This window comes from Arthrobacter sp. UC242_113, from assembly GCF_044054585.1.
Taxonomy (GTDB): domain Bacteria; phylum Actinomycetota; class Actinomycetes; order Actinomycetales; family Micrococcaceae; genus Arthrobacter.
This window is the reverse complement of record NZ_CP171972.1, coordinates 113955-171625: the sequence shown is the minus strand read 5'-3', so window position 1 is coordinate 171625 and position 57671 is coordinate 113955. Positions and strand designations below refer to the sequence as shown.

54 protein-coding genes and 1 pseudogene are annotated in these 57671 nt (G+C 62.5%); 17 read left to right on the top strand and 38 right to left on the bottom strand.

Annotation, left to right across the window (positions count from 1 at the left end; genetic code table 11):
* Positions 1-241 precede the first annotated feature (241 nt).
* From ACHMXB_RS22625 to ACHMXB_RS22610, 4 genes are all read left to right on the top strand, one after another.
* Positions 242-1249 carry an ornithine cyclodeaminase family protein gene (locus ACHMXB_RS22625; protein WP_395405775.1) on the top strand — a complete coding sequence of 336 codons (1008 nt, stop codon included), beginning with the start codon at positions 242-244 and terminating at the stop codon, positions 1247-1249.
* A 612-nt stretch (positions 1250-1861) separates the two neighbouring features.
* Complete coding sequence (locus ACHMXB_RS22620) at positions 1862-2446, top strand: hypothetical protein (protein ID WP_395405773.1); 585 nt, start codon at positions 1862-1864, stop codon at positions 2444-2446.
* Positions 2447-2671: 225 nt separating this feature from the next.
* Positions 2672-3499 carry a hypothetical protein gene (locus ACHMXB_RS22615; protein WP_395405771.1) on the top strand — a complete coding sequence of 276 codons (828 nt, stop codon included), beginning with the start codon at positions 2672-2674 and terminating at the stop codon, positions 3497-3499.
* A 401-nt stretch (positions 3500-3900) separates the two neighbouring features.
* Positions 3901-5346: a PIN domain-containing protein gene (locus tag ACHMXB_RS22610; protein ID WP_395405769.1), complete on the top strand. Its 1446-nt coding sequence runs from the start codon at positions 3901-3903 to the stop codon at positions 5344-5346.
* A gap of 85 nt (positions 5347-5431) precedes the next feature.
* Here ACHMXB_RS22610 and ACHMXB_RS22605 read toward each other — a convergent pair whose 3' ends face one another.
* The 4 genes from ACHMXB_RS22605 to ACHMXB_RS22590 all read right to left on the bottom strand — a co-directional run bounded on the left by ACHMXB_RS22605 (position 5432) and on the right by ACHMXB_RS22590 (position 9868).
* Complete coding sequence (locus tag ACHMXB_RS22605) at positions 5432-6601, bottom strand: hypothetical protein (protein ID WP_395405767.1); 1170 nt, start codon at positions 6599-6601, stop codon at positions 5432-5434.
* Positions 6602-6973: 372 nt separating this feature from the next.
* A complete protein-coding gene (locus tag ACHMXB_RS22600; protein ID WP_395405765.1) occupies positions 6974-8005 on the bottom strand; it encodes a YhcG family protein in 1032 nt (343 codons plus the stop codon).
* Positions 8006-8111: 106 nt separating this feature from the next.
* The gene (locus tag ACHMXB_RS22595) at positions 8112-8324 is read right to left on the bottom strand and encodes an excisionase family DNA-binding protein (protein ID WP_395405969.1); all 213 of its coding nucleotides are present in this window, start codon (positions 8322-8324) and stop codon (positions 8112-8114) included.
* 515 nt (positions 8325-8839) lie between these two features.
* On the bottom strand, positions 8840-9868 hold the full coding sequence (locus ACHMXB_RS22590) for a hypothetical protein (RefSeq protein ID WP_395405763.1): 1029 nt from the start codon (positions 9866-9868) through the stop codon (positions 8840-8842).
* A 608-nt stretch (positions 9869-10476) separates the two neighbouring features.
* On the opposite strand from ACHMXB_RS22590, the gene ACHMXB_RS22585 reads away from it, so the two are divergent.
* Positions 10477-11304, top strand: a complete 828-nt coding sequence (locus tag ACHMXB_RS22585; RefSeq protein ID WP_395405761.1) for a PH domain-containing protein — start codon at positions 10477-10479, stop codon at positions 11302-11304.
* A gap of 41 nt (positions 11305-11345) precedes the next feature.
* On the opposite strand, the gene ACHMXB_RS22580 is transcribed toward ACHMXB_RS22585, so the two are convergent.
* From ACHMXB_RS22580 to ACHMXB_RS22560, 5 genes are all read right to left on the bottom strand, one after another.
* Positions 11346-12413: a GIY-YIG nuclease family protein gene (locus ACHMXB_RS22580; RefSeq protein WP_395405759.1), complete on the bottom strand. Its 1068-nt coding sequence runs from the start codon at positions 12411-12413 to the stop codon at positions 11346-11348.
* 280 nt (positions 12414-12693) lie between these two features.
* Positions 12694-13407, bottom strand: coding sequence for a DUF2511 domain-containing protein (locus ACHMXB_RS22575; RefSeq protein ID WP_395405757.1), 714 nt, complete (start codon positions 13405-13407; stop codon positions 12694-12696).
* On the bottom strand, positions 13404-13685 hold the full coding sequence (locus tag ACHMXB_RS22570) for a hypothetical protein (RefSeq protein ID WP_395405755.1): 282 nt from the start codon (positions 13683-13685) through the stop codon (positions 13404-13406). Before ACHMXB_RS22570 ends, ACHMXB_RS22575 begins: the two co-directional genes overlap by 4 nt.
* Before the next feature lie 115 nt (positions 13686-13800).
* The gene (locus tag ACHMXB_RS22565; protein ID WP_395405753.1) at positions 13801-14205 is read right to left on the bottom strand and encodes a hypothetical protein; all 405 of its coding nucleotides are present in this window, start codon (positions 14203-14205) and stop codon (positions 13801-13803) included.
* Positions 14206-14207: 2 nt separating this feature from the next.
* Positions 14208-14492: a PadR family transcriptional regulator gene (locus ACHMXB_RS22560; RefSeq protein WP_395405751.1), complete on the bottom strand. Its 285-nt coding sequence runs from the start codon at positions 14490-14492 to the stop codon at positions 14208-14210.
* A gap of 120 nt (positions 14493-14612) precedes the next feature.
* On the opposite strand from ACHMXB_RS22560, the gene ACHMXB_RS22555 reads away from it, so the two are divergent.
* Both ACHMXB_RS22555 and ACHMXB_RS22550 read left to right on the top strand, forming a co-directional pair.
* Positions 14613-15218, top strand: a complete 606-nt coding sequence (locus ACHMXB_RS22555; protein WP_395405749.1) for a class I SAM-dependent methyltransferase — start codon at positions 14613-14615, stop codon at positions 15216-15218.
* A 76-nt stretch (positions 15219-15294) separates the two neighbouring features.
* Positions 15295-15660 carry a hypothetical protein gene (locus tag ACHMXB_RS22550; RefSeq protein ID WP_395405747.1) on the top strand — a complete coding sequence of 122 codons (366 nt, stop codon included), beginning with the start codon at positions 15295-15297 and terminating at the stop codon, positions 15658-15660.
* Between the two features lie 11 nt (positions 15661-15671).
* On the opposite strand, the gene ACHMXB_RS22545 is transcribed toward ACHMXB_RS22550, so the two are convergent.
* From ACHMXB_RS22545 to ACHMXB_RS22510, 8 genes and pseudogenes are all read right to left on the bottom strand, one after another.
* On the bottom strand, positions 15672-16664 hold the full coding sequence (locus ACHMXB_RS22545) for a DUF4238 domain-containing protein (RefSeq protein WP_395405745.1): 993 nt from the start codon (positions 16662-16664) through the stop codon (positions 15672-15674).
* A gap of 115 nt (positions 16665-16779) precedes the next feature.
* Positions 16780-17040 carry a hypothetical protein gene (locus tag ACHMXB_RS22540; protein WP_395405743.1) on the bottom strand — a complete coding sequence of 87 codons (261 nt, stop codon included), beginning with the start codon at positions 17038-17040 and terminating at the stop codon, positions 16780-16782.
* 349 nt (positions 17041-17389) lie between these two features.
* Positions 17390-18458: pseudogene (locus ACHMXB_RS22535) on the bottom strand (IS110 family transposase).
* A gap of 863 nt (positions 18459-19321) precedes the next feature.
* Complete coding sequence (locus ACHMXB_RS22530) at positions 19322-20809, bottom strand: glyceraldehyde-3-phosphate dehydrogenase (RefSeq protein WP_395405741.1); 1488 nt, start codon at positions 20807-20809, stop codon at positions 19322-19324.
* Between the two features lie 111 nt (positions 20810-20920).
* Positions 20921-22411: an NAD-dependent succinate-semialdehyde dehydrogenase gene (locus ACHMXB_RS22525; RefSeq protein WP_395405739.1), complete on the bottom strand. Its 1491-nt coding sequence runs from the start codon at positions 22409-22411 to the stop codon at positions 20921-20923.
* 428 nt (positions 22412-22839) lie between these two features.
* Entirely contained in the window at positions 22840-23598 is a 759-nt protein-coding gene (locus tag ACHMXB_RS22520; RefSeq protein WP_395405737.1) for an SDR family NAD(P)-dependent oxidoreductase, read from the bottom strand.
* Positions 23595-24542 carry a transketolase family protein gene (locus tag ACHMXB_RS22515; RefSeq protein WP_395405735.1) on the bottom strand — a complete coding sequence of 316 codons (948 nt, stop codon included), beginning with the start codon at positions 24540-24542 and terminating at the stop codon, positions 23595-23597. The genes ACHMXB_RS22520 and ACHMXB_RS22515 overlap by 4 nt, the downstream gene beginning before the upstream one ends.
* A complete protein-coding gene (locus ACHMXB_RS22510) occupies positions 24539-25426 on the bottom strand; it encodes a transketolase (RefSeq protein ID WP_395405733.1) in 888 nt (295 codons plus the stop codon). Before ACHMXB_RS22510 ends, ACHMXB_RS22515 begins: the two co-directional genes overlap by 4 nt.
* Before the next feature lie 160 nt (positions 25427-25586).
* Between ACHMXB_RS22510 and ACHMXB_RS22505 the strand changes: the two genes are divergently transcribed.
* On the top strand, positions 25587-26609 hold the full coding sequence (locus ACHMXB_RS22505) for a zinc-binding dehydrogenase (RefSeq protein ID WP_395405731.1): 1023 nt from the start codon (positions 25587-25589) through the stop codon (positions 26607-26609).
* 18 nt (positions 26610-26627) lie between these two features.
* Here ACHMXB_RS22505 and ACHMXB_RS22500 read toward each other — a convergent pair whose 3' ends face one another.
* The 4 genes from ACHMXB_RS22500 to ACHMXB_RS22485 form a co-directional block, all read right to left on the bottom strand.
* The gene (locus tag ACHMXB_RS22500) at positions 26628-27365 is read right to left on the bottom strand and encodes an IclR family transcriptional regulator (RefSeq protein WP_395405729.1); all 738 of its coding nucleotides are present in this window, start codon (positions 27363-27365) and stop codon (positions 26628-26630) included.
* Complete coding sequence (locus ACHMXB_RS22495; RefSeq protein ID WP_395405727.1) at positions 27366-28190, bottom strand: IclR family transcriptional regulator; 825 nt, start codon at positions 28188-28190, stop codon at positions 27366-27368.
* A 129-nt stretch (positions 28191-28319) separates the two neighbouring features.
* Positions 28320-29651, bottom strand: coding sequence for an MFS transporter (locus ACHMXB_RS22490; protein WP_395405725.1), 1332 nt, complete (start codon positions 29649-29651; stop codon positions 28320-28322).
* Positions 29652-29687: 36 nt separating this feature from the next.
* Positions 29688-30491, bottom strand: a complete 804-nt coding sequence (locus tag ACHMXB_RS22485; protein WP_395405723.1) for an SDR family oxidoreductase — start codon at positions 30489-30491, stop codon at positions 29688-29690.
* Positions 30492-30629: 138 nt separating this feature from the next.
* Here ACHMXB_RS22485 and ACHMXB_RS22480 point away from each other — a divergent pair, with 138 nt between their 5' ends.
* The 3 genes from ACHMXB_RS22480 to ACHMXB_RS22470 all read left to right on the top strand — a co-directional run bounded on the left by ACHMXB_RS22480 (position 30630) and on the right by ACHMXB_RS22470 (position 33103).
* On the top strand, positions 30630-31781 hold the full coding sequence (locus ACHMXB_RS22480) for a mandelate racemase/muconate lactonizing enzyme family protein (RefSeq protein ID WP_395405721.1): 1152 nt from the start codon (positions 30630-30632) through the stop codon (positions 31779-31781).
* Positions 31778-32083, top strand: a complete 306-nt coding sequence (locus tag ACHMXB_RS22475; protein WP_395405719.1) for a putative quinol monooxygenase — start codon at positions 31778-31780, stop codon at positions 32081-32083. The genes ACHMXB_RS22480 and ACHMXB_RS22475 overlap by 4 nt, the downstream gene beginning before the upstream one ends.
* A 618-nt stretch (positions 32084-32701) precedes the next feature.
* Positions 32702-33103 (top strand): hypothetical protein, encoded by a 402-nt coding sequence (locus ACHMXB_RS22470; protein ID WP_395405717.1) that lies wholly within the window; start codon positions 32702-32704, stop codon positions 33101-33103.
* An 864-nt stretch (positions 33104-33967) separates the two neighbouring features.
* Here the strand turns inward: ACHMXB_RS22470 and ACHMXB_RS22465 are convergent.
* From ACHMXB_RS22465 to ACHMXB_RS22410, 12 genes are all read right to left on the bottom strand, one after another.
* Positions 33968-34948 carry an aldo/keto reductase gene (locus tag ACHMXB_RS22465; protein WP_395405715.1) on the bottom strand — a complete coding sequence of 327 codons (981 nt, stop codon included), beginning with the start codon at positions 34946-34948 and terminating at the stop codon, positions 33968-33970.
* A gap of 25 nt (positions 34949-34973) precedes the next feature.
* Entirely contained in the window at positions 34974-35741 is a 768-nt protein-coding gene (locus ACHMXB_RS22460) for an SDR family NAD(P)-dependent oxidoreductase (protein WP_395405713.1), read from the bottom strand.
* Positions 35742-35872: 131 nt separating this feature from the next.
* Positions 35873-36844, bottom strand: a complete 972-nt coding sequence (locus ACHMXB_RS22455; RefSeq protein ID WP_395405711.1) for a helix-turn-helix transcriptional regulator — start codon at positions 36842-36844, stop codon at positions 35873-35875.
* 266 nt (positions 36845-37110) lie between these two features.
* The gene (locus ACHMXB_RS22450) at positions 37111-38859 is read right to left on the bottom strand and encodes a hypothetical protein (RefSeq protein WP_395405709.1); all 1749 of its coding nucleotides are present in this window, start codon (positions 38857-38859) and stop codon (positions 37111-37113) included.
* A gap of 423 nt (positions 38860-39282) precedes the next feature.
* Positions 39283-39705, bottom strand: a complete 423-nt coding sequence (locus tag ACHMXB_RS22445) for a DUF4913 domain-containing protein (RefSeq protein WP_395405707.1) — start codon at positions 39703-39705, stop codon at positions 39283-39285.
* Entirely contained in the window at positions 39698-41467 is a 1770-nt protein-coding gene (locus ACHMXB_RS22440; RefSeq protein ID WP_395405705.1) for a type IV secretory system conjugative DNA transfer family protein, read from the bottom strand. The genes ACHMXB_RS22445 and ACHMXB_RS22440 overlap by 8 nt, the downstream gene beginning before the upstream one ends.
* Positions 41467-43071: an ATP/GTP-binding protein gene (locus ACHMXB_RS22435; protein ID WP_395405703.1), complete on the bottom strand. Its 1605-nt coding sequence runs from the start codon at positions 43069-43071 to the stop codon at positions 41467-41469. The genes ACHMXB_RS22440 and ACHMXB_RS22435 overlap by 1 nt, the downstream gene beginning before the upstream one ends.
* Positions 43071-44582, bottom strand: coding sequence for an SCO6880 family protein (locus ACHMXB_RS22430; RefSeq protein WP_395405967.1), 1512 nt, complete (start codon positions 44580-44582; stop codon positions 43071-43073). The genes ACHMXB_RS22435 and ACHMXB_RS22430 overlap by 1 nt, the downstream gene beginning before the upstream one ends.
* 1 nt (position 44583) lies before the next feature.
* Positions 44584-45945 (bottom strand): hypothetical protein, encoded by a 1362-nt coding sequence (locus tag ACHMXB_RS22425; RefSeq protein ID WP_395405701.1) that lies wholly within the window; start codon positions 45943-45945, stop codon positions 44584-44586.
* Positions 45938-46663, bottom strand: a complete 726-nt coding sequence (locus ACHMXB_RS22420) for a hypothetical protein (protein WP_395405699.1) — start codon at positions 46661-46663, stop codon at positions 45938-45940. The genes ACHMXB_RS22425 and ACHMXB_RS22420 overlap by 8 nt, the downstream gene beginning before the upstream one ends.
* Before the next feature lie 10 nt (positions 46664-46673).
* Entirely contained in the window at positions 46674-46961 is a 288-nt protein-coding gene (locus ACHMXB_RS22415; RefSeq protein ID WP_111903848.1) for a hypothetical protein, read from the bottom strand.
* 15 nt (positions 46962-46976) lie between these two features.
* Positions 46977-47573, bottom strand: a complete 597-nt coding sequence (locus ACHMXB_RS22410; RefSeq protein ID WP_395405697.1) for a DUF6668 family protein — start codon at positions 47571-47573, stop codon at positions 46977-46979.
* A 167-nt stretch (positions 47574-47740) separates the two neighbouring features.
* On the opposite strand from ACHMXB_RS22410, the gene ACHMXB_RS22405 reads away from it, so the two are divergent.
* From ACHMXB_RS22405 to ACHMXB_RS22380, 6 genes are all read left to right on the top strand, one after another.
* A complete protein-coding gene (locus ACHMXB_RS22405; protein ID WP_395405695.1) occupies positions 47741-48028 on the top strand; it encodes a helix-turn-helix domain-containing protein in 288 nt (95 codons plus the stop codon).
* A 60-nt stretch (positions 48029-48088) separates the two neighbouring features.
* Positions 48089-49144, top strand: coding sequence for a CHAP domain-containing protein (locus tag ACHMXB_RS22400; RefSeq protein WP_395405965.1), 1056 nt, complete (start codon positions 48089-48091; stop codon positions 49142-49144).
* The gene (locus ACHMXB_RS22395) at positions 49141-49659 is read left to right on the top strand and encodes a hypothetical protein (protein WP_395405693.1); all 519 of its coding nucleotides are present in this window, start codon (positions 49141-49143) and stop codon (positions 49657-49659) included. The genes ACHMXB_RS22400 and ACHMXB_RS22395 overlap by 4 nt, the downstream gene beginning before the upstream one ends.
* Positions 49660-49665: 6 nt before the next feature.
* Entirely contained in the window at positions 49666-51105 is a 1440-nt protein-coding gene (locus ACHMXB_RS22390) for a MinD/ParA family protein (protein ID WP_395405691.1), read from the top strand.
* A 191-nt stretch (positions 51106-51296) separates the two neighbouring features.
* Positions 51297-51533, top strand: a complete 237-nt coding sequence (locus ACHMXB_RS22385) for a hypothetical protein (protein WP_307106296.1) — start codon at positions 51297-51299, stop codon at positions 51531-51533.
* A gap of 221 nt (positions 51534-51754) precedes the next feature.
* Entirely contained in the window at positions 51755-53578 is a 1824-nt protein-coding gene (locus ACHMXB_RS22380; RefSeq protein ID WP_395405963.1) for a MarR family transcriptional regulator, read from the top strand.
* A gap of 186 nt (positions 53579-53764) precedes the next feature.
* On the opposite strand, the gene ACHMXB_RS22375 is transcribed toward ACHMXB_RS22380, so the two are convergent.
* The 5 genes from ACHMXB_RS22375 to ACHMXB_RS22355 form a co-directional block, all read right to left on the bottom strand.
* Complete coding sequence (locus ACHMXB_RS22375) at positions 53765-54382, bottom strand: hypothetical protein (protein WP_395405689.1); 618 nt, start codon at positions 54380-54382, stop codon at positions 53765-53767.
* A 128-nt stretch (positions 54383-54510) separates the two neighbouring features.
* A complete protein-coding gene (locus tag ACHMXB_RS22370) occupies positions 54511-55452 on the bottom strand; it encodes a ParA family protein (protein ID WP_395405687.1) in 942 nt (313 codons plus the stop codon).
* Between the two features lie 1059 nt (positions 55453-56511).
* Positions 56512-56796 (bottom strand): hypothetical protein, encoded by a 285-nt coding sequence (locus ACHMXB_RS22365; protein WP_395405685.1) that lies wholly within the window; start codon positions 56794-56796, stop codon positions 56512-56514.
* A 25-nt stretch (positions 56797-56821) separates the two neighbouring features.
* Positions 56822-57133, bottom strand: coding sequence for a hypothetical protein (locus ACHMXB_RS22360; RefSeq protein ID WP_395405683.1), 312 nt, complete (start codon positions 57131-57133; stop codon positions 56822-56824).
* Positions 57117-57446 (bottom strand): hypothetical protein, encoded by a 330-nt coding sequence (locus ACHMXB_RS22355; protein ID WP_395405681.1) that lies wholly within the window; start codon positions 57444-57446, stop codon positions 57117-57119. Before ACHMXB_RS22355 ends, ACHMXB_RS22360 begins: the two co-directional genes overlap by 17 nt.
* Positions 57447-57671 lie beyond the last annotated feature (225 nt).

Genomic DNA, 57671 nt, shown 5'->3' with positions numbered 1-57671 from the left:
CGCGGGCCATGGGCAACCCAGGCACATTTGTGAGCGCTGTGAAAGCGCCGCGATCCAACAGTCGCCCAGGCTCCCTCGATTGACGAAGAACGCTGGATCACCGGCGGCGATTGGACGACAGGGCGGCAGTCCATCCGCGGGCGAGGTGGCAGCGGTCATTCGGATAACAAACGCATGTCCGGCCAGGTTCTGCCTCTCACGCGCGCCAAAAACGCTGAATAAATCCAACACCAGGAACAACATGACCCTCTACTTGAACGACCATGACGTCGACTCGCTTCTCTCTCAGGATGATGCATTTCAATGCGTCGACAAGGCATTTCGCCTACTGGCTGAGGGCAGCGCGATCAACGTTCCGCGGCAACGGACGGCAATGCAGAAGGCCGTTTTGAACGTCATGTGGGCTCTGGCACCCACCGAAGGAACAATGGGCGTCAAAGCGTATCCGGTCGTTCGCAGCGACGTCACTCAGGGTGCGGTTCTGACGCTGTTAGTGTACGCCTTCGAGTCAGGCGAACTGCTCGGCGTCATTAAGGCCGATCGTCTAGGTCAGCTTAGGACAGGCGCTGCGTCGGCCGTTGCCACACGCTCGCTGGCCAGGGCGGATTCAACAGTTCTCGCTATCTACGGCACGGGGTTTCAGGCCGAGACACAGGCCATGGCGTTGGCGAAGGAACTGCCCGCCTTGCAGACCATTCATGTTGTCGGTCGTAGTCAGCATCGACGCGATGCCTTCGTGGCCCGCCTGCGTCGCGACTTAGGGCTCCAAGTACTTGTCTCGGATCCCGAGTCGGCGGCCCGTTTGGCGCACGTTATTTGTACAGCTACCGGCTCAACCGAGCCGGTGTTACGTGGGGATTGGCTTCAACCCGGCACACACATAAACGCGGTTGGCAGCAACACCATCACAAAGCGGGAAATCGACAGGACGGTGCTCGAGCGCGCTTCACTGATCACGGTAGATGACAAAGCAGTCTCCTTAGCTGAGGGAGGCGATTTCATTGCGAACGGATGGGATCAGAGCCCCGTAGTCCCGCTCGGTGACGTGCTGACCCTCCAACAAGAAGGGCGACAGAGTCCCGACGAGATCACCCTGTTCGAATCCCACGGCTTGGCACTCCAAGATCTCATCTGCGCAACCATGGTCCTCGGCAAGGCCCAACACGATAGGGCCAAAAGTAGCTCCCTTGGCTACAGCCTCTCGCCCACGAAAACGCAGTGCCCGTCGGACCAGGCAAGGAGCAAGTAAGCTCTGCAGCAGCACAGGTAGGACCGTGGACCACGCCCCGGACTCCGTTCCCTGGGTCCAAACTGCTGCAGTCTTCGACCCCCAAATCAAGAACAAGTACGCATCCGCTGTCTGTCCCGGGACCGATAGTCCGGTTCATCCTGGTGCGTTTGCCAACGACGTATTCCGTGGTGGCCGGGAGTTCCCTCCTCCTCAGGCCGCATTGATATGGGGGCCCCTGACGGGAGCGTCCTGTGGATAGTTCAAGACGGAGGTCGCGGTCGTTCTTTGTTTCTCTACGAAGACGAAATTCATGTCAGACGGCAAGGCCTGCAATGAGGCCGGTGCAGTCCTCGGGGGAAGGGAAGGAGATGACAATGGTGGAGCAGAACAGCTCGTCTACCTCCGCGGACGACCTCCGTTGGAATTGGTCCCGACGACGATTTTCGGGCCGGAGGCTGGGCCGTTCTGCCCGGCGTGACGGTTAGGAATGACCCCTCCCAGCGCGCCTTCTGAAACGCCGATAATTGTGATTATGTCAACTAAAGTTGCTGCAGCGTACCAACTTGTCAACAAGGGTTGCTACGCTCATACTGTCACCATAGCAAGTGGCCGCCGATGATAGGAAGCGTAATGGGCTGGTTTACCGAGGGCAGCGAGCACGAAGGCTATGTCGTGTGCGTCTTCGCCGACGGCATGTACGGCTCCGGCGGCAGGTACATGGAGATCAACCTAATGACGCCGGACGGCCAGCCGGTTGGGCATGAGGAGGATTCGACCCGCGCCGCCTGGCGGCCGCCGTCACAGGTGGTCGGATGGAGGGTCGCCTGCAGCTGTGTCCCGTCCCAGAAACACGTCATCTTGGATCCTTTGTGGACGCGGGTCTGGGATCCGGCCGACGAGGAGTTGACCGAGGGGCGCATCTACGCCGGACCGCCGGCCAGCGCCGATGCCGCTGATATAAGCGATCGGGAGGACTTGGAGCCGCTGTTCCTGGACGTGTGGCACCGGCATATCGCCCCGGACCTGTCGCTGCACCGCATCCGCGCCCTGGGCGGGAGTATCAAGGAGCTGGAGGCCCAGCTCGACGAAGCCGTGGCCAACGCAAGGGCGGAGGGCATCTCCTGGGAAAAGATCGGCAGGGCGTTCGGAATCAGCCGTCAAGGAGCCCAGAAGCGCTGGGAGACGCCGACTACGGCTGCGCCTGTGCGCGCTTAAGGCCGCACGGCTGCTGCTCCGACTGCTCGATCAAACAACCCGCCCACCGCGGCTGGTGCCGGCTACACCTGAAAGGTCATCTGGATGACTATATCGACTTTGTCGCGGAAATTGCTTTGGGGCAGGGCGGCGAGCCACTGCGCAATGCCCTCGTGCCGTAGAACGCTTGCCCACCAATCAGACTTCAGCGGCGATGCCGTCCTGGTAGGCGAGGAGGCTCACATTGTGGCCAAGAGCCCCGACGGGCCCCGTGGTGAATCCCCCTTGTCGCCAGAACAGCGTGATGAGTACAGCAACCTCATACTGCTGTGTCCCACTGATCACGCGCTAATAGACAAGGCTCCTGAGGACTTCTCCGTCAGCTTCCTACTAGAAATGAAGGCGCAGCATGAGACGTGGGTTAAGAGCACCCTCGGGGCCGCTTCCGATTCCACCGATGTGAAGTGGGCAGCCCTGGTTGACAAGCTGACCGTTCGGTTGAGCTTGGATACGTGGCACAAGGATTTGAGTGCCCTGCTCAGCGGTGGCGAAGCAAGCATGGCTGTCGCAACGGAACAACGACTGCGTACCTGCTTGCATTGGATTGCCACGCGACCTTGGCCAGAAGGGCATAACGACCTTCAAAAGGTAATCCGAACCATCGGGCACTTTATCAATGAGCTGCTGAGCACATTTTCCCAACATTCCGAAGAGGACGGCGGCGGAGGTCGTCTCCGATTCGAAGCCTTTTACAAGATCCGAGTTTGGAATGAGGAACTGTACAATTCACTCCTCACGGAATACAAGGAATGCCGCAAGTATCTCGCTGATATTGTCCTTGAGATGACTCGGTATGTGAACTTGTTCAGTGATCTTGTCAGAGCAGAGATTGACCCGGATTTTCGGGATGAAGAGGGTTACGCAACACTTATTATCGAAGGTGATATTCTCCGCTTCGACACTCACGTCCCCCGATTCACGCAGGAAGAGATCTCTGAAATTAATAATTCAGTGCATCCGTTTCAAGACTTTGCCGAACAACGCACGACACGAACTCCGCGCTTCTCATGGTAGGAACATACTGTGGAAAATCGACGCAAATGCGCCTCTGTTAGCCTGAATATTCGGGCCGTGAGTCGGAGTTCTGGTCAGGGGCTGCACTGTAGGCTCGCACCCGATCCGCGTGACCCGATTGCCTGGGTGCGTCAGCCTCCTGGCCGGCCGACGAATGTCGCAAACGCGTGCTGAGATACCCGATCAAGTGCGTCTACCGGGTGGGCATTTCATCCACTGGGTGCCAGCTGAGGGAAGCGCAGCTCTCCAAACGAAGATTAGGAACGCACTTGCATCGGGCGCTTAGGGCTAGCTCATCGGAGGCGTAGCAAGGCCAGATCTCCGACAACTTCGGATCACCAGATGACAGGCCTTCGAAGGCAGAAGCCAGCCGACATCGCAGCTACCGGTAAGGTCTGAATATGATCTCGATGACCGACGCTGAAATGACTGCTGAGGAGCCACGGAAGTTCGGATTGTTTGATGGATTCGAGGGTTACCGGACGGCGAACCGCGAGCAGGTTCAAGCAGTCCTCAAGACCGGCCTCGTGGTCATTGACGCCAATGTTCTGCTTGATTTGTACAGGTTCAGCGCTCAGGCGCGTAGAGATCTGTTGTCCGCACTTAAGGCTCTGAACAAGCGCCTTTGGGTTCCCCATCAGGCGATTGACGAGTTTTGGAGAAACCGTGACTCTGTTCTTCGCGACCCCAGCGGTAGAGATCAGCTAAATGCAAATCTGGATCGTAGTGAAGTCCAGCTGGTAGAAAGCTTAAAGCAGTGGACAAACAGACGTTCTCATGACCCGCATGTTCACGCGGAACTAACGTCTATTGCCTCCGAAGCTTTTTCATCAATTCGTAAAAAAATCGTTGAACTTTCCGAAGAAGACACGCTGTCGTGGGCACGGGACACGTCGTCGGACCCAGTTCTGAAGGAGCTGGACTCACTCCTCGCAGGGAGAGTCGGTTCTCCGCTGTCCAAGAAGGACTACGAGGCGGCCATCACCGAGGCACGGCGACGAGCGGATAAAAAGATTCCTCCTGGTTACATGGATGCCAAGAAAGGTGACGAACTCGCGGCGGGCGATTACCTTGTCTGGGAACAGACTCTTCTTGAGGCTTCCGACCGGAAGGTAGACGTCTTGTTCATTTCAAGAGACACAAAAGAGGATTGGGTTCGAAAGGAAGCTGGAGAGAACCGCGGACCGCGTGTTGAATTGGCGCGTGAACTTCAATACCGTGCCGGTGTAAGCCTTTATATGAAAACGCCGGCTGATTTTCTTAATCTTGCCAAGGATGCTTTGGACATCGAAGTTCACGCCGAATCCGTTACTGATGCGAAGCGGTTAAGCGAGGAATTAGGTGAGCTGGAACGACAGCAATTGCTAGCTTCGCGCTGGTGGAAGGACGGGCGGGGCTGGGACGCCGAGGCCGTCGCCCTCTTTATGCATCATCTAAACAAGCAGCATCCTAAAGTCGCACTTATACTAGCTGTAGCGGCCATAGATGACGTTCTCATTGATAAGGAACTCCTGGAGCTGTGGAACCTAACCTCCACACAGAAGGCTCTCAAATTAGTAGAGCAGAGCATTGCTGAGTCTACGGAGGCTACTGCAACTGCAGGCTTCCTCCCAGCACAGGCTCCTGCAGTCCTTGAGCGAGCAGTGAGTCGCGCTCCCGGTGCTTCCCCGCGCGTTACCGGCTACAGAATCAACTCTGCGATCCGCGAACTCATCTGTGCCGTCTCGGACGTCGACGAAGAAGGCCGCCTGATCCTGACCTCGATTCAGCCGGTTGGTGGAACATACGACGTTGCCTTGACCAATGACGAGGTTACCGACCACTGGCTGCAGCCCGCGATCTTGTGATTGTCCTTCGGGCGCATCATCCATCAGGGCTGCTGCAGAACAGAACCCCGTCTGATCCGAAAGACCAGGCGGGGTTCTGCGTTTATTAGGCGGCTTCGGCGATGGGCTTCGGCTCGACGCGCCAACCCCGCACCGGCAGACCCGGCACGACGTGCCACGTCTGGCTGCACTTGCCGCAGGCGATCTGGACGTCGTGCTCGCGGAATCCGGGGATGTTGTCATGCTCTTCGATGATCAGCCCGTGGCCACAGGGGCAGAGAAATTCATGACGCTCGATCGTCCCTGTGCCAGCTCCCCATCCTGGCGCATCCTCTTCGTTGCTGCTGATGCGCTCAGTGCGGATGCTAACGTCCCCACGCAGCTCCGGAGGCGCGGTCCTGGCCCACTCGATGATCGCTTCCACCGCTGAGCTGATCACCTCGGGCGATGCCCAAAGCTCGCCGAGGATGTCCAGCAGCTGTTGCGCACTGCCAGCAATGCGGTGCTCGCTGCTCTCAATTCCGGCGGAGTAGTCGCCCGCCAGGTCACCAATAACGTCATCGCGACCCGTTTCCGCTTGCAGCATCAGCCAGTCATGGAACGGGACAATCGCAGTCGAAGGCTCCGGGCGCTCCCAGCGGCCCAGGACGAGCTCACCGGCAGCACACTGCTCAAGGGCGGTTTGCAAGTGCGTAAATCCCGGGGGCCGGTGATGGTGGGCCCGTGGCTTGTTATTTCCTTCGACGCTGTGCCAGACGTAGTCATGCTCTTGCTGAGATACTCCGATCAGGAGGTTCAGGCCGCCGTCTTCGACCATCGGAAGTCCTAGCGCAGCGGCAGCCCAGATGAGGCGGCCGTTGGTGACATAGGGGCAATGAGGCCGAAGGAATTTCTCGGCCGTGTGCTTCAGCGAGTAGCTGCTCACCACGGGAGTTTCTCCCGGCGCGACGGGAGTGAACATCCGCAGGAAGTCGGTGACCAAGGCCAGTTCGATGAAATCGCTGGTCCGGTTGAGGCTCCACTGCGTATCTGCGTAGAAGCCGGCTTCACCAAGGACGAAGTCGCCGTCGTCCGCACCGACGAGCTGGTGGTCATTCAGGGTGTTGATCAGCTGCCGTGCGCTGACCCGTTCGCCGAGAAATCCTTGCGCCAGCGGTGACTCGATCTGGCGCAGCGCGGTCGTGTAATTCGTGCCGACGTATTCTGCCCAGGCGCGCGTATCCTGTCTGATCTTGCGATCGCGGGCGTTGTTCTTGGAGTCCATCTCAATCTTCAATCCCGGGCATACACCCCACGCCTGTAAGCCCTGTCATTAAGAGAGATATTTATGCAGGTACTTCAATTTCTGGATCTGTGGCAGTTGTCTTCAGTGTCTTCGTCAACGTGGGGACTCGGACTCAGAGAAAGGCAGACCAGCCTGCCTGCTCAAGAGCATATCAGAATAGTCTGGGAGTTTACTGAGAAGCTTCTGGAGGGATGCGTCGCCACCCTAGACATCCTGAAGAGAAGCCCCGCCGACATGAACCGGCAGGGCTTCTCTTACCGTGGCGGATGAGGCTAGTTGCTGCCTGCCCAGACCGCGGAGGGGCCGGCCTGAGCGCGAGATGCTGAATTGTGCAGACAGTGTCTGCACAATTCGTCGACGTCGCTATTTGTTGTCTAAGTCCAGGGCGTTAACGATTGCTTCGGGGGATGGTAGGGCCTGCTGCTCTGCTTCAGGCAGTGTCTCGTAGGTGTACGAAGCAACGGCCAGTGGTTGCGCTGCCCCGTCCAATGCATAACGCACCGTGTGTTGGTTCTTGGATCCGCAGACAAGGATCCCGACCGCCGGCCGCTGCCTGGGGAGCCTGATCTTGTCGTTGACGACGGAGACGTAGAAGTTCAGCTGTCCCAGGTGTTCTGGCTTGAATTTGCCGGCTTTTAGTTCGACCACCACATATCGGTCGGTTGGTATGTGATACAGCAGAAGGTCGACGTAGAAGTCGTCACCTCCGACCTCGAGATGCACCTGGCGGCCGACGAATGCCATACCTGTGCCGAACTCCATGAGCGTTTGAGCCATGCGCAGAGTCATGGCTTGTTCTATGGCGGCCTCGTCGGCTTCGGGGGTCAGACCAAGGAAATCCAGCACCAGGGGGTCTTTCGCGACCTCACGCGCCAGTGCCGTGCCCTCCCCTGGAAGACGGGCCTCGAGGTTGTTGGGCGCTGCGCCTTCGCGTTCGTGAAGTCGGGAGGCTATTTGGTGTTCCAGGACGGACAGGGACCAGCCGTGCTGCACGGCTCGGTGGGCGTACCATTCGCGCAGCTTTTGGTCCTGTAATCGATCGAGGAGGGCGACGTTGTGGCTCCAGCTGATTTGTGCAGACACTGTCTGCACAAATTCAGCTGGGGCGTTCCATGCCTCCGCGAAGGCGCGCATGTAGTACAGATTTCTACGGGAGAAGCCTTTCATGTGCGGGAATTCCCTGCGCAAATCTTCGGCCAGTCGCCCCAGCACGTTACTCCCCCAGGGCTCAGCCTGCTGCCGCTCCAAAATGGTGCGGCCGATCTTCCAGTAGAGCTCGATCATGGCCGCGTTGACCACTCGTTGGGCCCGCAGCTGAGCGGAAGCGACAAGAGCTTTCAGGGACTCGAGGGTTACGGCGTAGCCGCTTGGCAGTTCGGGCTCGATTGCAGGCACGCATCCCACCCTAACTGCTCCCGGAAAGGCCAGGAGGCGGTGTCCGCGGCTGAGCGCACGCTAGCGTGGGGCGCTTGGAGCGGGGTTCCCGTCCGATCCGGTGTCCCTACTCCCCCTCAGGGATGTCGTCCGTCAGTTCGCCGGCGGCGATCCGCTCCGCGGTGCGCCGGTAGGCGTGTGCGATGTAGTCCTCGAGGTCTTGGATGCCGATGCGCCACAGGCCCCGGGCTCCGACCTGGATTGCGCGAAGCTCTCCGGTTTGGATGAGGTTTCGGATGAGGCTGGCTTTACAGTTGAGTTCTTCGGCGGTTTGCTCGATGGTATAACCGGCCTTATGTAAAGTAAGAAAGTTAAAGCTTCAACTATTCTTTCTTTCAACCTTAGCTTGTCGATGCACTACCAGCGCCGGACGGCGGTGTACGCACGTGGGCGGAAATATCGATAAGAGTTACTGATGCTCTTGTTCTGAGGCTCACACTGCAGATTCTGAATCTTCACTCCAGCTAGAACTCAGCGGGGCGCTACCAGAACTTGATCATGCCTGCAGCCCTAAGTCTGGTGGTGTCACCACAGACTGACCGTCAGCGCCAATACGGATATCAAGGACCGCCCGGTGTCTTAGCCGCTCGCCTATACCAGGAATCGTCGTTTTCCCTCCCAGGTCGGGATTTGTCTTGCTCGGTCTGAGCTGGAAGAACGAAGCCGCTCCCCTGCTCGCCTTGTCTAGGTTGATGAAACGACAATTATCGGCGTCCGGTCCTGACGCTCATTGGCTGAGAGAAACGTGCGTCTGTTGGCTGCTAATCCCGTCCGCCTCCATTCGGCGAAGAATCTTTAAACCGCGACGTAACTGCCCTTTTCTTCCGACCATTTCTTGTGAACGAAGCGTTCCGGGTACTGCCTTAGGTCGATGTCCGGCACGATCGAAAATCGCTCGTGTGGATTCAGCCAGTCATCGTAGGGCGGACGTGAAATCCCGCCCTCCGATGGACGTAGTGCATTAATGATGCACGAACCAGCTGAGACGTGAAGTTCTACGGCCACTGACTTGCAACGGCCCAACTCCTGCCGGATAAATGGGACAAAGTCCTTGCTCATCGGGATGCTCAAGCGCGCAAGAGGGCTGCCGTCGATGTTTACAATTGCGCGTTCTCGTTTGCCATCATCGCTGATCGACAGGGTCGCGTAAACGGCGAGGTCAGTGTCAGAAGATAGCTCCATCAAATCCTCCTGACCTTTCGTCGTGGGCTCAACGTCGTAAACACTGATAGTCCTTCCGGGAGGGAGAAGAACGAAATCGACCTCTGGAGCAGCGTTCATCGGGTAGACGGCCTGATGTCCCCTAAGCCTCAGCTGAGCTCCGCATGAGTACTTGGGCATGGTCTCGCCTTCCACCGCGACCCAAACCGTCTCAGGCTCACCGTCGTCTTCCCGCGGGTCCCAATATCTGTTGGGAATCTCAACATACTTATCCACCTCCGTCTTCCTGAACCACAGCTGAATCCCGGACAAAGCCGCAAAGCCGGCTTCCCTAATCGCCCCGATCATTGGCCCGAAATATGTCGCATCGTCTCTGGACATGTATCCGATCATCATGCCCTGCACATAAACGGACACAGCGTTTTGGTCATTGGGATTCCACGGTTCGTGGACCAGTTCCGCCGTGAAGCCTTGTCGAATCCCGTTAGACACATCGGGGGTACCGTCGAAAATTGCGATATAGGAGTCTACATAATGATGGCCGCCCACAAGCCGTATGTCGTGGTACAAGCCGGACCCCCACAACTGGAATCCCTGTCGGCCCCCATCAACAGCAGCTGCCCTAAGGCCCATGGAAGGAACGCGCCCCTGAAACCCGGTCATACCGCCTACTTTCCCTTGCTCTGATCTCAGCTTGAAATTGCCTGCCTGACACCGGCTTCCTGCCGACACTAGGATAGATGGGAGCGCCTGCGGCCTTTCGTTTTCCAACCTCGATCCGCCGTCTCCACGTGGCCCGGAACGGATTCGGCGATATCGGCGCTTCTATTGACTCACCGCCGACGCCGTAGAATGACGGAATCTAGCTTATCCGTAGTTGACTATCACTTAGGGAAGTGGCTGCCAGGCCAGCGGCGCCGGCTGTACGCCTGCCATCCCCACGGGTAACTAACAAACGAAGAAGCCTGAAAACTCGTCAAGAGTTCCGCAGGAACCCGGACCCACCGCGACGGGGCGGCGCCTGCTAGGCCCCGCTGTGATCCAGGAAGCCGGGATGCTTGGGATCTGTAGCATCGTAGGCCAAGTCGGCGTCATCGTTTGTGAAGGCCACTCGTCGCTCGGATCGGTAAGAATCCAGCTGCTCTTTACTGACGCGGTTTCGGCCGATCGGTGAAACCAACGGTCTTACGGTAGGCTACTCGCTCCGCCCGCCCCCACGCGTACGTGCGCCCAAACGCGATTTCCGGCATTCGGCAGGCTACAGTTCTGGCATGGCGACGATTTCCCGGACAGTTGAATGGACCCTGCTCACCGACCATGAGACAGCCCTTAAAATGCTCCCTCCAGCTGTTGAGCAAGCGAAATTCAAAGTTAAGTCTCTAAACCCGGATGAGATTGCTGTAGACGTTCCGCAGGCGCTGTTGAGCAATCAGTGGGCCGCAAAGATCACCGGGTCAATCGTTCCTGATGCTGACAAGACGCACATTGAGTGGCGTGTCGAAGGCCTCGGCAACAAGCATTACAAGCACCTGATCAAAATTTCCGAAGGGCTTCCGGAGGGCATGCTGGACGATCATGGGGTTCAGGCCGCGGCCAGCCAGGTAGCGTTGCGCTTTTTTGGCCGAAAGGAAATTGCCCACCTCGCCAACGTTCTGGACCGTGGCGAAACCGTGCAGGCGATTGGAGTGGGCAGGCTGGAGAACAAACCAGGGATAGTTGCTGCCACGGACCGCCGCCTGCTTTTCCTCGAAAAAAGCATCGGATCAGAGGACCTCACTTCCTTTTCGCTCGGCGCTATCCAGGCCGTCGATCTGAAGAAAGCGATCGGAGGGGAAACCCTGACGATCAACCACTCCGGGACCAAAGCATCGGTCACGGCCCTCGGACATGGGCAGGGCGACTCGCTCGCCAAGGCGATCCGCGATGCCCAGACTGCGTCCGCACATCAACCGACGGCGCCGGATCCTGCTTCGGTTACTGCTCCCGCGGACGATTTTATCGCTCAGCTCGAACGCCTCGCTGAACTCCACGCAAAAGGAATCCTCAACGACGAAGAGTTCCAAACGCAGAAAGCAATCCTCCTATCCAAGCAAGGCTGAAGTGGTGCTAACCCTCGTAAAGCCTGGGCTTCAGTGAAAGCTCATCCTGCCGGCGGGGAGTTAAGTGTGAGCCCGAGCCGGAACTCCTCAGCCTCCGCTTCATCGACCCAGTCAACCAGCTCCACCTCGTGCTTCTGCAGTGCGGCTAAAACCTCTTCAGGTCGGACCCGGAAGAATTCCTTGCGGCGGTTCACTTTGTTCACACGGCGGTCATCGAAGTGGCCGTGCAGCATGGTCTCAATGCCCACGGCATCAGCAGAGAAGAACAGGGCATGGACGTCATATCTGTACGGTACCGAGGCGCTGCTCAGTTCCCGGATGCGGTCCAGTGGCTCCAGTCGCCTGGTCAGACCGATCTTGACGATGTCAGGACCGAAGGCGCCAATGTTGGAGATGACGTAGACGTAGCCAGCCCGGATATTCGCGGCGCGGAAGTCGATTTCTTTCAGCTCCTCTTCAAGAGCGAGGATCTGCTCTTCCACCCGGGCGATTCCGGACGCATCACCCTGCGCCTCCAACGCCACCATGACGTTGTAGTAATGGTCTAGCTCCTTCTGGAGTTTCGCCCGCTCTGCCTCGAGTTCCTGCTGGACTTTGAGTTCTTCCCGCAACTCGGCGCGGCGTTCACGCTCTTCCTCCTTCTCCCTCAGGACGCTGTTCCTGTGGACCTCCAAGAGCGCGAGTTCCTCTTCACGCAGTGAGAAGTATTTATAATCCAGGTAGCCCCCGAACTGCATAGCAACTTCGTTGAGCTTGTTCCAGGTCTTGTTGAGGCGTTGCTTGCCCTCCCAGAAGCTGCCAGTCCTGCGGGTTGCCTCGATCTCGACCTGAAGATTCAGAATGCCTAGGAGGAGCGGTCCGACGTTGGCCATAAATTTTTTGGACATCTCGAACGAGAACCCGTCGGCAGAGGTGATCGTCGCGGGAAAATCCGATATTGCTGATTTGCTGCGAAGAACCGCTTTTGCTTGAGTGCGGAGCGACTTGATTTCGCTCATGACAGAGTCCGAATTATCCGCAATCGTCTTATATTCGCGGAGGCCGAGGGCAGCTGGAAGGTTATCGGTCGGCGTGGTCTCTACCGTTTCCTGCAGATTCTGCAGGGCCACCTTGGCAGTCTCAATTTCGGATTGCAGCCTGCCAAGCTCGGCTCTTCGAGCGTCACGCTCTACGTCATCGACAACGTTTCCGAAGCGGAATTCCCACCGACTTCCGTCCCACCACTGGACGAGGTCGACTAGGTGCGGATAACTCGGGCACGGATACCAGCCCGGTGGTCGAGACGAATCCATGGTGCCCTCCCTTAGTCGGCGCCTGAGTGCGCACGAGATGAGGCTACCAACCACCGGCTCCTCGTCACAGTGCGAACGAGAAGTACCCCCGCGAGGGTCAATCGCACAGTGCAAGAGCGGCATCAAGGACTGGGCTCATGTCGATTTTCAGACCGGAAACATCGGGCTTCGGCGCCCAGATTGGATCAATGTCGAGATAGTTGCCGTGATCCTTGGCTGTGCCATTGGCCGCGTACGTCTTGCCGTCCGGAGCATCGACAGTGGCCACCTGAAGGTTTCGCCCGGCTACCGTAATGCCCTCACAGTGGGCCACGACATAAGGAACCTTCAGCGGCCACTTATCTCCGAAAGTGGTGCTGACAAGAAGACCCGGATCATTGGCTACGGCAGCGGGCACCTCTACCTTGGCGGGTGCTTTAGCAGTTGCAGGTGCATAGCCTGCGCAGGTGCCGTCTTTGGGCTTGCCTAAGGTGACCGCAGGAAAGCTGACTACGACGTAGCCGGCGTTCCCGCCGAGCTTATCCGGACCGCCTCCCGGGGTCCAAGTGCGGTCAACGCAGATCTCGGAAGCGTCGACGACAACGCCTTTGAAAGTCATGCCCTTCCAGATGGGCGCATTGGGAAGTTCGGCCTGAACTGCGGCTTCGGCCTCGGTCACCCGCTCCGCATCAGTCAGCGTGCTGCCAGGAGCTGCTGATGTCGGCGGTGTTGAAGTCTCTTCGGCAGTCGGAGGCGCAGGCGCTGCGCAGCCAGCGAGAAGCAGCCCGGTGAAGGCGATGCAGGCCGGCGCTGTGTACCGGGAAGTCATCATGGGTTCACGTCGCTGTCGGTGTTATCACCGTTGTTGTCGACATCCAGGCGCTCATTCGGCTCGGGAGTCTCCGGCGGTTCCAGCGCCAGCAACTTCTTCTCATGCCTGGCGGCCGCGACGTCTTTGAGCTTGTTGATGCCCAGCTTTCCGAGGTAAACAGTCCCGACGACGGCGAGGGCAGCGACAGCGCCGAGTCCGGTGCCTTTGCTGAGACCGTCCTGGAAACCGTCCTGGCTCCCCTTGTAATACCCGGCCCCATAGACAGGACTTCCCGACATGTTTCCCCCTAATTGATTCGTGAATGAAGTCGAGCATATCCGCCTGGGTGGTCGGGGCGTGGGCCGGCCACTCCGTGGCCCAGACTTTGGGGCCCTGCTTCGACGGGGCCCAAACCTAGCGGACTGCTGAGCGGGCAGGGCTGGAGCGCTGTGCCGGCTGGAAGTAGTCGGTGAGAAAGCCGGCCAATAGACCAACCAGGACAAGTCCTGCGGCCGGCAGGAGCGTGACCGGCCCGACGAAGTCGCGGATGTTCACTCTGAAGACGAGCATCAGGACGACCACGAGCAGAACATAAGCCACAGCCAAGCCTGTGCTGATTGCATTGATGGTCTTCCCCCGCGTCCGCCTCTTCTGCTTGGGGAACTGCCTCGCATACTCCTGCGCGGTGCCGAATTCGGCTTCCGCAGGAGTCCCAGTGGCTGCCTCGTGGGCCCGGATTTCATCGAGGGCTGCGGCTATTTCAGCTTCAGAGAGCCCACGAACCCTGAGGTTGAAAGTCAGTCTTCGCTCGTAACTCATGATTATTCCTGTCGCGTCGTCTTGATCTCAGTGAGTGCCTGGCTCATTCGGCTCCATGCTGTCGCCGAGCGCTCCAGTTCCTGGCGGCCCTGCTCAGTGAGCCTGAACTGCTTGCGGCCCGGACCTGCCTGGTCGTGGTGCCATGTGTGCTCGACAAGACTGTGGTCTTCGAGTCTCTTCAGGAGCTGGTAAAGCGTCCCGCCTTTGATGCGCGTGAAGCCGCGCTGCCGAAGGACTTCGGCGATGGCGTAGCCATGACTTTCGCCATGGCTGAGCACCGCCAGCACTGCCTGCGGAAGCGCCGCACGGGTCAGCTCCTGGTCAAAGTCATCTCAATCACAACTAGATAGTGTCACTAACTATGTAGCGTGCAATCTCAATATGGCGCATGAACCTAGACTCGTTGCATGACTGATAGCGAAGTGCTCAGCGCTTACGGCGCCCGCGCGCCGGTGTACACGGATCTCCTGGGTTCCGTGGAGGACATGCACGAGCTGGACCGGCGGAACATACAGCGATGGGCCAAGGGGATCAGCGGTCCCATCCTTGATGCCGGTTGCGGTCCGGGCCACTGGACTGACTTCCTGCACAGACAGGGAGCGGACATCTCTGGCGTCGATCTCGTCGCAGAGTTTATCGACAGCGCCCGTCTGCGCTTCCCGGACGTGTCTTTCCGCGTCGCCTCGCTGCGTGCACTCGATCTCGCTGATGGCAGCCTGGGCGGCGTGCTGGCCTGGTACTCGCTGATCCATTTGCCGCCGGCGGAGCTGCCTGTGGTTCTCACTCAGCTGCATCGCGTTCTAAAACCCCAGGGCCAGGTACTCATTGGCTTCTTCGAGGGTGAATCCGGCAAGTCCTTTGATCACGCAGTGACCAGGGCGTACTACTGGTCCATCGACAGCATGACCAGGATGTTGCAGGACGCCGGCTTCGACGTCCTTGAGTCAGAAACGCGGCACGACCCGGGCAGCCGGCCCCATGCAGCCATTGTTGCCGCCGCCGGGCTGCATTAGCCGCTGGAGTCCCTGCCACTTTCGTTCCGAGGCTCTCGTCCCACAACTGACATGCCCCGCGTTTTACGGTGAGGCCATGACGTACAACGACGCGTATTCGCTCAGCAGGCCCTTCACACCCCGATCCTTCTTCATGCCAGGAACGCAGGATGAAGAGACAGCGGAAATCATCTACTCCGGAGCAGCCAAAAACCTCCACGGTGAATCGGTCCCGGCAGCTCGAATTCAACGGCTCGACTATACGCACGAAGGGAGGAAGCTGCGCGCTGAAGTCGGCCAACCGGAATCACGGGGCGAGGGCCCAGTGATGGCCATCTATGGGCCCTCCTCGCTACGAAACCTCTACTACGTGGTGACCCTGAACCGCGGTATGTACGCCGCGGATCCGATCATGGTTGGTTCCAATGAAGTGAACCGGGTCTACGAATTCCTGGTCGACTGAGTGTGCCGTTCCTAGCCCGTGATGACTTCAGACTCAACTTCTCGGTCGCGGGGATCAGGAAGGTCATCCGGAATCAGATCGGCATCTTCAGGATGGTAAAAGAGCCAGTTGCGGGCGTTGGCAATCGTATGGCTGTTGAACAGCTGCGCCCACTTAGTTGAGCCAGTCTGCTCGTGGTCATGTCGACCGGCAACAATGTCCTCCGCCACTGCTTCCGGTTCCTGCTGCTTCTGGTCAACCATCTCAGCAAAAACTGGTCCAGGATGACTCAGCAACAGTCCGACATCTCTTGTCAGAGGGACTGTCATCCCCCAAGCCGTCCCAACTCCCACTCCTCGGAACACGTCTTTCAGTTCGGGGTCACGCACCAGTGCAACCGGCGTATCGCACGTCAGCAACTTCTTGCGGTTGAAGCGGGTAAGGGCCCATGGGCGCCCAACGAAATAGAGCAACAGTTCGGGAACCAGTTCGAGTATGTGTTGAATGTGGCCCACAGGAGTGCTTTTCATGGCTATCGCCTCCGGCCCAGTTGCCTGCTGCACAAGCCTGTCCACAACGGCGTCGTCGACTTCCTTGCCTCCTTTAGTGAGCGTTTCCCGAACACCGTCAGCGCCCATCTGGGCGATTACCTTGGAGAGCACTGTCCCGTGTATCTGTCCCATTGACGCTCTGGTATCAGGGCCTCTAAGGAACTGGAAGGTCAGAAAAGTGCCGAGGATCTCACGGTCTTCCCGGGACAACGGCCAAGTCCCATCGACTGTCTTCTTGATGACGGCAGATGCATCACCTTCCAGATCGGACAGATCCTTCTCAAAGACATCGTCGCCGTCAGGATGGCCGGACAAGGAGTAGAAGTTCTTGCGGACAGTCGCATCGCGGGTCGAGATAGTACGTCGTTTCCCGTCGTCGAGGCTGACCGCGCCGATCATTGGTTTCGACTCTGCGGTTGCAAACCCCTTCAGGTAGAAATTCGGAACCGTGTGGTGCCGCCGACTAACCCCCATTTAGACCGAACCTTCCTCTGATCTTCTCCTGTGCAACATTGACTATTGTCCCTGTTCCCCTCCGAACAGAGCGTCATCCCTCGCCGGCACGCGGCGAGGACGTGCGGGTTCCTTATCAGAAGGATGTGTTCCCGAGCTTCCTGTTCACATCGAGCAGATACACCAGATCGTGCTGCCGAACGTCAGCCCGGGCTTGAAAGACTTCCTGCGCCCCTGCGGCGGCTACACGGCCAGCAAGAGCCGTCACCGAAGACGCGCTGGGCAGAGCTGCCGCCAATTCACCGAGCCCGACGACGGCCACCAGTATTGAGGGCAGACCGCCCAAATCGGTGACCAGCCGCTTGCCCGCCTTCCACTCGATACGCGATGTGCTCACCGTCTTCCGCAGATCCTTCAGCGACGGGTGTCTGCTGTGTCGGAACTGTGAGCCATGGAGCTTTCGATGAGTGAACTCAGGGCTGTCACGAAGGTCGTCGCCACCCGCTACGCCTCCTCGGGCCGGGCCGGGAAGAAGCAGATTCTTGATGAGCTGTGCGCTACGAAGCAGGCAGGCGAGAAGGTCAAGGACGCTTCAAGAAGGACTGACCTCTGCACGGAATGGGCGCACCCAGCGAACGGGGTGCGCCCTTTCTTGCACCCAGGGACAGGTGCCGGAGTCAACCGTGGCACTTGCGTGCCACTCCTCTAGGTTGACGAAATCGCGGTTATCGACTCTTCTATGGTTGTCAACGTAGCGGCTGGGAACTGCTGGCATTGAGTGTGCGGTAGACCCGTCGGGCGAGGTAGCGTTTCACACACCGGCGGATCTCCTTTTTGGTTCGCCCTTCTGCTCGCCGTTTTGCTACGTATTCGATGGTCTCTGGATCGAAGGCCATCCGGGTAACAGCAACCAGGTGAAGGGCTTTATTCAGGGTCCTGTCGCCGCCGCGGTTGAGCCTATGACGGACGGTATTTCCCGATGAAGCCGGAATGGGGTTGACCCCGGCCAGGGAAGCGAACGCCGCCTCGGAACGTACCCGGCCCTGATGAGACCACGCGGTCAGACAAATGGCTGCCGTAACCGGTCCGAAGCCGGATTCCTGCAGCAACGGCGCGGCTTCGCTGACCTCAACCAGTTCAGTGATCCGGGAGCCGTTTGCTTTGATCTCAGCATCAAGGTCGCCGATGCGCTTGGCCAGTCTGACCGCTTCAGAGCGGGCCACAGACACCGCAAGAGGTTCTTCACGGACCCGCCACCGGGACACCTCCAGTATCTGGCTTCCGGTCAACGACTCGCGCGCATCGAAGCCCAAATCATTGATCCGGAGCAGTGCGGTCAACGCGTTCACGGTCCTGGTCCGGTCCGTGGTCATCGAATGACGCGCAGTGACCAGGACCCGCAGCGCTGCCCGGACCCCTTCGTTCAGCCGTGGCCGGCGCAACTTGTCCTCTTCCAGGGAAAGGACGGCAGAAGCGATCCGGTGCGCGTCCAACGGATCCGACTTGCCAATCCCACGACGCGGCAGGGCGTCCATGCGCGTGGCTTCGGCGACCTGGTAGCCGGCACCTGCGACGGCACCGGCCAGCACGGCACCATAAGAAGCCGGCGCCCTCAATCACCCACAGCGTGGCCAGATCGGCTTCGGTGCGGCGCGCGACCCAAGCAATAGCGCGACTGATCCCGGCGCCCGTCGCCGGGAAATCCCGGTTGTCGATCCGTTCGCCGTTTGCCGCGGCGATGATGGCGAAGACGTGCTTTCGGGCGTGGGTGTCGACGCCCACGACAAACGGGTGGGAATGCGCAACGATAGTCATAGCGGTTCTGGCACCTTCCTCATTTCGCGGACACGGTCAGGCCGTTACGGGCCGGTACCAGTCCCGGGTAGAGGTCACTTCGGAACAGCACTGTGACGAGCCACGCCCCTCAGGAGGCGGACAATCTTCTGATCAAGTCACCGAGGTGGGCCGGGCGGGTGCCGGCCGTCCACCCAGCAGACGGACATGTCGATAACAGGACACCCTCGGACGGGGGCCAAGCGTTCTGATGAGTCACGACCGCCGGGTGGAACGGCCTGCACTTACTCTGCCAGCCAGTCCCAGACCAGCCACCCCAATCCTCACAGGCGTTCGAACCACGGCAGTAGAGGTAGGAACCTCGCTGCCCACTGTCCGACAGGTATGCACGAGCTGATGATCCGCGGACTGGTTGTCAGGCGGCAGGGACAAGGCACGTATGTAGCGGCACCAGGCTTCCCGACGGAATCCCCGAATGACGGTTCCGCTGACGCGTGTGCCCGCACTCAAATCCTAAGTTTTGCGAACCACACCGCCGAGGAAGTGACAACCAGCCCCACGTATGAGGTGCCGAACAACCTGCGTGTTTACCGCTTCGCGAAACTGGCTTTACCGACCACAAGCCCAGCGTCTTGCTGGAAAGCCTGTTGCGAGATGATCTTTTCGACCTGACGTCCGACCAGGCAGCCTGAGTACGAGCGACGTTCTCCGCCAACACGGATTCAGAATTGGGACAATGAAGAAGTCCCTCAACGCAATCCTGCCGGAGGTGGCTGAACGTCGAACACCGCGCGGCGGACGGGAAGTGTAGTGAGGTCAGAAAATGCGAATGATCCAATCCCAAGGGCTGCCCCGGAAAAGCCTTTCTTCTGGATAGAAATGAGTTACTCCAGGGCGGCGAGCACTGAGATGGCTTCCTTCACGACGTCCGTCGCGGGGTAGGAAGGCCGGTCTATCCCCGCCATTTCTTCCAGGATGCGGATGACCTGGCAGCTGTAGCCGAACTCGTTGTCGTACCACACGTAGAGGACCAGGTTCTTGTCCGTGGACACGGTGGCCAGCCCGTCTACGATGCCGGCGCGGCGGGAGCCGACGAAGTCCGTGGAGACGACCTCGGGCGAGTCGATATAGTCGATCTGCTTGCGCAGGTCCGAGTGCAGCGACATCCCGCGCAGGTAGTCGTTGACCTCTTCCTTGGTGGTCCCGTTTTCCAGGCTCAGGTTAAGGATGGCCAGGGACACGTTCGGGGTGGGGACGCGGATCGAGCTGCCGGTCAGCTTGCCCAGGAGTTCGGGCAGGGCCTTCGCCACAGCCTTGGCGGCACCGGTTTCGGTGATGACCATGTTCAGCGCGGCGGAACGGCCGCGGCGGTCGCCCTTGTGGAAGTTGTCGATCAGGTTCTGGTCGTTGGTGAAGGAGTGGACGGTTTCCACGTGGCCGTGGACCATGCCGAACCTGTCGTTGATGGCCTTCAGGACCGGGGTGATGGCGTTGGTGGTGCAGGAGGCTGCGGAGACGATCGTGTCGCTGTCTTCGATGTCGCGGTGGTTGATGCCGTGGACGATATTCTTCAGCTCGCCCTTGCCCGGTGCGGTCAGCAGTACGCGGGCGACGCCCTTGCTCTGCAGGTGCTGGGACAGGCCTTCGGCGTCGCGCCAGCGGCCTGTGTTGTCCGCGACCAGGGCGTTGTTGATGCCATAGGCGGTGTAGTCGATGGTGGCGGGGTCGTTCGAGTAGATGACCTGGATGCGGACGCCGTTGGCCGTGATGGTGTTGGCTTCCTCGTCGACGCGGATGGTGCCTTCGAAGGAGCCGTGCACGGAGTCGCGGCGCAGCAGGCTAGCACGCTTGAGCAGGTCGTTGTCGGAGCCGTGGCGGACTACGATAGCGCGCAGGCGCAGGCCGTGGCCGCCACCGGCCTTTTCGATAAGGAGGCGGGCCAGGAGCCGGCCGATGCGTCCAAAGCCGTAGAGCACGACGTCGGTACCGGTGCGCTCGTCGGCGCCGCGCTTGCCCACGATGTCGGCGAGCTCCGCATGCAGGAACTCCTCGAGGGTGGCGCCGTTGCTCTCCTCCTTGAACTTCTCGTTCAGCTGGGCGATATCGATCGCAGCGGCGCCGAGCTCCAGCTGCGCGAGCGTGTTCAGCAGCGGTGCCGTCTCCTCCAGGGGCAACTCATCCTTGGCCATGCGGCGCGCAAAGCGGTGCGCCTTGAGGATATTCATGGTGGACTTGTTGATCAGGCTCCGGCCGTGGATGCTGATCACCACGTTGTGTTCGCGGTACAACCTGCCAATGACCGGGATCATGGCCTCGGCAAGGGCCTCCCGGCCAATCCACGTATCAAGACAAGAATCAGACGCTGGCCGCATTATGGTGCCTTTCAGGAAGGGTTTGGCTAAGTCACAGCTGCCAAGTGACTCCACGAATTCGTATGTGGCTGCAGCCGGAACTTTCCGTTGGGAAAAGCTGGCGTGCGCTCCCTAGGCGTAGGGGTCGGCGATGCCGATGTACTGCGTCGTGGTGTATTCGGCGATGCCTTCCGAGCCGCCTTCACGTCCCAGGCCAGACTGCTTCACGCCGCCGAACGGTGCGGCGGCGTTTGAGATGACGCCGGCGTTGAAGCCCAGCATGCCGAATTCAATCTGCTCGGCCACTCGCAGGAGTCGGTTGTAGTCACGGGTGTAGAGGTAGGCGGCCAGGCCGTACTCGGTGGCGTTGGCCATGGCGATGACCTGCTCCTCAGTGCCGAATGTGGTGACCGGGGCCACCGGACCGAAGATCTCGGTGCGCAGGATCTCCGCACCGTTGGACACCCCTGAAAGAACCGTTGGCTGGTAGAAGTATCCGGGTCCGTCCACAGGTGCGCCGCCGGTGACAACTGATGCACCGGCATTGACGGCGTCCTCCACGAGGGCGTGCACATCCTTGCGCGCGCCGCCATCGATCAGCGGGCCCAGTGTTACACCAACCTCGGTTCCGCGGCCGGGGCGGAGGGTCTTCATGGCCTGGGCGAACTTGGCCGTGAACTCCTGCGCGACGGACTCGTGCACCAGGAACCGGTTAGCGGCGGTGCAGGCCTCCCCCATGTTCCGCATCTTCGCCGCCATAGCGCCCTGAACTGCCTTGTCCAGGTCAGCGTCCTCGAACACGATGAACGGGGCGTTGCCGCCGAGTTCCATCGATGTGAGCAGCACGTTCTGGGACGCCTCCGCCATCAGCTGCTTGCCCACCGGCGTCGAGCCGGTGAAGGAAACCTTCCGCAGCCGCCCATCCTTGAGCAGGGGCCCGGAGATGGATGAGGCCGACGATGACGACACAACGTTCAGTACCCCGGCCGGCAGGCCGGCCTCCATCATCACCTGCGCGAAGAGCTGCGAGGTCAGCGGCGTGAGCTTGGCCGGCTTCAACACCATGGTGCATCCGGCCGCCACCGCGGGTGCGACCTTGCGCGTGGCCATCGCCAGCGGGAAGTTCCACGGCGTGATCAGCAGGCAGGGCCCCACCGGCTTGTGCTGCACCAGGATCTTGTTCTTCCCCTCGGGCGTGGTCAGATAGCGGCCGTAATCCCGCACCGCCTCCTCGGAGAACCAGCGCAGGAACTCAGCCGCGTACGCCACCTCGCCGCGCGCCTCTGCCAGCGGCTTGCCCATCTCGAGCGTCATGAGGAGGGCAAAATCCTCCGCCCGTTCGGTCACCAGGTCGAAGGCCCGGCGCAGGATCTCTGCCCGCTCACGCGGTGCCGTGCGCGCCCAAGCCGCCTGAACGCCGTCGGCCGCACCCAGCGCCGACAACGCGTCTTCGCTGGTGGCACTGGACAGCGTCGCGAGGATCTTGCCGGTCGCCGGGTCCTCGACGTCGAATGTGCCGCCGCCGGACGCGTCCCGCCATTCGCCATTGATCAGCAACCCCGTGGGCACAGCGGCCAGCAGCGCAGTTTCGCGTTCGGTGGTTACGGTGTTTCCTTCAGCCACATCGGGCTCCTTACTATGCGTAGCTAATGTTCGGTTTCCAGGGACCCCGGGGGGCAAATCTGTTGCGCTTGCGAACCGGCCGCGGGGCACAGGGGCAGGCCCAAATCACGGCCCATTGGACGACCTAGTGCAGTTATTCAGTCACGGACCGGATATTCGAGAAGACCCGTTGGGGCCGGAGTTCGGTGACCAAGCCGATGTGTATTTTTGACCTCAAAGATCGTTGTCAGGAGGTGGGCTTCAAGCGGCCTCCTCCTGGCCGGCGATCCGGCGTCGGCATCAGACGCAACCCTGAAGAAGCCCTGAACGTTGACGGCGTTGAGGTCCGTCGACAGGACAAGCAGTGGTATTGAATCCGGCTAGCCCGTGGCGAGCAGTTTTCACGCCACGGGTCTTGGCTGGATGAGCCGGCAAGGCATTGCCAGGGCTTAGTTAAATGACCCGTCGATGGTGATGCCGCCGTCGACCTTCAGCGTGACTCCGTGGACAAACCGCGCGTCGTGGCCCAGGAGGAAGGCGATTGCGGAGGCGATGTCGTCTGCCTGTGCCAGCCGGCCCAGCGGGGTGCGCCGGAGCAGTTCGGCTTCGTTCAGCGTGCCCTCCCGGAAGCCGCTGCGGATCATTTCGGTATCTACGTATCCGGGGGCCACCGCGTTGACGCGCAGGCCATGGTGTCCCCACTCCACGGCGAGCGTGCGGGTCATGCCCAGGATCCCCGATTTGGCGACGGTGTAGGCCAAACGGCCCGGCAGACCCAGCGTCGACCCCACGGAGGCGATGTTCACGATGGAGCCCTTGGCTGCCTTGAGCAGCGGAAACAGTTCCCGCGACATCAGCATGGCGCCGTTGAGGTGGGTGTCGAGCACCGCCTGCCATTTGGGCAGGTCGGTGTCCTCTGCCGGCTGCCGGGTGAGAATCCCGGCGCAGTTTACCAGCCCGTCCAAGCCATCACCGTGCGCGTTCACTGCCTCCACGGCGGCCAGAACGCTGTCTGCGGAGGACACGTCAACGGCGATGGCCTGGTGGCCTCCTTCCACCGGAGAGGAGGCCTGGAGTTCCTCGGCAACGGCACGTGCTTTGTCCAGATGCAGGTCGGCGAGCAGCACGCGCCAGCCCCGCTGTGCCATGGTGCGGGCGGTGGCCGCCCCGATGCCTTGGGCCGCACCGGTAATCAACACTGACTTCATTTCGTCCTACTTTCGCTTGTGTTGAGGCCGCCGGCCACGGCAACGGCGACCTTGGCCGGGGAAAGCCCGTATTTGTCGAGCAGGAAGTCGTTGGGGGCCGACTCGGACCAGGCGTCGGCCAGTCCCAGCCGGGTCACCGGCTTGCCCAGCGCCGAGCTGGTGACCGTCTCCGCGACCAGCCCGCCCAGGCCGCCGATGATGGTGTGCTCCTCCACGGTGAAGATCGCGCCGTCCCCTGAAAGTGCAGTTAGGAGCCCGGCCTCATCGAGCGGCTTGAGGCACGGAACGTGAACCACGCGGCTCTCGATGCCCCGGGCCGAAAGGATTTCGGCCGCGTCCATGACCCTTGAGCTCTGGACGCCGGTGGACACCAGCACGGCGTCGTCTCCTTCCCGGAGCACGTGCACGGTGCCGGGCACGAACTTCGGCATGGAGTCAAAAACGGGGGTGACGGCGTCGCGGGCCAGGCGGAGGTAGACGGGTCCGTCGTATTCCGCGGCCCAGCGGATGGCGGCCTCGGCCTCAATGTGGTCGGCCGGGGCAATGACTGTCATGTTCGGCATGGCCCGCATGATGGCCAGGTCTTCGATGTCCTGGTGCGTCTTGCCGCTGCTGCCGTTGAGCAGGCCCGAGTAGGAGGCTGCGATCTTCACCGGCGCTCCCGTCTGCGAGACGAGCATGCGGACCGGGTCAAGCGCCCGCTGGCTCAGGAAGACGCCAAACGAGGAGAGCCAGGGCCGGTAGCCCATGGTGGTGAGCCCAAAGGCTACCCCGACCATGTTTTGCTCGGCGATCCCGATCTGGAAGAAGCGGTCGGGATGGGCGTCCGCGAATAGGTCCGCCTTGGTGGACGTCGCCAGGTCCCCGTCGACGACGGCGACCCGCGGGTCGGTCTCCCCCAGGCTCACCAGCGTGCGGCCCCAGATTTCACGTTGAGCGATCACCGCAACGCTCCTTTCGTGTTCTGCTTGAGTTCTGCGGCGGCGAGTTCGAGCTGTTCCGCGCTGGCCACGCCGTTGTGCCACTTGTAGGTTCCTTCGGTAAAGGAGACTCCCTTACCCTTGACGGTCCGGGCCAGGATGACCGTGGGCCGGCCGCTGCTGCGCAGCGCCTGGGCGCGTTCCAGGGTGTCGACGATTTCCGGGAAGCTGTGGCCGTCCGTTTCCAGCACGTTCCAGCCGAACCCGCCGAATACCGCGGCCAGGTCCACACCAGACCAGGGTTCCGAGCGGTCGAAGCGGTCATCGGGGGATGCCGACGGCCAGCCGTACTGCTGCAGTCCGTTGACGTCGACGATGGCTGTCAGGTTGCCAAGGCCAAAGCGCTGCGCCGAATAGACGGCCTCCCACACCATGCCCTCCACCAGTTCGCCATCGCCGAGCATGACCCAGGTGTGAAAGTCCTTGTTCAGCCGGTTGGCACCGAGGGCGATTCCGACGCCGGCGCTCAGACCCTGCCCGAGCGACCCTGTGGAGGCGTCCACACCCGGAGTGAGCTTCATGTCCGGGTGGCCCTGGAGCCGCGAATCGCCGTGGTCGAAACTGGCAAGTTCCTCGATCGGGAAGTAGCCGCGCAGCGCCAGCACCGAATAGAGGCCGACGGCGCAGTGGCCCTTGGACAGGATGAAACGATCCCGGTCCGGGTGATCCGGCTGGTCGGGGTTAACACGTAACTGCCGGAAGTACAGCGCCACGAGTAGATCCATTGCGGACAGGGGCCCGCCGATATGGCCGGCCTTGGCTTCCGCCACGGTGCGGATGACGTGCCAACGGCCCTGCCGGGCGGTCTCCTCCAGGAGCTGAAGCTCCTGCTGTTCGAGTGCGGTCATGAGTAAAGTTCCTCTCTTCAACATCGCAATATTCTCATGCAACGGATTTTAAGTCCAGTAAACGATAAGACATGCATCATGGGACAGACATTTTGTTCGCCTGCCGATAAACTGCTGGGATGCGGAGGTTCCGCAGATTGCTCAAAACGAAGGAGTTCATATGCGTGCCATCGTCAGTGCGGGCGCCCGCGATCTACAGGTAATGGAACATCCCGAGCCGCAACCGGCCGCGGATGAGGTGACGGTGCGCGTCGAGTTTGGCGGGATCTGCGGCAGCGATCTGCACTATCACGCCCACGGCGCGAACGGTGCCGCCCTCATCCGTGAGCCCCTCACCTTGGGCCATGAGATAGCGGGCGTTGTGGAATCTGCGGGCCCGGGGGTGGCTGGTGATCTGGTGGGACGCCGCGTGGTGGTCCATCCAGCCACGCCCTGCCCGCCGGCGGGATGCGTCGATGGCAAGGGATTTAACCGTTTGCCATCTGGCAGGTATCTGGGCAGCGCCGCCCACTTCCCCCACGCCCAGGGCGCATTCGCCGACCGGATCGCGGTGCGCGTGGATCAGCTCCGCTTCGTGGATGATTCAGTGCCAGCCCGCCGGGCCGCGCTGGCGGAACCGTTGGCCGTGGCACTGCATGCCGTCCGCCAGGCCGGCGGCGACTTCCGCGGCCGGGAGGTTCTGATCAGCGGCGCCGGCCCCATCGGCTGTCTGGCCGTCGCCGGTGCCCGACGGGCCGGGGCGCGTTCCATCACTGTTTCAGACCTTCACCAGGCACCGCTCGACGTAGCCCGGTCGGTGGGTGCGGACGCCGCCCTGCTGCTTGGTTCAGATCAGGTGCCGGCCGCGGCCTTCGACGTCGTCATTGAGGCCTCTGGGGCGCCGGCGGCGCTGAACGCCGCTATCAAGGCCGTGCGCGACGGGGGCATGGTAGTCCAGCTCGGCATCCTCCCGCCGGGTCCTAACCCCATTGACCTGGGGCAGTTGATTACCCGGGAGGTGACCCTGCGCGGGTCCCAGCGGTTCGACGTCGAGCTGGATGCCGCCGTCGAACTCCTGGCCGCGGCCCCCGAGCTGGATGGGATCGTCACGCACGTCTTTGCGCCGGAGAAAGCGGCGGAGGCCTTTGAGGCGGCGGCCGATTCCAGCCGCTCGTGCAAGGTCCTGCTCGACTTCAGCGCCTAGGAGGACCGGCGGCTGTCGCTAGGACAGCCGCCGGCTCATCCGCGCCCCGGCTTCCTTCAGCAGATTAACGAACTCCTCCTGTGAGTCCAGGATCTCGGCGCGGAGGCCTGCGACAGAGAGCGCCCAAGTAACGTTGCCCGCACGGTCGTGGACCGGCACCCCGAGGGCGGCGATGCCGACAGTCACGTCTTCGTCGGAGACGCTGAACCCGGCCGATCGGATGGCCTGGGCGTCGGCATCGAGCTCGGAGGGCTCGGTCAACGTCTTGTCCGTGATCCGCTCCAGGGGCCGCCGAATGACGTCACGGCGCAGGTCGTCGTCGAACGCCAGGAAGACCCGCGACGTCGCCCCTGCGTGCGGGGGCAGTGTTCCACCGGGGCCGAGCAACAACAGGCTGACCCGGCTGCCGGGCACCCAGTCCAGACATACGGTTGCGGTGCCGCGCAAAGCGCACAGGTAGATGGTCTGGCCGGTGGCCTCATTGAGGTATTCCAGCTCCGGCCGGGCAACCTCGATCTCCGGCAATGCCCGCAGGGCCGCGCTGGCAAGATGCAGAACCTCTAGGCCGAGCGAGAACTTTCCATCCTCCGACTGGCCTACCAGTCCCACGTGCGTCAGGGCGTCGACCAGCCGGTAGACACTGGCGCGGGGCATGTCCAGCCGTTCAGAAAGCTCAGGGATGCCCAATTGGCCCTGGTCGGCCAGAAGGTTCAGCAGCTGTGAACTGTTGGAAAGGATCTTGATCGGCTTGCCCATCTAAGCCACCTCACTGTGTGCATGAAAGCCGTCCGGCAGGGGGCGGGGGGCGGGAATGCCGCCGTCGTAACCCATGCTGCGGCTCACTGCCTCAGCCGCTGACCGGGTGAGGGCCACGGCGTCGTAGCTGCCCCCGAACATGCGATGGGACATGCCCCCGATGGACAGGGCTGCCACCACCCGGCCACGGTGATCGAAGATCGGCGCGCCGACGCCCCCAATGCCGTCGGCCCACTCGCTGGTGGCCACGGCCACACCATCCCTCGCCGTCTCCGCCAGCAGCACCCGCAACTCCTCCGCAGAAGGGGCGATGGCGCTGGTCGGCTCGGGGAAGTTTTCGAAGTAGCTGTCCACTACCTCCTTGGGTTCGAAGGCCAGGAGCGCGCGAGGCGCCACGCCCTCGCCCAGGGGCATTGATTGCCCTAAAGAAAGGGTGTGGATCTGAACGTCGAGACCTTCAACCCGTTCGATGCACACCGCTTCCAGTCCGCGTCGAATGCAGAGGAAGGCAGTCTCGCCGCTGGCCTGGCGCAGCCACTCCAATTGCGGAACGGCCTGCTTCCGAACGTCGAGCTGGGCCTCCAGGCGGGCCCCGAGGCGCAGGAACTCGACTCCGAGCCGGATCTGCCGAGGCTTTGCTGCGGGCTCCACCCAGCCGATCACTTCGAGCGACGAGAGCAGCCGGTACAGGGAGCTGGCCGGCTCGCCGGTCCGTTCGGCAAGTTCCTTGACGCTGATAGACCCTGCCTGTCCTATTGCAGTGAGGATCGCCATGCTCTTGCTGACGAGCTGCATACCGCCGGACTGCTCATCTTCTTGAGCCACCAGATTCCTCTCACCAGGCGGACAATGTGACTTCCCCACGATACGCCATGCCTTAGGCCTTCTCAATCGATTTGTCCTGGTCTGGGAGCAGGCGGCCCGGCCCTTGAGGGCCGGGCCGCAGCGCAATGCCTAGATGGAGTCAGCCGAGGAGGTCAGGTCACGGCCCTTGGTCTCCGGGGCGAAGAAGGAGGTTCCGAAGCTGATGGCTGCAAGAACAGTGACGTAGGCGGCAATCGGCCACCAGTGGTGGAATGCCGCCATGAGGCCTGCACAGATCATGGGTGCGATGCCGCCGCCCAGGACGCCGCCGAGTTCCTTCACTGCGGTGACGCCGGCCAGCCGGTAGCGCGAGCCGAACAGCTCGGCGTTCCAGGAGGACTCAACCGCGTACATGCCCAGGACTGCGATGCTTACGGCCACGATGAAGGCCAGGACGATCAATGCCGTGTTCCCGGATGTAACAAGCAGCAGTCCGGGGACCGCGAAGGCCAACTGGGTGCCGGAGAGGATCCTGAAGACTGTGCGGCGGCCGACCTTGTCCGACAGGTGGCCGATCAAGGGAATGGTCAGGTAGGCCACAGCCGAGGCGATCATCAACGCGAAGGTTCCCGTGGCGGCGCCCATCTGTGGCAGCGTCGCGATGTAGCCGACTAGGAACACCTGGTAGATGGAGGACGTTCCCGCCTCGCCGACCCGCAGGCCTAGCCCGGAGAAGAACGCCTTCTTGCCCGAGGTGAAGACGCCGCCGAAGATTTCCCGGACCGTGGCGTTGCGCTGGCGTTCGGAGACGGCGGTAAACGTGTGGCTTTCTTCGACATGGCGCCGGGTCCACAATCCCCAACCGGCAATCAGAATACTGACGAGGAATGGGATGCGCCAGCCCCAGGTCAACAGGTCCTGCTTGGGCAACTGGGCCACGAGTACCCAGACGCCTGAGGCGATGAGGGTGCCGGAGTTCGTCCCGATGCAAAGGAATGAGCCCAGAATGCCGCGGCGGTGGGCGGGCGCGGACTCCACCATGAGGGTGGATGCACTCGCCAGTTCCGCGCCGGCCCCAAAACCCTGCACAAGGCGCAGCAGGATCAGAAGCACGGGGGCCCAGACGCCCACTTGGGCGTAGGTCGGAAGAAGTCCGATGGCGGCAGTGGAGAGGCCCATCATCACAATCGTGATAACCAGCACCTGCTTGCGTCCGACGCGGTCACCGACGCCTGCAAGGATGAGGCCGCCCACCGGCCGTGCTACGAAACCTACCGCGTAGGTGGCGAAGCTGGCAAGCATGGCGACGGCCGGGTCTGCATTGGGAAAGAACAGGGTGTTGAACACCAGCGCTGCGGCCAGACCGTACAGCACGAAATCGTAATACTCCAACGCCGTTCCAAACGTGCCGGCGATGACGCTGCGTGTGGTGGCCTTCTTATTGGGCACCAGCAGCGGTTCAGTGGTTTCAATCTGAGTCATGCTATCTCTCCTTTGAGATGACTACTGCGGATTCTGTCAGCCGACTTTGAGCTGTTCAGGAATGACGGGGGTGGCCTGCTGGGTGTTGCCGATCGACTGCAAGCGCGTGGCGGTCAAGGTGATCTCCGAGACGGTCGTGCGGCCCGGGATGGTGACCGCGGCCAAGGACGCTTCGGCAACGTCCTCGGGCTGAATGAACAGCTCACGGAGTTCCTGCGGCGGCGGAACGGGCCGCTTATCCAGAATCGGCGTGTTCACCACACCGGGAAGGATCGAGGTGATGCGCACGCCCGCACCGTGCTCATCCCATCCAGCACCGCGGGCCAGGCCAATCACGCCTGCTTTGGACGCCTGGTAGGCAGCACCGGAGTGATCCGGCCACAAAGCGGCGACGCTTGAGATGATGACGACGTCGCCCAGGGTGTCCCGGAGCTGCGGAAGGGCGCCGCGCAGGAAGTAGAAGACACCGCTGAGGTTGACCTTGAGCAGGTGATCGAAGGCCTCGAAGGTCAGGTCTCCGAAGCGACGGGGGTTCACGTTCTGTCCTGCGGCAAGAACGAGGGTGTCCAGCGGGTCGGAGTCAGCCAGCTCATCAAGAAGCGCCTGGACGGCAGCCCCGTCGCTGACATCCAGCGCGTGCGGCACCAGGCGCCCGTCCGCGACGGCCACGGGGTCCAGCGCCTCCAGCGCTTCCAGGCGGCGAGCAACGGCGTGCACCCGTGCACCAGCCTCAATGAACCGGAGAACGGTGGCGGCACCGATGCCACTGCTCGCTCCCGTAACCAACGCCGTGCGTCCCGCCATATCGCCGAGGCGGCGCACGTTGCTGTCAAGTTTCAAGGTAATCCTCTTTCTTGAGACGAAGTATTCGGGCCAGCAGAAAGCAGCTCCAGCCGGCATGCCGGAACAGTATCGCAAGATGGACATACAATTCAATGGGTGATAATTTTTTGCTACTGAACCAAGGGAAGGATGCCCATGACGGCCATCAAAAGAGTTGACGCATGGAACTGCCGGGTGCCACTTGACGTGCCGGTCCGCTTCAAATGGGGCACCATCACCCATCGTGACTATGCGGTGGTCCGCATCCAGACCAGCGATGGACTAGAGGGCCACGGCCTGGCGATCAGCCGGGGCGCCCCGATCGACGTCGCTGCGATCGACATGATTGCGCCGCTGATCATCGGCATGGAGGCCGAGGATGTCGGCGCCATCCAGACCGAAATCCTGCGCAGGACTGCATCCGGAGACCGCCACGGCATCTTGGCGAACGCGCGGTCCCTGGTTGACATTGCCCTGTGGGATATCCGCGGACGGGCGATGGAGAGCCCCATCTGGCGGCTGCTCGGTGGAAACCGGCAGGACGCAGGGGTTCTGCTGGTCGAAGGCTACGAACTGCCCAACGAGTCGGACGAAGAGTTCGCCGCGCGGCTGGCCAAGCGGGCCGCTGACGGCTACCCCGCCCTCAAACTTGAGGCTGCCGGCTACGACGACTACCGGATACTGCAACGCCGCCTGGAACTCATCCGCCAACTGGCCGGACCCGAAGTCCAGCTCATCGTGGACGTCAACGGCGCCTGGACATCGGTGCGGGAAGCAGCCGAAGCCATCAACACCTTCGCCACAGTCGACCTGGCGTGGGTGGAGGACCCCTTCCCTCGCCACCAGCTGCACGACATCGGCAAGCTGCGCGGCCTGGTCCAAACCCCACTCGCGGCCGGAGACGACATCACCGACCCGCGGGCCCTGTACCGGCTGATCCAGGAGGAAATGGTGGACGTGCTCCGGGTCGACGCCACCACCCTTGGCGGCATCGGTCCCACGGCAGATGTCATCGGCTTCGCCCGCCAGCACGGCGTCGCGGTCTCAGGACATGCCTACCCGTCAGTCCACCAGCACTTCACCTTTGCCTGGCCGGACATGCCCTGGGTCGAAGCATTCGCGGACGAGCTTCCCTTCGAGCCCTCCCACAAGCTCCTGACCCACTCGCCGTACAGCCGCGTAGTGAACGGACGGGTTTCCGCGCCCGAGGCTCCAGGGCTGGGCACCGAACTGCGCATGGACGCCATTGAACGGTTCTCGGTCCGCCACGGCGCCGTGGGCGGGGACAACAAGCTGGCCCGACCATGACGGTCACTACGGTCGCCCACTACCGCTTCCCGCCCGCGGCCCGGGAAGCGGTGCTCGAACGGCTGCTACCTGTTGCGCAAACCACCCGCGATGAGCCGGGACTGAAATACTTCCACATCCTCGAAACACCCAGCGAGGAGGGTCACTTGATCCTGATCGAAGGATGGAAGGATCAGGAGGCCCTCGCGCGCCATCGCGAAAGGCCGCATTTCCGCGACGGGCTCCTAGGCTCCGTCGTGCCCCTCCTTTACGAGCGCAGCGTCCACATCAGCACACCGGCATTTGAAGAACAGTTCTCTTAAGCGGCTAACTCTGGCTGAACCTGGCATGACTAGTGCTGCCAAACGGATGCCGCTATACCAGGTTGATCCACACCCCAACCTGACGTCAGGCAACCCACGTGAAAGTTGTCAAAGTAGGGTGTAAATCGGCTTTTTCTGACACTTATTCAGGCAATTCTAAGAACCTAACCTGACGTCAGGATGCCCGTCCCCTTGCCGCTATTAACAGCCATCGTGCGGGGCGAATGCGGGTGTTCGGAGGGTGTTAAGCTCCGGCGGGTGAATGATGATCTGACCCTGCAATCAGGGGGTTGAATCGGCTGCGGCTCAGACAGCACCTGCAATTCCCAAGGGTGCAGCGGGACGATGATCGGGATCCTGGAGCTAAGGACGACATCGGCCGGCTTTAGAGCCACTGCCACGTGAAGGCAGGGCGCCCCGACGTTGAGTGCCGCCGTTTCTTGATCCTGTCCTGCGCGTTTGCTGCACCATTCTTGATGCCGAGCATGCACTCTGGCCATGACCTGCAAGGAAGCAGGCCATGGTATTTACAAGTCGAAATGGCACGGCCCACGCGGGGCCGGGGTGGTGCACACTCGATGTGGGGGAAGGAGCTGTGCTGTGCGCAGGGGAAACCAAGTGGGTGAGGGAGCAAAGCCGACACTGGATGTGAAGCACCTCCAAAGACTCGTGGGCCAGGCCTCACTGGAAGCGGCCGAAACAATCGCCGCTGACTACACGGCCCTCCTCCCCCGGTTCGTTGAACCGATCGTGCGCGCAGTTGGCGCCCGGGACGGGGACCTGGCGCTGGATGCCTCCCGGAACCTGAAGACGAAATCCTGGTTGGTCGGGGCGCTAAGAATGAACCAGCTGTGCAGTGAGCTTGAGTTGGCCTTGGCGCTGGCTGACTGGGCGGCTGCCACGGCGGTCGCCCGGGATATCGAAGTCCATCTTCCGCGCCTGCAGAAAGCCCTCACCGCCCCTGACCTCGCGTTCCGCACCCTGCGGCCGAGAACACGCCAGACCGCCATGGCGTCCTGATCCTCTGCGCCGTTTTTACCCGAGAATCACGTCAGACCCGCCGGCTTTCAGCAGAACGTCCCACTGCGTGCTTTCGCCGGCCCTACGGTGATGGGCTGGATGCGAAGCGTTTATCTGATCCCGCTGCTTCCAGCTCCCGCGGAGCGGTAGTGTCGCCCCTCTTGCGTGGCGCCCAGCGGCCTCTCTGGCCTTCCTGCTTCATGTGCGGGCTTGCTGGCCCTGAACGCCCAGATGAGCAGTTGGCCTGTTCCTGCCAGAACGAGCAGGACGCAAAGAGCAGTGACATACAGCAGGAACATCAGCGCCGCTACCGTGAACGTGCCCAGAAACGCCACGAGAAGACCTATCGTCCGGGATCATCCATCGCGCTACGAACCCGACTGCCCGGGTGGCCCTACCCGACGGGCGGATGCTGCTGCCGGCTCGCCAGAATGGCGAGATCATGGATGAGTCGTTGGACTTCACGTTCACGACCCTGGGACGAAAAGAGAAGAGTCGCGGCTGCTTCAGCGGGAGGACCAGGAACGGGCACCGGTTTTGGGACAGGCGTCACCGAAGCCGGTTCCTCAACCGTGAACGGATCAATAAATCTAACCGGTTCCATGACAACATCCCCCTGTGTTCGTGGTCTGCTCTGTCTACCATGAACTGGCCCCGTCTATCGCCGGACCACTCCGGAAGTTCGCTCGTTTTACCTCGGCACGCCTGAAGGGACATCATCAGCTAAGTCACGACGGCCCTGCGCGAAGAGGGCCGGGAAGTCTCATATCCCTAGGGATACGAGACGCGTCTCATCGGACGAGCATTGATTGACGTTGATTCTTGGAACTGGGACCTTTTTGGCGAGGACAGCACGGCCAGGGATCAGCGGTCGATCGAGGCCATGTTCGCGTCGTCGTGCCGCGCCCCTGCTGCGGGTTGGAGAGCGTTCAGGCGTTCGAGCTGGTTCGTGGTGAGCTCGACGGAGTCGGCTGCGGTGTTTTCCTTTACACGGGAGACGCGGCGTGTGCCCGGGATCGGGGCGATGTCCTCGCCGCGGGTCAGCAACCACGCCAACGCGGTCTGGGCTGGGGTGGCGCCAATTTCCGCGCCGATGCTCTCTACTTCGTCGACGATGCGCAGGTTCCGGATGAAGTTTTCGCCCGTGAAGCGCGGGTTGGTTTTGCGCCAGTCGTCATCGGCGAAATCCTCCACCGTCCGGATCTGCCCGGTGAGCAGACCATGCCCGAGCGGTGAGTAGGGGACGAAGCCGATGCCCAGTTCACGCAGCAGTGGCAGAATTTCGTCTTCGACGTCGCGGGTCCACAGGGAGTACTCGGTCTGCAGGGCCGTGACGGGCTGCACGGCGTGTGCCCGGCGGATGGTGTCAGGGGAGGCTTCGGACAGGCCGAAGTGCCGTACCTTGCCTTCGGTGATCAGGTCCGCGACGGCCCCGGCAGTCTCTTCGATGGGCGTGTTCTGGTCGACCCGATGTTGGTAGTAGAGGTCGATATGGTCGGTGCCCAGTCGTTTCAGGGATCCCTCGACAGCCGTGCGGATGTTCGCTGCGCTGCTGTCCGTGACACCGGGACCGCCATCGGAGTGGGAGACAAGGCCGAACTTCGTGGCGATCTTCACTTCGTCACGGTGGCCTTTGATTGCCTGGCCGACGATTTCCTCGCTCAGGAACGGCCCGTAGATCTCCGCTGTGTCGATGTGGGTGACTCCGAGCTCGAGTGCACGGTGGATCGTGCGGATCGATTCGCTGTTATCCAGGGCTCCCTCGCTGGTGTAGGTGCCGGCCATGGTCATGGCGCCGAGGCCGATGCGGGAGACTTCCAGGTCTCCCAGGCGTGCGGTTTTCATGCTGTGTTTTCCTTCGGTAGGATTCTCAGGCTTGGGATGTGGGCATCGCCCACAGCTCGGTGATGGAGGATCGGCGGTGGCGGGTCACCATGTACGCGATGCTCTCGGCGATATCCTCAGGCTGCAGCTTCTCGGGGATGTTCTTTGCGTCGGAGACGGCGAGGTCGCTCTTGATGGTGTCGTTGTTGTGTGAGATCAGTTCTGTTTCGACTGCGCCGGGCTCGAGTACGCCGACCCGGACGTGCTTCTTCGTGATCTCCTGGCGGAGCGCTTCGGTGAAGCCGTTCACGCCGAACTTCGTCATGTTGTACGCGGCGAAGTTCGCCCACGCCTGCCGGCCGGCAATCGAGGAGATATTGACGATGTCCGCTACGCCGCGCAGTTCGTCCTCCGCTGCAGCCAGCAGATGCGGGAGTGCCGCCTTCGTCATGTAGAGCAGACCGCTCTGGTTGACCGCGATCATCCGTTCCCACTCGTCGACCTCCTGATCGACGACCGGTCCGAGGAGCATGAGCCCGGCATTGTTGATGAGGATGTCCAGGCGACCGAATTGGTTTACAACCTCTGCTACGGCCTGTTCAGCCTGGGTGCGGTCGGTAATGTCAGCAGGAACGGCGTAGGCGGTGCCGCCGGAAGCTTCGATCTCGGCCACGAGTGTGTCGAGGCGGTCCTTGCGTCGGGCGAGGACGGCGACGGACGCGCCCTGCTCGGCGAGGGCACGGGCGGTGGCGTCACCGATGCCGCTGCTGGCCCCGGTTACCAGTGCAACAGTTCCGATGAGTTTTTCTGTCATTGGTTGTTCTCTTTCAAAGGGTTTTGGCTGAATTTGGGCAGCCGTCAGCAACGTCCGTTCAGCGGAGACTGTTAGCGGGTTGCCCGAATTGTTCGTTAAGTGGTTGCTACTGCGGTGAAGGCAGGGTCTTGTCAGTTATGCCGTTGGTCGGTCTTTCCCGGGCCTGGTTGGAGGGGCTCCGGCTGGGAACGGGCAGGTATGGCCGTTTCGTCTTCGCCGTCCTTGGCGGTGGACGGCGCCGCCGCCCAGCTGGCCAGGAACGCCAGCGCGCTTGCAGAGGCCGAGCCGGGCTCTGCGGTGAAGGCGAACAGCGTCTGGCCTTCATCGCCGGGCAGGTGCAGGGTCTCGAACTGCAGGGACAGGTCCCCGGCCACCGGGTGGTGGAAGCGCTTGGTCCCCGTGGTGTGGATCCGTACGTCGTGCCCGGCCCAGAGCGCGGCGAACTGTCCGCCGCGGGCGGTCAGCTCACCGATCAGTTCGTTCAGTGCCCGGTCGTGCGGGTTCCGGCCTGATTCCAGGCGCAGCATGGCCACCGTGGTGGCGGCCACCGCGTTCCAGTCCGGGTACAGGTCCCCGGCGCGTGGGTCGAGGAAGAGATAGCGTGCCTGGTTCGGCAGTCTGCCCGGAAGGTCCGTGGCGAAGGACACGGTTGAGTTGAACACATCCGCATACAGCGCCCGGCCCAGCAGGTTGGCGGCTAGCACGTCCGAACGGCCGTTCTGCACGAGCGCGGCTGCCCCGCTCATCCCGTCCAGCAGGCGCAGCACACCGGACCGGACCCGCTGCTGGGCCGGCTTCCTGGGCGTCCGGCGTGCCGGCGTGTTAGCGGTCCGGGCCAGATCTATCAGATGGGCCCGCTCGGCCTCATCCAGTTGAAGGGCCGAGCACACGGCCTCAAGGACTGAGTCGGAGACACCGCGGAGGTTGCCGCGTTCCAGCCGGGTGTAGTAGTCGGTGCTCACGCCGGCCAGTTGTGCCACCTCCTCACGCCGCAGGCCTGGCACCCGGCGCAGTTCCCCGTAGCTGGGGACACCGGCCCGCTCCGGACTGATCTTCGCGCGGCGCGAGATCAGGAACTCACGGATGTCATCTCTTCTGTTCACATCCCTCACGCTACGCACCATGACCTGGCAGTGGCAGTGTCTGTTAGACACCCCCAGTGGCCTCCGGGCCTCCAACACGGGGGCACCGCCAAACTGTTTCTGCTTCTCGGTTCAACGGATCGCGTATGCCGCCTGATCTTCTGCCACATCCGTGGCGAGATCCTTTTTCCTGATGCCCACCCACCGACGTCTTGACTTGTCATCCGGCTTTTAGAGATGGGACGGTCTGGTGGAAAACCGAACCTCGCCGGTATGGTGGCTCGCGATTAGGGCTGAACGCGTTTCTGGGCGGAGTTCCGCCACACGCCCATGTACCCCTCTTTACTTCCCCGGACCTGGACATGAATTGCTTGGCCCCGGTCAGCGGTTCCGAGCCGGTAGGTGGCTGTTGTAGCGCCCCTGATTGCCTGGTTGTTCCGGTACCACTGATAGCGAAGCTGTGTTCCGGGGGTCCACGCCCCGGCATGGGCTGTAAGGATCTGGCTCGCTTTCGGGATTCCGGTAATAGAGGGTGTAGGGGCGGTCAGGATTCCGTAGTTGATGAGGTGATGTGCGCCGGTCCTGGTGACCGTCGTGTAAAACGTCTGCGTCCCTGTGACCCTCACCTGCAGGATTGCGTTACGATCCCCTGCAGGCACGGTGTAGGTGGAGCGTGTGGCGCCCTGAATGGCCTTGCCGTTACGAAGCCACTGGTAGCTGAACCTTGTCCCTGCGGTCCACCCTGGGGTAGACGCGCGCAGGGTCACTCCGACGCGCGCGCTTCCGGAGACAAGCGGCCAGGCGGAGACCAGTTTCACCAGCGGGATGTTCACCGCGGAGGCCTTGGCTTCGTTGGAAATGTAGCCGGGGCTGCCCGTTCGAACCACTGCCTGGATGGTAGCTCCGGCGTCGGTCACCTTCAGGGTGTACGCGGCCGTGGTCGCACCGGGCACAGTCTGCCCGTTGCGCAGCCAGGCGAAGGTTACTGCCTGTCCGGCAGGCCAGGGATTGTTAGCGGTGAGCCGGTAGCCGGGTTGGAGGCGCGGCTGCAGTTCTGCCACCGTGTTCACGAGGGTGTCGCCCTGGACGTAGCCGCTGCGCCGGTCCCCCGGGAGGGGTGCCGGAGTGACGCTGATTATCTGGGAGGCTCCCCTGGCACGGACGCCGGCCTCAATGAACTGGAATCTCTGCCCCACATCCGTCGGTTTCGGATACCAGGAATCCGGTGAAGCTTCCGGCGTTGACGGGAAGCTTCCGTCGGACCGCAGCCGGTACCATCCGGACTTCGTACTCTGATCCGGGGCGGTGCGGACAACCCGGACAGGGGCGTCACTGTAGGGCACTGCTTCCCCAACGGTCACATCATTGAATCCGCCGACGCCTTCCACGGTGCGGACCAGCTGTGATGACCGGTCGTGGACCGTGCCGTCCGCCCATGTTCCGGTGACGACGACCCGCGAGACGCTGCCTGCCGACGGAATGTACTCTCTCCGGTCAGCCACCTGTGTCCCGTCCTCCAGGAGCCAGCGGTAGCTCAGGACCGCTCCCGCGCCCCAGGAAGGGAAGCGGACCTCGGCCGGAACGCCTGCCTTGAGCGCCCACGGCACCTGCGGCGTCGGGGCAGCATGGGTGGGATGGCTTACCCGGGTTTCCCATCCTGCCGGGCGGTTCAGCGACAAGTAGGGCTGGGCGATGGTCCGTGAATAGAGCGGCGGCTGGGCTCCGCTCGGGAAGCGCGGAACCATTTCCATCACCGGGGTGACATAGGTGAGCCGCTGCAGCCCTTCAGGCAACGCCCCTTCCGGCGTTGGAATGGTCACGGTGTAAGTCGTGGACGCACCATCAGGTGCCCCGGCATCGATGCCGGCCTTGTTGACGCTGACTCTCGTGATGATGCCCTGGTCGTTTTCAAACGTGAGATGCACGTAGGCCAGGACCGCCTGCTGGTCCCCCTCGCAGCGGATGCTGACCTGCATCCGCAAATCATCGCCGGCAACGAGGGTACCCGGCAAAGCCAAGGATTCGAGGGTGCCCACGGTCCCCGATGATTCTGCTCCGCAAGGGTACGACGATACCGCAAGGGCGGGAGATGCCACCAACGTCCCTGAAAGGACCACGGTTGCGGCGAGACCGGCAGAGATGACAGCACGTACTGCACGGCCCACGAATTCCCCCCAATATGTCTAACGATTCACCAGAGTATATAGGCAGTCCTGTGCTGGATCAGCAGCCGACCGGGGCGCAGTCCGGGTATCTCCTCGCCGCTCACCCTGGACCGTTCGGACTGTGGCTCCCGCTGCCCACAGCCGGGGACAATCCTGCTGAGTTTATCCACCGCTACTGCTGCTGAGGGAGCTTTCCCGATGGCTCCCGGTTTTCAGCCGTGGATAACCCGGATTGACCACAACTGTGGACAGCGAGCTAGGCGCCCTGGAGCTCCCGGGCGAAGTCCTGCCTGTTTAGAACAGACCTGCGGGTGGTTCCTCGCAGGGCAGACGGGACAGTTTGGAGCGGTGGCCGTCGTCCGGGTTGCAGCCCCTGAAGGGCCCATCGGCTGAGAGCAGGACGGACATGTGGTGGTCTGCGTGGTCGCGCCACCACACGCTCATTCCTGTGGTCCCGTCCAGGCGCAGGAACTCCCAAGCCCGCCAGAGCGCTTCGAGGCGGCTGATCGCTTCCGCGTGCTTCCACCATTGGGGGCACCAGGTAACCCCGCCCTGCACGTTGATTTGACGGCGGTAGCTGGCGGCCAGCTTGCCACTGACGAATTCCGCGACGTTCGGGTAGAACAGCTCAGGGGCCTCGGAACTCTCCTCGGTTGGCTCGGTGGGGGCTGGGATGTCCTCCAGCTCGTCGTCCCACTCCCCCAGGCCCTCACTCATGAGAGGCACCTGGGGTGACCCAGCGGTTTCCGGCCGCGGCTGCGGGCTTGTTCGCTGGGTCGTGCGCGGTGATGGAGGCCCGCACCGCCTCAGAGTGCGGGCCGTTCATCCAGGGCACCGTTTCCAGCAGCGCGGCGGGGGCGCCGGAGGCGAACATGATGGCGCGGCCGCGGGGGAACGCGGCGAGGTCCGAGACGTCCAGGGTGCGTTCTTTGCGGTCGTTGTCGTGGCTGTAGGAGGTGCCTTGTCTGGAGCGGCTTCTGGTCATGTTGGAGTAGCGGTATTCGCCGACGAGCTGTGCGAGTTCGTTGAGGAATTCTGCTTCGGCGACGCCGCCGCCGTAGACCTTGATGTTGGATGCGGACCAGAGTTTGCGCATGCCGTCGCGGCCCCAGACTTCCACGCCTTGGGACCAGGACTGGAGGATGGTCATCAGGACGATGCCGCGGGAACCGTAGTGGCTGTAGAGATTCGGGAGTTCGCGCCAGCGGCAGACGTTGGCTGCTTCGTCCAGAACGCCGAGCATGGGTGTGGCCAGCCGGCCTCCCGGTGAGTGGACGGCCAGTTCCTCGGCGGCCTCGACTGTGGCCACGGTCAGCGCCGTCACCAGCGGGCCGGCGGTGCCCTTGCCTTCCTTGGACAAGCTGTACAGGGTGCCTTTGGACCGGACGAACGCCGCGGGGTCGAACTGGGGCCGCTGGTCGTTGTCGCCCTGGGGTGTCACCCACCGGGCGACCTGGCGGTTGGTGAGGCAGGATGCCATTTGCAGTGCCGTGCCGTACACGCCGCCGCGTTGTTTCTCGGGTGCGTTGATGACGCCGCCGACGGCGTTGGCGGTCTGCAGGAAGCCGTGGGCTTTGAGGATGTCCACGGCTTCATCGTCGGCGGGTCGGGTCAGCCAAGTGTGGACCTGGGTGATCGGCTGGCCGTCGAGGGCGGCGGCGAGCAGGAGACCGGCGAGGAGGTCCTGGCCGGCCGGGTCGAAGTAGGCGTCCGTCTTGGCGTCGGGGCCGCGGGAGCCTGCGGCGAAGTGGTCGGCCAGGCGCGCCGCGCGCACTTCGTCGGTGACGTAGGACAGGGGGTTCCACCACCAGCTGGGTTCCTCGAGGGCGACGGACTGCGGGTCGAAGACCCAGACCGGGCCCTCGGTGGCGCGGACGTCGCGTGTTCCGTCAACGATGTCCCTTTTGTTGGAGGTCACCAGCGCGGCGCCAGGGGCGGCGAGGATCGCCGGGATGGCCCGGGAGGTTGTCTTGCCTGTTCGGGGGCCCCAGATGTCGATGTGCATGTCTTCCCAGGAGCCGTAGACCATCTGGCCGCCCAGAACGGTCTTACCGACCGGGACGCCGGGTGCGCCTTTCACTCCGAGGCGTTCGGCGGTGGCCGTGGCGCCGCGCAGGCTCAGGGCGCGCAGGTCCTTAGCTTTGGCCATGTGCTGGGCGGCGGCGTCCACCCGGGAATGCTGGGACCGACGGCGCAGCACCGCACGGACCACCAGAACGGCAAGGACGATGACGAGTACACCGAAGCCGATCAGTACCCCTGTGGCAGCCGCAGGCCAGGTGACCTTATGGGAGAGCAGGCCGAAGACCAGTTCAAACGGGTTAGCCGGCAGCTTTTGGCCGTCATGGGACAGGATCGAGCCCAGATGTACAGCGCCGGTCACCGAGCCGACGCCGAGCACCACGACGGTGATGAACACCCAGAGCAGGATCGTTTCGGTGTCGAGCTGGGAACGCTTGCCGCTGCTTGGTGCACCCATCAGTTCTCCCCTTCGCCGGTCCGGTTGATCGTCCAGCGCTTGTTGGTGTCGTGCAGTGATTCCTCCACGCTGGTCAGCTTGAGTGCGACCGGGATCCCGGGGCGGCCGCCGACTTTGAAGAGGAACTTGCCCAGGCCCGGGCGTACCCGTTTACGCGATCCGCCGACGTCGGTCCATGACCCGGGGTCAGCCCAGGAGATGAGCCGGGATTGCTCGGCGCGGGAGAGGGTGACGGCTTTGTTGAGTTTTTCCATTTCAGCGCCGGGGAGTGCGCCGCAGACGACCATGCCGGAGCGTTCGACGAAGCCGCGGGCTTTCATCCGTTCGGCTTCCGTGGGCAGGGCTTCGAGGTCACTCATGGTGTGCGTGATCATGGCCTGCCCCACGCCTTCGGTGCGGTTCAGGCGGGTCAGCGAGTCGACCCGGTCCACCATGCCTTCACCGGAGCGCAGGGCCCGCCAGAGCTCGTCCATGACGACGAAGTAGTTACGGCGCGGTTCAAGGCCGGCGTCGGCCAGGGTGTGGGCGACCTGGACGGTGGCGAACCCGGTTGACCAGCAGGCGAGCAGGCAGGCGGCCTGGATGTCCCGCTGCGTGTCGGAGATCCCTGACAGGTCGAAGACCACGGGTTTGGTCAGGTCCATCGGCTGGTCGGTGGGTTTGGAGAACATGTCCGAGAACCGGCCCGAGCCGTCGAGGGAGTACAGCGACTGGCGCAGCTGGTCGGTGGCGTCGAGGTAGCGGCTCATGTCGCCGCGGTCCAGGGCGATGGCCCGCAGCTCGTTGGGGGCGTCTTTGATGACGTCGATCAGATCTCCGATCAGGGGAACGCGGTCCAGGCGGTCGTCCAGGATGTGCAGTGCCCGGTCGATCAGGGATTCCTCGTGGGCGCTGGGCTTGGCGTTGCGCACGATGGTGATCAGCGCCGTGATCATGTTCAGGCGCCTGTTGTGGGAGTCTGCCATCAGCTGTTCGGCCAGCTTCTCCGCTTTCACCGCAGCAGCAAAGAACGGCGCGGCCGCCGCCGGGTCGGTAGTCCCGTTCGCCGTGGCCCGGTGTTCTTCGGCGGAGGCGAGCAGCCTGACGGCGGCTCCCGTGGCTTCACCGGGGTCCAGGACGTTCAGGTGGCCGCGCCCGGGACCGAGGCTGATGACTTGGCCGCCGAGGGCTTCGATGAGGTCAACGTAGTCCGGTTTCAGGTCACCGAGGATCAACGGGTTGATGCTCCGGCCTGCCAGGCCGAGGACGATGTGCCGGACCAGGGTGGATTTGCCGTAGTGCGGCAGGCCGAGGACGAACATGGACGGGTTGTTGATCATTCCGTGCATGAACCAGCTGATCGGATCTGCCCCGAAAGGGGCTCCGGTATCGGTGTGAACGCCGATCGGCACCCCGAGGATCGGGGTGCCGGACCCGCCCACGAACGGCCAGAGACCGCAGACCTGGACGGAGGTTCCGCGCCATTCGTCGGCTGCCGTGACGTACACGGCTTCGCCCTGTCCGCGGCCGCGCCAGCCCCGCAGGCCCGGACGGCGGGCGACGGCGACCGCGAGCTTCGTGGCAGGGGCCTGTGTTCGCTGGTGCTTGGTACGGCTGCCGAACATCACATGGCCTCGCGGATCTCTTCGGGAACCTTCAAGTGCTTGGGCAGAACCAGCCCGAGCGGCAGTGATGCGGCAAAGGCAGAATCCTGTGAGCCGTAGGCGCGCCGCAACAGCAGACGTGCCGACGGGCCGAGGTTGCCCTCGACCACGGCCACGGCGTCATCGAGGTCCCGGGAGGAGAGCACCGTGGCGGTGACGACCATGCCGAAGTTGACCAGCCCGGCGCCCTTGGCTTCCTCGGCCGCGGTGGCCTGCGCCGCGCGCGCATCGACCAGGGCGCGGGCGGTGGGCCGGTTGGTCGAGGACGCCCGGGTCAGGGCGTTGGTCTGGTCGGACTCCACGATGGCGGCCGCGCGGCCGGCTTCGATCGGCCGGTACAGCAAGCTGACGCGCTTGCGGGCAATCTCCCCGTGCGGAGCGACCAGGCGGGCCAGGGCGGATGCCAGGATGTGGCCGCGGGGTGCGCCTGTCATGGACCAGGACACCGAGTGGCCGGAATCGTGGCGGTAGCCGTCCCAGTCGGCTTGATGGGCCGACGGCCCGACGTCGCTCCAGTTCAGCTCAACGGGGGTGCCTTGGTAGTGGGCTTCGTCGATGAGCCGGGCCGCTGCAGGGTCGTACGCGACCCGAACGACCTCACACAGTTCTTGGGCGTTCAACGGCGCGCACGCGCCGGCGCCGGTGGATTCCAGACGCTCGGTCAGGCTGGGAAGCCGTGACGCGAGATCCCTTGCGATCTCGTCGGCGGTGCGTCGCTTGCCCCCTGCCCGGGCAGCGGCACTGAACGTCAGCGCGACCCACGCCCGGATCGTGGCCGATCCCTGCGGGTAGGTCTCCAGCGCCTCCCGGAGCATGGCCTTGGCAATGTCCGGGGCGTCGTCATGGATGTGCGACTCAACTTCCCGGCGCAGCCTGGCCCCGGAATCGGGAGCGGTTTCAACCGTGACCGATGTCGCCACGACGGCAGGTTCGTTCGACAAGGAGGCCAGCCAACCGCCCCAGTTAGCCACCCAGGAGTCAATCTGCTCGGGGTCGACCAGCGACGCCCCGTCGGGCTGGGTGCCGAAGACAACGGTGTAGTGGGCGGTGGAGGGAAGGTGGATCAACGCGAACGGGCGCCCATAGGAGTCAGTGAACTCGTACAGCTTGGAACCGGCAGCGATCCCGGGCAGCTGGAACTCGCCCCAAGGCGTCAGTCCCAACGGGCCGGAGCGGTAGATGTTGGCGCGTCTGCGCCGCGCCAAGCCGAAGGCCAAACGGGTGAAAACCCGTTCCCCTACGGACTTGTTGTGCTTGTCGGTTACCGAGACGACGGCCAGAGCCAGCCCGAGGACGAGCAGGGCAACCAGCCCGGTGAACCAGCCGCCGACAAAGAAGCAGATCACTGTGATGATGAGGCCCACAAACAATCCAGCTGTGGCCAGCCCGCCAAGGGTGCCGATACCGGCCTTACGCGGACGCCGCCAGTTGCCGTAGGTCGGTTCCCTGTATGTGTTCTCGATCGCTGCCATTTCAGGCACCCCCCGTGGATTCTTCGCTCATGTCTTGGATCGCCCCGGACGCGGCTTGGCCGGCTTCAAGGCCTTTCTGTGCGGCCAGCACGGCGATACCACCAGCGCCCGCTGCCGCAGCTGTCCCGCTGGCAGCCGCTCCGCTGTATGCAGTTCCGCTGCTTGAAGCAGCACTGTCTGCGCCGGTAGATGCTGCCGGGCCAGTTCCGGGTTGCGCACCCGTGGCTCCTGCACCCCGGGCACCGGTCTTTCCTGCCGTGCCAGACGTTCCGGCCGTTCCCTGGCTTCGAGTCCCCGATGGGCCCTGCGACACCGGGTTCTGGGTCAATGTGCTGTTGGTCGCCGTCGGGCTGGTGGATGGGCCGCCCCCTCGTCCGGCGCTGCCCATGCTGATAGCGCCGGAAGCCAGTGCCCCGACTGTTCCCGCTGCCGAGGCTCCACCGCCTCCAGCGACAGCACCCACCATGGGGGTAACGAACCGCATGAGGGCTGGCATGGCGAACAAAGCAATGATCATCAGGGCCAGTCCGGTGACTGTTGTCAGGAGCGCGGAGCCGAAGTCCTTGCCGTCACCGACGTTCCCGAAGATCTTGCTGCCGCTCAGTTGGAAGGCCGTGGCGTAGACGATGGCGGCCGCGGGCTTGTAGAGAATGAAGGCGATCAGCCAGGCCGTGCACTTCTGGAACCAGCCCTTGCCGGCTTCGGTGCTGGTAAATGCTGCAGCCGTGGGAAAGATCCCGGTCAGGATGACGAGCAGGCCACCGCGGATGATCATGAGGACGATCTGCATTATAGAGGCCAGAATCGCGATCAGCCCCAGGAGGATGATCATGATCGAACCGATCGGGCTGGTTGCCGAAAGCGCCAGCAGGGACGTGATGTTCTCGTTAAACGACGTCCCATCCGTGGAGCTCGTGATGATCCAGGCAGAGAACTGATCGGCCGCAACCGTCAGAAGGCCCACTGCCGCTACGCCCGCGCCCGACACGACAATCAGGGTAGCGAGCGAACGCACCAGATCACGCAAAGGTGCGCCCCTGCGCTCGATCACCATCTTTGCCGCACCCACAAGGACGGACAGCACAGCCAGCGACGCTGTCCAAAAATAGAGACTGTTCTGCAGGAACAACACCGGATCACTCGCGGTAGAGCCTCCCGGCGCAGCAGTCAGGGCGGGAGTCCCCACATTCACCCAAAACGTCCCAAGCGTCTTGACCACGTTCCCCACAGCGTCTGCGACTGCCTGGGCCATGTTCTTGACCGCGTCATTGGCACGATCATTCGCCCAGTCTGAGACGACGCATCCAACTTCCCATGGTTTGCAGGGCTGCCCGTTCTCGTTGGCCGGAAGCAAGTTAGACACCCGCCCAATTAATGAAGCCGTTCAAATCAGAGAGCTGTCGTGCTTCTGCCATGCCGGTGGCCGGCAGAACCCATTTCCAATCTCCCCCTTGCCACTGCATTGCTACGGGCACTGACCCTACGCTGCCGTTTGCTGCTGTAAGGCCGTATTCAATGACGGCTCGATCGCCGGTGTAGTCCACGACCTTGTAGCCCGCAATCTGAAACGGTGCCGCCGTCGGGGCGCTGGTCGGTGGCTCCGACAGCATCTTGTCTCGTTCCGGTCCCTCCGCGACGAGATACTGGGCCAACAAGTCGGGACGTCCGGAACTTCCGAGAACAATCATGTTTGCCCCGGCGTAGAGCGCGCCGGTTGGTGAGTGTGCGAAGCAGGAGCGGAGGCCGTTGGCTTCGGTCTTGCCTGGGCCGAATTTTGTTGGTGATGTTGGCGCGGCGATCTTGCCAACCAGTTCCCATTTGGTGTCGGTGGGTGTGGTGGCTGGTTTGGCCTGGTTGCCGGAGGGCAGGCCGCAGACGCTTGCGGCGGCTGAGCCGCTTGGTTGCGTGCTGGCGGGGGTGGATCCGGAATTGCTTGGTTCGGCTGTCGGGGTTTCTCCCCCCTTGGGGAGCAGGGCCAGGATGATTCCGAGCGCGACTATGATCGCCACGACAACGGCCGAGATGATGAACTTAGGTTTGGTCAGTGGATTCTGGTCTTCGTTCACTGTCGGTTCAGTCATGGCTGGCTCCTTAGACCAGGGCGCCTACGACGCCGCCTGCGGAGGCTGCGAGGATGCAGCCGCCGAGGACCCATGCCAGGCGGCCGGCGTGCTCGCCGCCCTCGCCGCGCCGGTTGTTGATCATCATCGTTCCGGCGGTGATCAGGATGCCCGCGACGGCCAAGCCGAAGACGATCCAGGCGATCCATTTGAGGATTGTCAGCAAACCTTCGGAGCCGGGAGGTGCTTCACCGGTGCCCGGGTTCGGTATTTCGGTGATGGCAAAGCTTGACCATTCCATGGCCTTGGAGAACAACATAGGGGTTTCTTCTTTCTACTTGGCCGGGAAGCCGGCGGTGGTGGCAGTTACTGCGAGCTGTACTTGCTCGAGGACGGTGCGGGCTTCTTTGGGAAGTTCTTCGGGGGCGACGTCGTGGCCGTAGCGCCATCCGTCGACCCAGGGAAAATGCCAAATGTGGGGTACTCCCCCGCCGACGACGCGGGAGAAGTCGCGGATCTCTTTGGGGAGCCGTCCGGGAGCGTCGGCCATGACCACCAGGCCGGCTACCTGGATCTCGGGAAGTGACCTTGAAGCCCATTCAGTTGCGGCCAAGCGTGCCGCGCGCAGGCCGGGGATATTGGAACGGGCCACGAGGACGACTACGGACCCGGTTGCCGTCACAGGCCAGTGATGGTCGGCTGCCCTGGTGTTCTTGTCCAGGCATGCAAGCGACGTTTCGCCCGCGCCGCCGTGCACGCCAAGCCACCAAAAGGCTGGTCGGCTTCCCGTAACATTCCTGCGCGGAAGCCGGTCCGCATGGTCCGGCTGCGGAACACTCAGCTGCGGCCTCGTCGCCCCCGTAGGGATGAAAGACGGCTCTTCCGGGATGGCTGGAACAGGTTCGTCGAGAGTTTCTGCGCCGAGGGTCACCCAGCGATTCTTTGAGACCGGCATTTCACATCCCCTAGTAATGTCCGCAAAGATCGTATCGGTACCATCCGACACGAAAGGCCATAAGTGACCTCCAACAACAGCTTCAGTACCTTTCAATCACTCCCAGTACATCACAGTACCAATTTGTGGTCTATGCTGGCTCTATGCGGTGGGACGGACTGAGTGTGGACCCCAAGTACCTGGAAGCACTCTTCGCCAAGTACCCGGAGCGTCTGACGCCTCAGGACCTCGAAGAGATCTTCGGGTTGTCCCGAAACACCGTCTACCGCTGGCTCCAAACCGGAGTGATTCCTGCGTACCAAGTCGAGAAGACATGGTTGATCGCCAGAGATCAAGTCAAAGACTGGGTCTGGGAGAACCGGAACACACTCAGGAAGGGCCAGACACCGGAAGTGAACACGGCAGACGAAGCAAACCAGGACCAGCCGTAGGGCGGAGCAACCGAGCAGATGTGAGGGGGACACTTGCAGTCACCAAGGAGCGGGCCCGTGCTGGTCGCCGGTGCCGTCCTTGCGCCCGTCGGTTTGGTGCTGTCCATCATCCTGCTCGGGGGAGGCTCCCAGGCCGCGGCCGACGTCTGCTCACCGACCGGTTCCAGCGTCAGCGTTGATGCAAGCCAGCTGCCCAAGGTCGCTGTCGCCGGCTACGAGGGCGAGCAGCTGAAGAACGCCGCCCTGATCATCAACGCAGGCAAAGCCCTTGGCCTGTCTGCCCGGGGCCAGACGATCGGTGTCATGACGGCCATGGGCGAGTCCGGGCTGCGTGTCCTGGACCACGGCGACGGACCGGGACCTGACTCCCGGGGACTGTTCCAGCAGCGCGGCAACCGTGCCTGGGGCACCCACCAGGACCGCATGAACCCCACAGCCTCCGCCAGCAACTTCTTCAAAGCCCTCCAGAAGATCAACGGCTGGGAACAGCTCGAACCCACCACGGCCGCACACCGGGTCCAGCGCAACGCCGACCCCTTCCACTACCGGCCCTACTGGGCGGCCGCCGGCCAGGTCGTCGCCGCCCTGGGCGATGCCAAGATCACCGACGCCGGCGGGGAAAGCTCCTGCGGCATCCCCGGCCAATCCGGTAAAGGCGATGACCTGCCGTGGAGCACGGCCAAGATCTACAAGCCATCCCCTCTGGGCATGTACAACCGCGAATGCGTCGACTTCGCGCTCTGGCGCATCAACCAGCAACTGGGCAGCACCACCGCGCCCTACAAGATCCTCAACGGCACCTTCCGGCCGGATGGCGCCCTCCTCGGCTCTGCCCTGACCTGGAAGGACGGCTGGGACGCCAAAGGCTGGCCCACCGGCAAAACGCCACGTGTTGGCGCTGTCGTCTGGTACTCCCCCGGCACCGGAGGCGCAGACGGCACCTATGGCCACGTCGCCATCGTCAAAGCCGTCAACGGTGACGGCAGCTTCCTCGAAGAGGGCTATAACGGCAACCCCGCCCCCAATGACCACACCTATTACACCCGCACAGTCCAGAACGGCACTCCCAGCGCCTTTCTCTACCTGCCCGGCAGCAACTCACCGGAGGAACCATGAAACGCACCCTGACAGCCCTCGCGGTCCTGCTCGCCTGTACGGCCTGCGCGCCGGCAGCCAGCTCAACACCTGCGGTGGAGCCGTCACCCGGCACTTCCACCACCGCGCCGGCCACCCTCAGCGCAGGCGGCAAGCCCCAGGCTCCCGGCGGCACAGCGCCGGCCACTTTGGGCATTCCCTGGGACGAGGCGAGCAAAACAGCCGCGCTGGACACCGCGACCAAGGCCATGACGCTTTACGCCCGTCCGGCCGTTACGGACAAGGTATGGATCCAGGAGCTCGGGCAGCTCCTGACCGCCCAAGCCACCGCCGACTACCAATACGTCGACCCAGCCAACATCCCGGCCACCAAGGTCACCGGAACAGGCCAGCTCAAGATCGATGAGAACAACGGCTTCGGCTGCCATGTCGTGTTTCCCACCGACGCCGGCGACTACGACGTGCAGCTGCTCCGCAGCGCAGCCGACAAGCCCTGGCAGGTCAACCGCTTCACACCCCCGAACGGCACAAAGTAAGGACAGATGATGGAAACCCAAGCTCTCGACTTCCCCAAGATCAACGCCGTTCTCCGCACCAACGGAACCGGCGAAGTCACCATCAACGGGACCTCCCACCCGATCGAGGCCGCCGACGAAGCCGCCGTCCTGACCGATGCACTACGCCTCATCACCGAAACCGCTGCTCAGCTCGGCCGACCCGTCCGCGTCAGCACCACCGACCCCGACGGGCAGGGCCTCATCATCGTCTCCCCCGACGGTGCCGTCAGCGAGGCCACACCGATCAAGCGCACCTCCCGGCGGGAGCAGGACACCTTGCCCGTAACTGATGCCCCTTCGCCCGCGCCGGCCCAGGCCACGACCGCTCCGACTCGCGAGGCCTTACAGTCCGAAGAAGCGCCCGAGGATCCAACCAGGGCAGAGCCGGTGACCTTCGGTGCAGCTGTCACGGACGCGGCGGCCCAGGGGGCCGCACCGGCCTCCATACCAGCCGCTGAGGAGCCAGCCGGCCGGCGCAGCCTCAAAGACACCTCCTTCCTGATCAGCACGCCCGTGCTCCAACCCGCCACGCGCGGCTGGCGCGGCGCTCTCAGCCGCCTCGGCTTCCGCATGGACCCCTCCCCTGAAGAGCTGGCCGAACGCGAGGACATCCGCACCGTGAGCCAGCACTGGCCCGGCCCCCGCACCGTGGCCGTGGTCAACCGCAAGGGCGGGGCGAACAAGACGCCCACGGTCGTCATGCTCTCAGCGATCCTGGCCCGCTACAGCGGCGCAGCAACCGTCGCTTGGGACAACAACGAATCACAGGGAACCCTTGGCTGGCGCACCGAACAGGGCAGCCACAACAACAGCGTCCTGGATCTCATCGACTCCTCCCAGGCCCTGCTCTCCCCCAGCGCCCAAGCAGCCGAGATCGCCCGATTCGTCCACCACCAGACCTCAGACAAGTTCGACGTCCTGCGCTCAGACGAGAACGACGAAGGCGACCACGAAGTAACCGCAGAGGAAGTGGACATCGCCCACCAGGTACTCACCCGCTACTACCGGCTCATCGTCATGGACTCCGGAAACACCGCCCGCGCCGCCAACTGGCGCCGCATGATCCACCACACCAACCAGCTCGTCGTCCCCGTAACAGCCATCGAAGACCGCGCCGAAGCCGCCCGCCTGACCCTCCAAACCCTCGAATCCCGCGGCGGCCACGACGCCGAACTGGCCCGCAACGCTGTCGTCATCGTCTCCGAATCCACCGACGCCAAGCGCAGCATGAGCGGCGACGCACTCAAACGCGCCAAGGACGAGGCCCGGCGGATCGCAGACGGCTTCGCACCCCATGTACGAGCCGTCGTTCGAATCCCCTACGACCCCGCCCTCGTCAACGGACCCATCCGCTACGAAGCACTCCAACCAGCAACACAGCGCGCATGGCTCGCTGCAGCCGCGGCAATGGCCAAAGGCTTCTGACGGACATGAAGGCAGTTCCATGTCACAAACGCGACACGCTTCCGTTTTCTGAAAACAAATCCCGAAGGGGTCGATTACCCGGTGATAGTTTCGGAGCAGTCGCAATGACACAACAGTCGGTCTGAGCGGCAGGCTAACAACGATGAAGATGTAACCGCGACTGCGGGGACGAAATTCAAAGGACACAGCACATGACGGCAGTAGCAGTAAATCGAGGCGGCGGGCGTCCCAGTAAAGGCCTGCGTAAGTTCATTGGTTTCCGCTCACCGGAACCCACTGCTGACGGTATCGCCAAAGTTGCAGCCCACAGGGGCCTCACAGTAACCGAATACCTTCTGTCCGTTGTGGAACCAAAGCTGCAAGAAGACCTGGCCGCACTAGACCGCGACGACTACCAGCAGGAGCTGCCCATCCGCATCGCCTCATGACAAAAAAGAAGGCCCGCACAAGGCGGGCCTTCGAAGCTTGAGACTTACCCTCTGGATTGCTTGCCGGCGGATCAGATTGTAAGTCGTGGAGGGCCAATCAAGGCCATCCTTTGTGTTGCTATGAAACCGATCTGGCAGGATCGGCCCTTTTTTATACCTCAATCCCCGAAAGGATTACCCACATCGTACATCAGCACGTCTCCGTGCTTCCAGCACGCCCAATTTCTGGCGTGTCAAAGCAACCAGACGACCCAGCCACCGTTTGGGCGGCGCTAGCACCCCTGCTTGCCGGCCAACCCCGCGTTCGACTGTCCCGTGACGCGGGCAAAACCTACCCCCAAAAACACGAGCGGAATCTCACCGAATCATTGCCTTCGTTGCCCGCTGCAGTGCGGATTTTTGGCAAGGACGGCACCTGTGCGGCGATCTTCCTCGACTTCGACTCCTCCGTAGCAGGTACGGACTGGGTCCAGGCCGACGTCCGCGCCGTCCAAACCTGGCTACACTCAGTCGGGGCCCGCTGGATTGAGGACTTTTCGCCGAACGGCGGCCGTCACGTCTACGTCCCACTGGCGCGGCGGGTAACCTTCTCTGAAGCGCGTGATCTTGTCGAGGCGCTCGGCACCCGGTATCGGAGCCTGGACAAGACCCCGCACCAGAACTTGCTCCACGGCTGCATGCGAACTCCCGGCTCACCGCACAAGCGCGGCGGCCACCAGGAACTGGCCATGAGCCTGTCCATGGCCTACGACATCGCCCGACGGCCCAATAGCGCCGCTGTCTGGACGGCCATGACCGACGACCTAGCCGCCGAAATCAAGGCAGTCAGGGCACTGCGGCTGGAGGAAACTTTCACTCCGGCAACCTCCAATTTGCCCGTGGTTGAGCAGCCGGTGGGCCGCATGTCCCGAGCCATGCAGGTGCTCGCCCAGACCGGCATGTACGACACCAACCGGTATGCCTCTGATTCCGAGGCTCGCCAAGCGGTCATCCTCAGTGCCGCGACCGCCGGCTTGGAGCTGGTGGATGTGGAGCGCCGGATGCTGCAGGGAACCTGGCCTGGACTGGCCTCCTTCTACGCCCGCTACGCAGCCCGCCACCGCTTTCCGTCACTGCGGCGCGACTGGATGAACGCCCTCAGCTACTTAAGCAAAAAGACGACTCAGACCGACCGGAATGACAATGTCCGCAGATCCCCCACAAGCCAGCCCTCTACACAGGCGGCAGAGGTAAAGGGGATTGGCCGAATTTCAAATCCCGATGCAGAGCATCGGTTTATCCGGACCTGGCGAAACGCCCTGCGCATACGGGAGGTGAACTACCAACAATCCAGGACTGGTATGGCGCGGCGGATGGTTCTTAGGGCGTTAGGGGAGGCAGCTCACATGACGGGATCTCGGTTCATTGAATTCGGCGTCCGGTCCATTGCCGTGGCCACGGGTCTTGACCACACCACTGTTGGCCTGCATTTGAGGCAGTTGCGGGCGGAGAAGGATCCCTTGGTTACTCTCGTTGAAGAAGCCAGGGGAACCAAAGGGGATCTCTACATGTTGACCGTTCCCGAAGAGCTGAAAGCTGCCGCCGAGGATGCTACTTGGCAGAAAGGGAAAATTTACGCCCTGCGTCCTGTCTTCCGGGAACTGGGGCTGCCGGCGGCGTTCGTCTACGAAGCGCTGGAGCACTCCCCTGGGGTGCCAACTGTCGAGATTGTGCGGCTCACTCGGCTGTCTCGTTCCACCGTCCATGAAGCTCTGGAAGTCCTCAGCGCCTGGAACCTCGTTGTTCGCAGTCCCAATAGGGCCTGGTCAATCGTAGCCGGTACCTCACTGAGACAACTAGCCGAACAATTTGGGGTCCTCGAAGCGGTGGCCCTCCAGTTACAGCGCTACCGCAACGACCGGATTATCTGGCGGGAATGGCTCGCTAAGAACGTCGACACCGTCCCAGAGCTACTCTCCCCCGGTGAAGACTATCCCTGGGAGATATTCGAGGGGCCACCCGATGAATGGTCACTCTCTAACATGGCCTTCAACAGAACTGGGTGAGGGTCAGCGCCAAAGGCCTATCAGTTGTGGGCCCACTCCCCCGGTCTGCACATCCTGACGGGTGTCGATGTGGCCGTCCACCGCATCCACTCCCCGGTTGATTTGGCACGCTCCGTCTTCGTGCCATAAGTCATGCCATAAGCACTATGGGAAGACGAGCGTTGCTTGTCCCTAGGGGGTCCAGCATCACTCCCTAGGAGTCTGTACCGTCTGGATATGAAGTTTGAGGACGGCCGAGACGAGCGCGCTGCGTGACGGTGCGTCGAACTCCGTGACCTTCTCATCCAGCCAGGCAACCTGCAGCCCGTCGAGGCGTAGTTGGATCTGAATGCCCGCCTCTCCCCGTTTTCGCGGTGCCCGGCGGGGCATGCCGGAACGGGTCAGTGTTGTCTCGGAAGTGAACTCCTTGGCGATCTGCTTGTCATCGACGGCTTCAAAGGCATCAACTAACAGCTCTGCGTACGTGGTCCGCTCCTGATAGACGGCATCCTTGACCTGGGCCAGGAGCGCCGGTGGCAGATACACCCCGACGTTGCGCAGCGCCCCGGGAACCAGCTCGGAGGCTTTGGTCGCGTTAGTAGCTTTCTTGGGAGCAGGTTGCTGTCGCGTGGTGGCCTTTAGGGTCTTGTCTGATGTAGGCGTGGGCTCCGCTCGCTTTCCTGCCGCCTCAAGGGGCGCCTCCTCAACAGGTGCCTGCTCAGCGGGCCGATTGTCCGCCTGCTGCTCAGTAGGCACCTGCGTGTCAGCGGGCTCGGGTGCTGCTGTTGGCGGCACCTGGACAAGTTCCCCGGCCGGTGTCTCCACGGACTCTCCGGTTTTGGGTCCCGGTGCAGGCGCGCCCCTCCCCCGTTTCGGAGCCAGCAACCCCTGCAGTGTTGTACCGCGGGCAGGCGCTACAGGTGCGAATGCCCCGGCAAGGCTCTGTCGGCCGCTCATGCCTGATTCCCGCTTTCGATCTCGTTCAGTCGGGCGAGGATCTCGCCGGTCAGTTGCTCGTATTCTTCAGCCAATCCCCCGGCATTGCGCGAGAAGAAACCGTCCGCCGGCTTCTCCCCCGCCCGGAGCGCCTTCAGGCGGTTCTTCTGGGCGTCGGTAACGGCACCTTCAAGTTCGTGGAAGAGCAGGCCCTTGCGGCGGGCGTCGGCGCTTGCGCTCTCCAGGTTCCTGATTCGGGTTTCGAAGACCGGGGCGACGGTGCCGAGCATCTCTTCCAACGTGTCTCGGACGCTGCGTTCCAAGCGCAGGGAGCGCGGCCCAACACCGAACAGGACGACGCCCGCCAACTGCAGGGACGGGTTACGGTCACGTACAGCCATGAAGCGGCGTGCGATGCGTTCGACACCGTCGATGCTCGCATCATCGGAACGGGTAGGAATGACGACGGCGCTGGAGATAGCGAAGGCGCCTTCTACGAGGATCCGCTCCCCCGGCGGGGTGTCGATCAAGATCAAGTCGTAATCGTCTGCCAGCGGGGCCAGGACGGCGTAGAGCATGTCGCCGAAGTCGCCGGCGTCGGAGCGGCTGGAGCGGGACACCATTAGGCCTTGGATGTCTTCGAGGTCCTGGCCGCCTGGGATGACGTCAAGGTTTTCCCGCACGTCGCGCAGGATCATCGGGGGCGTGCCGGCGATCAGGGCCTGGAAGAATTCCCTCCCTGTCTGCCGGTCGTATCCAAGGTCGCGGGCCAGGTCACCCTGTGGGTCAAGGTCGATCAGCAGCACACGGGAGCCAGCCAACGCGACATACCCGCCAACGTTAGCTGCGGTGGTCGTCTTGCCGACTCCGCCTTTGCCGTTGGCCAGGGAGATGACACGGTCAATGGCCCGTGTTGCCTGGGGTTTCGGGGGTGCAGGGGTTTGCAGTGATCGTGCCATCGGCCAGCGACTCTCCTACCTGGTGGGTTGCATGTTGTCCTGCTGTCAACGCTATGTGCAGTCCCCCCGAAATGCTCGTAGTGACACGCATGCGGAGTCACGCACGGTGTTAAATGATTCCCTTCATGGAGGCCCACGTTGTCGTCAAGGCTGGATATCGTATCCGTGTCCTCATGTGGATTCAGGCTGGGAGTGGGACTGATGCTTCAATTTGCGTTCCTACCGGAAAAAATGCGTGACTCCACATCTGATAATTAGTGGTTGATTCAACCGGATGACAAGTGGGGGCTAGCATAGAGCTTCTTGTTAGCGTGCTAACGAGTCGGCGTGTAGGTGCTCTTATGAGGTATCCGGTCTGCACGGAAATGAGATTTGCTGCTGGCTGTCTCGTCAGTTCTATGGTGAGCTTTTTAGCTCGTGTTCCCCTTGATCTTCCTATAGGAGATATGGCAATCCTTATGGCATGAACTGCCGCTGCGGAAATGTTGTCGAGCAACAAAGAGTGCAGTTGCGCCGTCGGCCTGACCTCTCACGCTATCTAGGGGGACGCGCCAGAACGTTCCTCGCTGGCCAAGCGGACCGCTACCCGTGATTACGCTACATCGCTTCATGGATGGTTCATCTGGCGGTCGGCCATCAGGACGAATCCCAAGTGTTCCTGCATCCATTGACCAGCGAGTGTGAAGTAGCCGGCGAGTCTGCTCGTGGAGGGAGAATATGGGAACGGGCGGGGGTAGCACTTCTCAACGAGCTCTAAACGAGACGCCTGTTGCTCTCGGGCTGCTCGACGTGTGCAGCGGGACGGGGCCGTAGAGCCTTGGCTATCCACGGCAGCACATCGGTAGCCATCCCGTGAGTTCATGGGGCTACCGCCGCGAAGACCGACTCTGCCGGGGAAGGGGTGCGCGCTGGGACGCAATAGGGGAGTAGTGGACTGAGGGCCCTGACGCGCAGCTGCCCGATATTGAGCCGTGATGCCGGTCACTGTCGGGTGGAGCTGGCCGCGGTCGATGAATTGGAATCCCGGACAGAACGTCCCCTCGGCACCGGCCCGCCCGGTCAGGCGCTATCATCAAGGCCCTCCAAGACGTCGACTTCCACTTCATCGAGCAGTTCTGCCGTGCTGGTCCCGGTTGCCCTGGCTAGCTCATCGAGGGCGATATACCCGGTGCGGGCCAAGGCGATGACCACATCCGTCAGGTACCCGGCCCCGTTGCGCTGGACCAGGTCGTCCAGGACTTCGCGCATGCGGCCGGCCAGTTCGCTGGGGCCTTCGGATTCCTCGGCGGCGATGCGCGTGAGCGTCAGCGCGGCCAGCCGCGGATCGTCGTAGATCAGTCCCATGGCCCCACGCTACGCAAGGGCGGGGTCAGTTGTCAGTGATGGATTCCAGCAGCCACTGCTCCGACAGCGGGTCCCGGCGCAGCTCGAAGGTCCGCAGCGCCGAGGCCGAGGACAGGCGAACCTGCAACCTCCAATGTTCGATGTCCACGACGTTCCCGACATCGACCGGCGCGGTCCGCCGGGTCGCCCACCAGGAGTCCCGCTCGAACCAGTGCACGGGTTCCGCTGCCACGGCCCAGACCCGTCCGTCGTAGCGGACGGCCAGGGGAGTGCCGGCTGCGGTGAACCGGACATCCACCGGGGCGTCCAGGGTTGTTTCATTAAGTGTTGCTGTCACGGTTGGTCCGCTCTCCCAAGTTTCTGTTCATCATTTCTTTGCGGCGGGTCACCGCAGAGCTCCACACCCATGTCCGGTAGGTCACCGGCCCGTCCTGCCATGTCACTTCGGCTGCCTTGGCTGTCCAGGTGAACACCTCGCCGTCCACCAGTTCGGCGCAGTTCGGGAACCGGATCCACGCCTTCACCGGGATCCCGGGGAAGCCGTTCTTGACCGTGAAGTGCTCGAAGTCGAGCTCCTCCACGGTCAGCCCGATCGGGCCGGCCCGGCGGGCGTACCGCGCGTGCAAAGCGCTGGCCTGCTCCGGTCCCATAACACAACCTTAGAACATATATTCCCATTAGCTTACGGCGAGTCGTCCCGCCGTGACCTGCCGGTTTTCCTCGTAGACACGTGTCTTTCAAGCGGCATGATCGACCATGGAAGAGGCTGCCATGCAGCTCTGACATTCTTTGTATGAGCTAGTCATCGAAGCTGTATTCGACATTCAGTACCACGTCATGGGTTCTCGCCTGGGCTTGCTGCGGCGGCAGCGCTG

Excerpts from the sequence above, each read along its gene's own strand:
- ACHMXB_RS22395 (WP_395405693.1), top strand. The coding sequence starts at position 49,141 with ATGAAACGCACCCTGACAGCCCTCGCGGTCCTGCTCGCCTGTACGGCC.
- ACHMXB_RS22480 (WP_395405721.1), top strand. The coding sequence starts at position 30,630 with ATGACGGCCATCAAAAGAGTTGACGCATGGAACTGCCGGGTGCCACTT.
- ACHMXB_RS22405 (WP_395405695.1), top strand. The coding sequence starts at position 47,741 with ATGCGGTGGGACGGACTGAGTGTGGACCCCAAGTACCTGGAAGCACTC.
- ACHMXB_RS22585 (WP_395405761.1), top strand. The coding sequence starts at position 10,477 with ATGGCGACGATTTCCCGGACAGTTGAATGGACCCTGCTCACCGACCAT.
- ACHMXB_RS22420 (WP_395405699.1), bottom strand. The coding sequence starts at position 46,663 with ATGACTGAACCGACAGTGAACGAAGACCAGAATCCACTGACCAAACCT.
- ACHMXB_RS22365 (WP_395405685.1), bottom strand. The coding sequence starts at position 56,796 with ATGGGACTGATCTACGACGATCCGCGGCTGGCCGCGCTGACGCTCACG.
- ACHMXB_RS22575 (WP_395405757.1), bottom strand. The coding sequence starts at position 13,407 with ATGATGACTTCCCGGTACACAGCGCCGGCCTGCATCGCCTTCACCGGG.
- ACHMXB_RS22460 (WP_395405713.1), bottom strand. The coding sequence starts at position 35,741 with ATGACAGAAAAACTCATCGGAACTGTTGCACTGGTAACCGGGGCCAGC.
- ACHMXB_RS22500 (WP_395405729.1), bottom strand. The coding sequence starts at position 27,365 with ATGGGCAAGCCGATCAAGATCCTTTCCAACAGTTCACAGCTGCTGAAC.
- ACHMXB_RS22550 (WP_395405747.1), top strand. The coding sequence starts at position 15,295 with ATGACGTACAACGACGCGTATTCGCTCAGCAGGCCCTTCACACCCCGA.
- ACHMXB_RS22415 (WP_111903848.1), bottom strand. The coding sequence starts at position 46,961 with ATGTTGTTCTCCAAGGCCATGGAATGGTCAAGCTTTGCCATCACCGAA.
- ACHMXB_RS22505 (WP_395405731.1), top strand. The coding sequence starts at position 25,587 with ATGCGTGCCATCGTCAGTGCGGGCGCCCGCGATCTACAGGTAATGGAA.
- ACHMXB_RS22490 (WP_395405725.1), bottom strand. The coding sequence starts at position 29,651 with ATGACTCAGATTGAAACCACTGAACCGCTGCTGGTGCCCAATAAGAAG.
- ACHMXB_RS22440 (WP_395405705.1), bottom strand. The coding sequence starts at position 41,467 with ATGGGTGCACCAAGCAGCGGCAAGCGTTCCCAGCTCGACACCGAAACG.
- ACHMXB_RS22390 (WP_395405691.1), top strand. The coding sequence starts at position 49,666 with ATGATGGAAACCCAAGCTCTCGACTTCCCCAAGATCAACGCCGTTCTC.
- ACHMXB_RS22355 (WP_395405681.1), bottom strand. The coding sequence starts at position 57,446 with ATGGGACCGGAGCAGGCCAGCGCTTTGCACGCGCGGTACGCCCGCCGG.
- ACHMXB_RS22430 (WP_395405967.1), bottom strand. The coding sequence starts at position 44,582 with ATGGCAGCGATCGAGAACACATACAGGGAACCGACCTACGGCAACTGG.
- ACHMXB_RS22520 (WP_395405737.1), bottom strand. The coding sequence starts at position 23,598 with ATGAAGTCAGTGTTGATTACCGGTGCGGCCCAAGGCATCGGGGCGGCC.
- ACHMXB_RS22445 (WP_395405707.1), bottom strand. The coding sequence starts at position 39,705 with ATGAGTGAGGGCCTGGGGGAGTGGGACGACGAGCTGGAGGACATCCCA.
- ACHMXB_RS22610 (WP_395405769.1), top strand. The coding sequence starts at position 3,901 with ATGATCTCGATGACCGACGCTGAAATGACTGCTGAGGAGCCACGGAAG.
- ACHMXB_RS22545 (WP_395405745.1), bottom strand. The coding sequence starts at position 16,664 with ATGGGGGTTAGTCGGCGGCACCACACGGTTCCGAATTTCTACCTGAAG.
- ACHMXB_RS22475 (WP_395405719.1), top strand. The coding sequence starts at position 31,778 with ATGACGGTCACTACGGTCGCCCACTACCGCTTCCCGCCCGCGGCCCGG.
- ACHMXB_RS22625 (WP_395405775.1), top strand. The coding sequence starts at position 242 with ATGACCCTCTACTTGAACGACCATGACGTCGACTCGCTTCTCTCTCAG.
- ACHMXB_RS22590 (WP_395405763.1), bottom strand. The coding sequence starts at position 9,868 with ATGACCGGGTTTCAGGGGCGCGTTCCTTCCATGGGCCTTAGGGCAGCT.
- ACHMXB_RS22530 (WP_395405741.1), bottom strand. The coding sequence starts at position 20,809 with ATGCGGCCAGCGTCTGATTCTTGTCTTGATACGTGGATTGGCCGGGAG.
- ACHMXB_RS22385 (WP_307106296.1), top strand. The coding sequence starts at position 51,297 with ATGACGGCAGTAGCAGTAAATCGAGGCGGCGGGCGTCCCAGTAAAGGC.
- ACHMXB_RS22620 (WP_395405773.1), top strand. The coding sequence starts at position 1,862 with ATGGGCTGGTTTACCGAGGGCAGCGAGCACGAAGGCTATGTCGTGTGC.
- ACHMXB_RS22570 (WP_395405755.1), bottom strand. The coding sequence starts at position 13,685 with ATGTCGGGAAGTCCTGTCTATGGGGCCGGGTATTACAAGGGGAGCCAG.
- ACHMXB_RS22565 (WP_395405753.1), bottom strand. The coding sequence starts at position 14,205 with ATGAGTTACGAGCGAAGACTGACTTTCAACCTCAGGGTTCGTGGGCTC.
- ACHMXB_RS22555 (WP_395405749.1), top strand. The coding sequence starts at position 14,613 with ATGACTGATAGCGAAGTGCTCAGCGCTTACGGCGCCCGCGCGCCGGTG.
- ACHMXB_RS22465 (WP_395405715.1), bottom strand. The coding sequence starts at position 34,948 with ATGAAAACCGCACGCCTGGGAGACCTGGAAGTCTCCCGCATCGGCCTC.
- ACHMXB_RS22510 (WP_395405733.1), bottom strand. The coding sequence starts at position 25,426 with ATGACCGCACTCGAACAGCAGGAGCTTCAGCTCCTGGAGGAGACCGCC.
- ACHMXB_RS22435 (WP_395405703.1), bottom strand. The coding sequence starts at position 43,071 with ATGTTCGGCAGCCGTACCAAGCACCAGCGAACACAGGCCCCTGCCACG.
- ACHMXB_RS22370 (WP_395405687.1), bottom strand. The coding sequence starts at position 55,452 with ATGGCACGATCACTGCAAACCCCTGCACCCCCGAAACCCCAGGCAACA.